The organism is Paraburkholderia tropica, assembly GCF_014171495.1.
Lineage (GTDB): Bacteria > Pseudomonadota > Gammaproteobacteria > Burkholderiales > Burkholderiaceae > Paraburkholderia > Paraburkholderia tropica.
Map to the genome: position 1 here is coordinate 1,664,831 of NZ_CP049134.1, position 57,546 is coordinate 1,722,376.

The 57,546-nt window shown below is 66.1% G+C and carries 47 protein-coding genes and 1 tRNA gene (2 of these 48 only partly in view); 19 read left to right on the forward strand and 29 right to left on the reverse strand.

Annotation, left to right across the window (positions count from 1 at the left end; genetic code table 11):
• From clpX to tig, 3 genes are all read right to left on the reverse strand, one after another.
• Positions 1–877: the 5' portion of an ATP-dependent Clp protease ATP-binding subunit ClpX gene (clpX, locus tag G5S35_RS07430; protein WP_065065551.1), read on the reverse strand. It extends 395 nt beyond the left edge of the window; 877 of the gene's 1,272 nt are visible here — the first part of the coding sequence; its start codon is at positions 875–877; its stop codon lies off the left edge, out of view.
• 252 nt (positions 878–1,129) lie between these two features.
• Positions 1,130–1,783, reverse strand: a complete 654-nt coding sequence (gene clpP / locus G5S35_RS07435) for an ATP-dependent Clp endopeptidase proteolytic subunit ClpP (RefSeq protein ID WP_065065552.1) — start codon at positions 1,781–1,783, stop codon at positions 1,130–1,132.
• Between the two features lie 154 nt (positions 1,784–1,937).
• Positions 1,938–3,284: a trigger factor gene (gene tig / locus G5S35_RS07440; protein ID WP_065065553.1), complete on the reverse strand. Its 1,347-nt coding sequence runs from the start codon at positions 3,282–3,284 to the stop codon at positions 1,938–1,940.
• A 689-nt stretch (positions 3,285–3,973) separates the two neighbouring features.
• On the opposite strand from tig, the gene G5S35_RS07445 reads away from it, so the two are divergent.
• Both G5S35_RS07445 and G5S35_RS07450 read left to right on the forward strand, forming a co-directional pair.
• Complete coding sequence (locus G5S35_RS07445) at positions 3,974–5,128, forward strand: glycerate kinase (RefSeq protein ID WP_065065554.1); 1,155 nt, start codon at positions 3,974–3,976, stop codon at positions 5,126–5,128.
• Positions 5,129–5,410: 282 nt separating this feature from the next.
• Positions 5,411–5,857: a MarR family winged helix-turn-helix transcriptional regulator gene (locus G5S35_RS07450; protein WP_065065555.1), complete on the forward strand. Its 447-nt coding sequence runs from the start codon at positions 5,411–5,413 to the stop codon at positions 5,855–5,857.
• A gap of 128 nt (positions 5,858–5,985) precedes the next feature.
• Here the strand turns inward: G5S35_RS07450 and G5S35_RS07455 are convergent.
• A tRNA-Leu gene (locus G5S35_RS07455) sits at positions 5,986–6,072 on the reverse strand.
• Positions 6,073–6,434: 362 nt separating this feature from the next.
• On the opposite strand from G5S35_RS07455, the gene G5S35_RS07460 reads away from it, so the two are divergent.
• Positions 6,435–7,277 (forward strand): squalene/phytoene synthase family protein, encoded by an 843-nt coding sequence (locus G5S35_RS07460; RefSeq protein WP_183038122.1) that lies wholly within the window; start codon positions 6,435–6,437, stop codon positions 7,275–7,277.
• A 49-nt stretch (positions 7,278–7,326) separates the two neighbouring features.
• Here G5S35_RS07460 and G5S35_RS07465 read toward each other — a convergent pair whose 3' ends face one another.
• From G5S35_RS07465 to G5S35_RS07475, 3 genes are all read right to left on the reverse strand, one after another.
• Positions 7,327–8,556 (reverse strand): DUF1501 domain-containing protein, encoded by a 1,230-nt coding sequence (locus G5S35_RS07465; RefSeq protein WP_110329021.1) that lies wholly within the window; start codon positions 8,554–8,556, stop codon positions 7,327–7,329.
• Positions 8,557–8,667: 111 nt separating this feature from the next.
• Positions 8,668–10,086, reverse strand: a complete 1,419-nt coding sequence (locus G5S35_RS07470; RefSeq protein ID WP_183038821.1) for a DUF1800 domain-containing protein — start codon at positions 10,084–10,086, stop codon at positions 8,668–8,670.
• Positions 10,087–10,729: 643 nt separating this feature from the next.
• Complete coding sequence (locus G5S35_RS07475; RefSeq protein WP_231957791.1) at positions 10,730–11,017, reverse strand: hypothetical protein; 288 nt, start codon at positions 11,015–11,017, stop codon at positions 10,730–10,732.
• Positions 11,018–11,280: 263 nt separating this feature from the next.
• Between G5S35_RS07475 and ompR the strand changes: the two genes are divergently transcribed.
• From ompR to G5S35_RS07490, 3 genes are all read left to right on the forward strand, one after another.
• A complete protein-coding gene (gene ompR / locus G5S35_RS07480) occupies positions 11,281–12,015 on the forward strand; it encodes an osmolarity response regulator transcription factor OmpR (RefSeq protein ID WP_027814652.1) in 735 nt (244 codons plus the stop codon).
• Positions 12,016–12,070: 55 nt separating this feature from the next.
• A complete protein-coding gene (locus G5S35_RS07485; RefSeq protein ID WP_065065559.1) occupies positions 12,071–13,420 on the forward strand; it encodes an ATP-binding protein in 1,350 nt (449 codons plus the stop codon).
• Positions 13,421–13,614: 194 nt separating this feature from the next.
• Positions 13,615–14,163 (forward strand): peroxiredoxin, encoded by a 549-nt coding sequence (locus G5S35_RS07490; protein WP_065065560.1) that lies wholly within the window; start codon positions 13,615–13,617, stop codon positions 14,161–14,163.
• 41 nt (positions 14,164–14,204) lie between these two features.
• Here G5S35_RS07490 and G5S35_RS07495 read toward each other — a convergent pair whose 3' ends face one another.
• The 3 genes from G5S35_RS07495 to ispD form a co-directional block, all read right to left on the reverse strand.
• On the reverse strand, positions 14,205–15,344 hold the full coding sequence (locus G5S35_RS07495; RefSeq protein WP_183038123.1) for an acyltransferase family protein: 1,140 nt from the start codon (positions 15,342–15,344) through the stop codon (positions 14,205–14,207).
• Positions 15,345–15,574: 230 nt separating this feature from the next.
• Positions 15,575–16,063, reverse strand: a complete 489-nt coding sequence (gene ispF, locus G5S35_RS07500; RefSeq protein ID WP_065065562.1) for a 2-C-methyl-D-erythritol 2,4-cyclodiphosphate synthase — start codon at positions 16,061–16,063, stop codon at positions 15,575–15,577.
• 33 nt (positions 16,064–16,096) lie between these two features.
• Positions 16,097–16,828 (reverse strand): 2-C-methyl-D-erythritol 4-phosphate cytidylyltransferase, encoded by a 732-nt coding sequence (gene ispD, locus G5S35_RS07505; protein ID WP_074984185.1) that lies wholly within the window; start codon positions 16,826–16,828, stop codon positions 16,097–16,099.
• A gap of 319 nt (positions 16,829–17,147) precedes the next feature.
• On the opposite strand from ispD, the gene mfd reads away from it, so the two are divergent.
• The 4 genes from mfd (at position 17,148) to mscL (ending at position 23,785) form a co-directional block, all read left to right on the forward strand.
• Positions 17,148–20,618, forward strand: coding sequence for a transcription-repair coupling factor (gene mfd / locus G5S35_RS07510; RefSeq protein ID WP_065065564.1), 3,471 nt, complete (start codon positions 17,148–17,150; stop codon positions 20,616–20,618).
• A 216-nt stretch (positions 20,619–20,834) separates the two neighbouring features.
• Positions 20,835–22,079 carry an acetylornithine deacetylase gene (gene argE / locus G5S35_RS07515; RefSeq protein WP_065065565.1) on the forward strand — a complete coding sequence of 415 codons (1,245 nt, stop codon included), beginning with the start codon at positions 20,835–20,837 and terminating at the stop codon, positions 22,077–22,079.
• Between the two features lie 63 nt (positions 22,080–22,142).
• Positions 22,143–23,153 carry a threonine/serine dehydratase family protein gene (locus tag G5S35_RS07520; RefSeq protein ID WP_183038124.1) on the forward strand — a complete coding sequence of 337 codons (1,011 nt, stop codon included), beginning with the start codon at positions 22,143–22,145 and terminating at the stop codon, positions 23,151–23,153.
• Positions 23,154–23,338: 185 nt separating this feature from the next.
• Positions 23,339–23,785, forward strand: coding sequence for a large conductance mechanosensitive channel protein MscL (gene mscL / locus G5S35_RS07525; RefSeq protein WP_065065567.1), 447 nt, complete (start codon positions 23,339–23,341; stop codon positions 23,783–23,785).
• A 60-nt stretch (positions 23,786–23,845) separates the two neighbouring features.
• On the opposite strand, the gene G5S35_RS07530 is transcribed toward mscL, so the two are convergent.
• The 3 genes from G5S35_RS07530 to G5S35_RS07540 all read right to left on the reverse strand — a co-directional run bounded on the left by G5S35_RS07530 (position 23,846) and on the right by G5S35_RS07540 (position 28,399).
• A complete protein-coding gene (locus G5S35_RS07530) occupies positions 23,846–25,837 on the reverse strand; it encodes a hybrid sensor histidine kinase/response regulator (RefSeq protein WP_183038125.1) in 1,992 nt (663 codons plus the stop codon).
• A gap of 51 nt (positions 25,838–25,888) precedes the next feature.
• Positions 25,889–26,359 carry a response regulator gene (locus G5S35_RS07535; protein ID WP_183038822.1) on the reverse strand — a complete coding sequence of 157 codons (471 nt, stop codon included), beginning with the start codon at positions 26,357–26,359 and terminating at the stop codon, positions 25,889–25,891.
• Between the two features lie 357 nt (positions 26,360–26,716).
• Positions 26,717–28,399 carry a sensor histidine kinase gene (locus G5S35_RS07540; protein ID WP_124261012.1) on the reverse strand — a complete coding sequence of 561 codons (1,683 nt, stop codon included), beginning with the start codon at positions 28,397–28,399 and terminating at the stop codon, positions 26,717–26,719.
• Between the two features lie 329 nt (positions 28,400–28,728).
• Between G5S35_RS07540 and G5S35_RS07545 the strand changes: the two genes are divergently transcribed.
• Positions 28,729–29,229, forward strand: coding sequence for a hypothetical protein (locus tag G5S35_RS07545; protein WP_065065570.1), 501 nt, complete (start codon positions 28,729–28,731; stop codon positions 29,227–29,229).
• A gap of 85 nt (positions 29,230–29,314) precedes the next feature.
• Here the strand turns inward: G5S35_RS07545 and G5S35_RS07550 are convergent, their stop codons facing one another.
• A complete protein-coding gene (locus G5S35_RS07550; RefSeq protein WP_183038126.1) occupies positions 29,315–31,837 on the reverse strand; it encodes an AsmA family protein in 2,523 nt (840 codons plus the stop codon).
• Between the two features lie 169 nt (positions 31,838–32,006).
• Here G5S35_RS07550 and G5S35_RS07555 point away from each other — a divergent pair, with 169 nt between their 5' ends.
• Both G5S35_RS07555 and G5S35_RS07560 read left to right on the forward strand, forming a co-directional pair.
• Positions 32,007–32,768, forward strand: coding sequence for an ABC transporter ATP-binding protein (locus G5S35_RS07555; RefSeq protein WP_231957793.1), 762 nt, complete (start codon positions 32,007–32,009; stop codon positions 32,766–32,768).
• On the forward strand, positions 32,765–33,598 hold the full coding sequence (locus tag G5S35_RS07560) for an ABC transporter permease (RefSeq protein ID WP_074984192.1): 834 nt from the start codon (positions 32,765–32,767) through the stop codon (positions 33,596–33,598). The genes G5S35_RS07555 and G5S35_RS07560 overlap by 4 nt, the downstream gene beginning before the upstream one ends.
• Positions 33,599–33,668: 70 nt before the next feature.
• Here G5S35_RS07560 and G5S35_RS07565 read toward each other — a convergent pair whose 3' ends face one another.
• Both G5S35_RS07565 and G5S35_RS07570 read right to left on the reverse strand, forming a co-directional pair.
• On the reverse strand, positions 33,669–34,223 hold the full coding sequence (locus tag G5S35_RS07565) for a DUF6013 family protein (protein ID WP_183038127.1): 555 nt from the start codon (positions 34,221–34,223) through the stop codon (positions 33,669–33,671).
• Positions 34,224–34,469: 246 nt separating this feature from the next.
• Entirely contained in the window at positions 34,470–35,486 is a 1,017-nt protein-coding gene (locus tag G5S35_RS07570) for a zinc-binding alcohol dehydrogenase family protein (protein WP_065065575.1), read from the reverse strand.
• A 161-nt stretch (positions 35,487–35,647) separates the two neighbouring features.
• On the opposite strand from G5S35_RS07570, the gene G5S35_RS07575 reads away from it, so the two are divergent.
• Positions 35,648–36,631 (forward strand): LysR family transcriptional regulator, encoded by a 984-nt coding sequence (locus G5S35_RS07575; protein WP_124261014.1) that lies wholly within the window; start codon positions 35,648–35,650, stop codon positions 36,629–36,631.
• A 65-nt stretch (positions 36,632–36,696) separates the two neighbouring features.
• On the opposite strand, the gene ligD is transcribed toward G5S35_RS07575, so the two are convergent.
• Positions 36,697–37,782 (reverse strand): non-homologous end-joining DNA ligase, encoded by a 1,086-nt coding sequence (ligD, locus tag G5S35_RS07580; protein WP_074984195.1) that lies wholly within the window; start codon positions 37,780–37,782, stop codon positions 36,697–36,699.
• Between the two features lie 365 nt (positions 37,783–38,147).
• Here ligD and serB point away from each other — a divergent pair, with 365 nt between their 5' ends.
• Positions 38,148–38,987: a phosphoserine phosphatase SerB gene (gene serB, locus G5S35_RS07585; RefSeq protein ID WP_065065593.1), complete on the forward strand. Its 840-nt coding sequence runs from the start codon at positions 38,148–38,150 to the stop codon at positions 38,985–38,987.
• 138 nt (positions 38,988–39,125) lie between these two features.
• Here the strand turns inward: serB and G5S35_RS07590 are convergent, their stop codons facing one another.
• Both G5S35_RS07590 and G5S35_RS07595 read right to left on the reverse strand, forming a co-directional pair.
• Positions 39,126–40,310 (reverse strand): cystathionine beta-lyase, encoded by a 1,185-nt coding sequence (locus G5S35_RS07590; RefSeq protein WP_065065578.1) that lies wholly within the window; start codon positions 40,308–40,310, stop codon positions 39,126–39,128.
• A 125-nt stretch (positions 40,311–40,435) separates the two neighbouring features.
• A complete protein-coding gene (locus tag G5S35_RS07595; RefSeq protein ID WP_183038128.1) occupies positions 40,436–41,620 on the reverse strand; it encodes a tyrosine-type recombinase/integrase in 1,185 nt (394 codons plus the stop codon).
• Positions 41,621–41,783: 163 nt separating this feature from the next.
• Between G5S35_RS07595 and G5S35_RS07600 the strand changes: the two genes are divergently transcribed.
• A complete protein-coding gene (locus G5S35_RS07600; protein WP_074984196.1) occupies positions 41,784–42,824 on the forward strand; it encodes a DNA-binding protein in 1,041 nt (346 codons plus the stop codon).
• Positions 42,825–42,843: 19 nt separating this feature from the next.
• Here the strand turns inward: G5S35_RS07600 and G5S35_RS07605 are convergent, their stop codons facing one another.
• The 9 genes from G5S35_RS07605 to G5S35_RS07645 all read right to left on the reverse strand — a co-directional run bounded on the left by G5S35_RS07605 (position 42,844) and on the right by G5S35_RS07645 (position 53,786).
• Positions 42,844–43,431, reverse strand: a complete 588-nt coding sequence (locus G5S35_RS07605; RefSeq protein ID WP_237181264.1) for a hypothetical protein — start codon at positions 43,429–43,431, stop codon at positions 42,844–42,846.
• Positions 43,432–43,483: 52 nt separating this feature from the next.
• Positions 43,484–44,413: a sugar kinase gene (locus G5S35_RS07610; RefSeq protein WP_183038129.1), complete on the reverse strand. Its 930-nt coding sequence runs from the start codon at positions 44,411–44,413 to the stop codon at positions 43,484–43,486.
• 5 nt (positions 44,414–44,418) lie between these two features.
• The gene (rimO, locus tag G5S35_RS07615) at positions 44,419–45,756 is read right to left on the reverse strand and encodes a 30S ribosomal protein S12 methylthiotransferase RimO (protein WP_202034996.1); all 1,338 of its coding nucleotides are present in this window, start codon (positions 45,754–45,756) and stop codon (positions 44,419–44,421) included.
• A gap of 415 nt (positions 45,757–46,171) precedes the next feature.
• Complete coding sequence (gene phaR, locus G5S35_RS07620; RefSeq protein ID WP_110329035.1) at positions 46,172–46,789, reverse strand: polyhydroxyalkanoate synthesis repressor PhaR; 618 nt, start codon at positions 46,787–46,789, stop codon at positions 46,172–46,174.
• Between the two features lie 154 nt (positions 46,790–46,943).
• Complete coding sequence (locus G5S35_RS07625) at positions 46,944–47,684, reverse strand: 3-ketoacyl-ACP reductase (protein WP_065065584.1); 741 nt, start codon at positions 47,682–47,684, stop codon at positions 46,944–46,946.
• Between the two features lie 157 nt (positions 47,685–47,841).
• On the reverse strand, positions 47,842–49,023 hold the full coding sequence (locus tag G5S35_RS07630; RefSeq protein WP_183038130.1) for an acetyl-CoA C-acetyltransferase: 1,182 nt from the start codon (positions 49,021–49,023) through the stop codon (positions 47,842–47,844).
• A gap of 91 nt (positions 49,024–49,114) precedes the next feature.
• Positions 49,115–51,004 (reverse strand): class I poly(R)-hydroxyalkanoic acid synthase, encoded by a 1,890-nt coding sequence (gene phaC / locus G5S35_RS07635; protein WP_420874510.1) that lies wholly within the window; start codon positions 51,002–51,004, stop codon positions 49,115–49,117.
• Positions 51,005–51,561: 557 nt separating this feature from the next.
• Positions 51,562–52,443 (reverse strand): peptidoglycan editing factor PgeF, encoded by an 882-nt coding sequence (gene pgeF, locus G5S35_RS07640; protein ID WP_183038131.1) that lies wholly within the window; start codon positions 52,441–52,443, stop codon positions 51,562–51,564.
• Positions 52,440–53,786 (reverse strand): RluA family pseudouridine synthase, encoded by a 1,347-nt coding sequence (locus tag G5S35_RS07645; protein WP_176079275.1) that lies wholly within the window; start codon positions 53,784–53,786, stop codon positions 52,440–52,442. The genes pgeF and G5S35_RS07645 overlap by 4 nt, the downstream gene beginning before the upstream one ends.
• A 40-nt stretch (positions 53,787–53,826) precedes the next feature.
• On the opposite strand from G5S35_RS07645, the gene G5S35_RS07650 reads away from it, so the two are divergent.
• The gene (locus G5S35_RS07650) at positions 53,827–54,717 is read left to right on the forward strand and encodes an outer membrane protein assembly factor BamD (protein WP_065060110.1); all 891 of its coding nucleotides are present in this window, start codon (positions 53,827–53,829) and stop codon (positions 54,715–54,717) included.
• A gap of 99 nt (positions 54,718–54,816) precedes the next feature.
• On the opposite strand, the gene rlmD is transcribed toward G5S35_RS07650, so the two are convergent.
• The gene (gene rlmD, locus G5S35_RS07655; protein ID WP_237181367.1) at positions 54,817–56,121 is read right to left on the reverse strand and encodes a 23S rRNA (uracil(1939)-C(5))-methyltransferase RlmD; all 1,305 of its coding nucleotides are present in this window, start codon (positions 56,119–56,121) and stop codon (positions 54,817–54,819) included.
• A gap of 625 nt (positions 56,122–56,746) precedes the next feature.
• On the opposite strand from rlmD, the gene G5S35_RS07660 reads away from it, so the two are divergent.
• Both G5S35_RS07660 and G5S35_RS07665 read left to right on the forward strand, forming a co-directional pair.
• Positions 56,747–57,094, forward strand: coding sequence for a hypothetical protein (locus tag G5S35_RS07660; RefSeq protein ID WP_080180532.1), 348 nt, complete (start codon positions 56,747–56,749; stop codon positions 57,092–57,094).
• Positions 57,095–57,179: 85 nt separating this feature from the next.
• Positions 57,180–57,546: the 5' end (the start) of an endonuclease/exonuclease/phosphatase family protein gene (locus tag G5S35_RS07665; protein WP_074984208.1), read on the forward strand. Its footprint extends 518 nt past the window's final position; 367 of the gene's 885 nt are visible here — the first part of the coding sequence; it begins with the start codon at positions 57,180–57,182; its stop codon lies beyond the right edge, outside the window.

Genomic DNA, 57,546 nt, shown 5'->3' on the forward strand with positions numbered 1-57,546 from the left:
CCGGTTCCGTCTCGCGCAGCACTTCGCCCGCGTCGCGTTCCTGCTTGCTCTTCACGCTCGCGCCGAAACCGATGCCGGTTTTCTCGGTGCGGTCCGTGATGACTTTTTCCAGACCGTCGAACGCGCCGCCGCAGATGAACAGGATGTTGGTCGTGTCGACCTGGATGAAGTCCTGATTCGGGTGCTTGCGGCCGCCCTGCGGGGGCACCGACGCCATCGTGCCTTCGATGAGCTTGAGCAGCGCCTGCTGCACCCCCTCGCCCGACACGTCGCGCGTGATCGACGGGTTGTCCGACTTGCGGCTGATCTTGTCGATTTCGTCGATGTAGACGATGCCGCGCTGGGCCTTGTCGACCTCGTAATTGCAGTTCTGCAGCAGCTTCTGGATGATGTTCTCGACGTCTTCGCCCACGTAACCGGCTTCGGTCAGCGTGGTGGCGTCGGCGATCACGAACGGCACGTTCAGAAGGCGCGCGAGCGTCTGCGCGAGCAGCGTCTTGCCCGAGCCCGTGGGGCCGATCAGCAGAATGTTGCTCTTCGAGAGTTCGACTTCGTCTTTCTTGTCGAGATGTTTGAGACGCTTGTAGTGGTTGTACACCGCCACCGCAAGGATCTTCTTCGCGCGTTCCTGCCCGATCACGTACTGGTCGAGGATGTCGCGGATTTCCTGCGGGCTCGGCAGGTCCGAGCGCGACAGCGCCGCGTCGACGCCCGCACCGGCGGCCTCGTCGCGAATGATCTCGTTGCACAGGTCGATACATTCATCGCAGATGAACACCGACGGGCCAGCGATCAGTTTCTTGACCTCGTGCTGGCTTTTGCCGCAAAACGAGCAATACAACAGCTTTTCGCTGTTAGAACCTTTTTTGTCCGCCATGGATAGATGAGCCTCCGGACACTCTGTTACATGATACGCCGTTTCCCCCGGCGCGCCGGGGGACGCGTGAACCGCTTGCTGTGACGGCGTTGGGGCCGCAGGCCGCGAAGCGCGTTTGCCGATTATTTCACAGGCTCCGGGCGGCTGTGCCTATCCCCTTTTTCACGGGGTGGCACGCCGCCCGGGCGCCCGATTTGCACCATTCAGGCGCCTGAACCGGCGCCCGCGAGGGGCGCCGAAACGCGTTCCGGATCAGGGACGCTTGTGCAGGACCTGATCGACCAGACCATAGGCTTGCGCGTCGTCGCCGGACATGAAGTTGTCGCGGTCGGTGTCGCGCGCGATGCGCTCGACCGGCTGACCCGTATGGTGCGCGAGCAACTGGTTCAGGCGCTCCTTCAGGTACAGGATTTCCCGCGCCTGGATTTCGATGTCCGATGCCTGGCCGCGCGCGCCGCCGAGCGGCTGGTGAATCATCACGCGCGAGTTCGGCAGCGCGAAGCGCTTGCCCTTCTCGCCGGCTGCCAGCAGGAACGCGCCCATGCTGGCCGCGAGGCCCATGCAAAGGGTCGAAACGTTCGGCTTGATGAACTGCATCGTGTCGTAGATCGCCATGCCGGCCGACACCGAACCGCCCGGGCTGTTGATGTACAGGCTGATGTCCTTGTCCGGATTTTCGCTTTCGAGGAACAGCAGCTGGGCGACCACGAGATTGGCCGTCTGGTCGTTCACTTCACCGACCAGGAACACCACGCGCTCCTTCAGCAGACGCGAGTAGATGTCGTACGAACGCTCGCCGCGGCCGCTCGTCTCCACGACGATCGGCACGAGCCCGAGCGCCTGCGGATCGAAATCCCGCGAAGCCTGGGAGGTCAGCGTGTCCAGCGATTGAGCGCGAAAAGTCATGCGGTGCATCCTTGTCTGGAAGAGAGTTATTCTGGTATGGCGACGGACCCCGCATAAATCAACCACACGGACAGCATGGCTAAATTCAGCGGATACAAAAACGGCGTGCTGGCCGTCGGTCGCTCCGACAGCCGGCACGCCGTGGCGGGCAGACTTAAGCCTGCGCCGTCGCGCTTGCCAGTTCTTCGAAGCTGACTTGCTTGTCCGTTACCTTGGCCTTGCCGAGCACGAAGTCCACGACGTTCGATTCAACGACGTAGGCTTCCATTTCGGCCAGACGCTGCTGGTTCGAATAATACCAGCGCACGACTTCCTTCGGGTCTTCGTAGCTTTTCGCGAATTCGTCGACTTCAGCGCGGATCTGTTCCGGCTTTGCTTCGAGACCGTTGGCCTTCACCAGCTCGGCCAGCACGAGGCCCAGCTTGACGCGACGCTCGGCTTGTTCCTTGAACATTTCGGCCGGGATCGGTGCGTCCTTGGCGTTCGGCACGCCGCGTTGCGCGAGGTCGGCACGCGCCATTTCGACGAGGCGTTCCTGGTCCTGTTCGATCAGTGCGTTCGGCACGTCGAGTTCGGCGATCTTCAGCAGCGCGTCCATCACCTGGTTCTTGACGATCGACTGCGTGCGACGCTTCGCTTCACGCTCGAGGTTGTCCTTGATTTCAGCGCGCATCTTCACGAGGTCGCCGTCGGCGATGCCGAGCGACTTGGCGAATTCGCCGTCGATTTCCGGCAGGTGCGGCCACTCGATCTGCTGCATCGTGATCGTGAACTTCGCGGTCTTGCCGGCGACTTCCTTGCCGTGATAGTCCTCGGGGAACGCGAGGTCGAATTCACGCGACTCGCCGTTCTTCAGGCCGATGGCGGCCTTTTCGAATTCCGGCAGCATGCGGCCTTCGCCGAGCACGAACGCGAAACCTTCCGCGCTGCCGCCCGGGAATGCGACGTCGTCGATCTTGCCGACGAAGTCGACCGTCACGCGATCGCCTTCCTTGGCTGCGGTGTCGGCGCCGCCGTCACCGTGCTCGCCGGCTTCGCCACGTGCGTGGAAGTGCACGCGCTGCTTGCGCAGGATGTCGAGCGTGCGGTCGATTTCCGCGTCGCTGATGGTCGTGGTCGTGCGCTCGATTTCGGCCGTGCCGACGTCGCCGAGCTTGACTTCCGGGTAGACCTCGAAGGTCGCGTCGAATGCGTAGTCGCCTTCAGCGGCGTCCGCCTTCGGGGCGAAGCTCGGCTGGCCGGCGACGCGCAGGTTTTCCGCGCGGCTGATGTCGAAGAATTCCTTGCCGACCTTGTCGCTCAGAACTTCGGCTTCCACCTGACCCGAGTACTGCTGCGTGACCATCTTCAGCGGCACCTTGCCCGGGCGGAAACCCGGCATGCGCACATTCTTTGCCAGTTGGCGGATGCGCGAATCGACTTCTTTCTGCACGGCGTCCTTCGGCAGGGAAATCGTCACGCGGCGTTCGAGCTTGCCGAGGTTTTCAACAGCGTTAGCCATGGCTTCAATCGTCCTAAAATTGTTCGAGCGTATCAGTAATCTTTGCTGCCGCAGTTCGATGGGAAAGCCCGCATCGCCTGCGTCTCGCTAGTGCCTCGTCGGCGCCGCCTGCCGGCTTCGATCGCGACCATTCGGTCGCGCCCAAGGCCGGCGGGCGCATCCCATGGCGCCTCTCGCCGCAGACCGCCGCGCTGGCCGCGCACCACGCAACGGCGTGGAACGGGCGCTTCGCGGACGCTGCCGGCTGGGCGGCGCCCTTTCCGGAAGCCGCGAGACCCGGCCCGGCCGACATCGGCCGGTGAAGGCCGAAACGGACGGCTTGCCGTGCGGTTCCGTCAAAAGAGCCAAGTATTTTAGCAAACTATTTCCCCACTCAAATGGAATTGCCGTTCGGGACGCCAAAACGGCGCCTTTCCATGTGAATTTGGTGGGTTTTCAGGCCCGAATCGCCCTTCGGCCTTCGCTCGGGTGCCGACTTCGTCGCGTCCGCATCGACTCGTTGATGCGACGCCGGAGCGCCACGCTCCGCGGCGCTTTCGTACTGTAAGCACGTTAGCGGCACGGCCTTGCGCGATGCACGCTATCGCAGCGCGCTTATCCAGCGCCCGGCCCCGCGCTGTTAAGCTAGTGCTCGCGCCGGACGCCCCGCCGGATGCAGCCGCCATCCCAACTCTTTCCGTCGAGGCACCATGTCCAACCCGTCGTTCGAGGCACCCGTCGTCGTCATTGCTCCCGATTCATTCAAAGGCTCGCTGAGCGCGGACGGGGTCGCCGCCGCCATCGCCGAAGGCATTCGCCGCGCGCGCGCCGACGCCGAAATCCGCATCTGCCCGATGGCCGACGGCGGCGAAGGCACGCTCGATGCCATGCTCAGCGTGGGCGGCGAACGCCGCATCCTCAATGTGGAAGGCGCCGCGCTCGCGCGCCGCGACGCCACGGTCGGCCTGCTGCACGACGGCAGCGCGATCGTCGAAACCGCCGAGATCGTTGGCATCACCGACCCCGTCGGCATGGGTGTGCCGGTCGCCGCGCGCAGCACGCGCGGCATGGGCGAAGCGATCCGCGCGCTACTCGACGAAGGCGTGCGGCGCTTCTACGTGGCGCTCGGCGGCAGCAGCACCAACGACGGCGGCGCGGGTCTGCTCGCGGGCCTCGGCCTGCAACTCTTCGATGCGGCGGACAATGCGCTCGCGCCCACGCCCGAAGCGCTCACGCGCGTCGCGCGCGTGGACATATCGGGGCTCGATGCGCGTCTTTCCGAGGCCAGCTTCGTGGCGATGTCCGATGTCGACAATCCGCTGACCGGCGATCACGGCGCGACGGCCGTGTTCGGTCCGCAAAAAGGTGTGACGCCCGGCGAAGTCGCGCCGATCGACGCCGCGCTCGGCCGTTTCGCCGATCTGCTCGAAGCCGCACTCGGACGCACCGCGCGTGACGAAGCGGGCGCCGGCGCGGCGGGCGGCCTCGGTTTCGCGCTGCGCATGCTGGGCGCGAGCTTCGAGCCGGGGGCGGAAGTCGTCGCGCGCACCATCGGCCTCGATCAGGCGCTCGCGGGCGCGCAATGGCTCATCACCGGCGAGGGACGCTCGGACGTGCAGACCCTGCACGGCAAGGCGCCTTTCATCGCCTGCCGCCACGCGCAGGCCGCGGGCGTGCCGGCGACGCTGCTCTCGGGCGCCGTCGACTCCGCCGCGCTGCCGCGGCTGGCCGAGCACTTCAGCGGCTGCTTCTCGCCCGCGCCCGGCCCGATCACGCTCGAAACCGCCATTCGCGACGCCGCCGCGCTGCTCGCGAACGAAGCGGAACAGCTCACGCGTCTCAAGTACGGTGCCGCGCGCCCTTGAGCGCCGCCCGGAGCACAGGACATTTCGCGCGCAACGAATCGCATTTGCTGCTGGCGCTCGTTGCGCGCGAAGCGTTAAACCGCTCCTTGAATCGTGCGAATAGTCAGACGTTTTGGTCCGCGAATGCGCTTGCGTTCGCAGTAAGCGATTAATAGATTCGTACGCTCATTGAAGATGCGCTTACGAGGGTTCATGCGCGTTGACCCCGGCGCTCGTTGAGGCAACAATCATGATCATCGCGACACGATCGCGCATACCTCACGCGACCAGACCAGGACGACCATGAAGGCAAGCAAAGCCGGACTCGAACAATTTTTGACCTATCGGCTCCATGTCCTGAACAAGCTCTCCGAACGCGGCGCAAGCGAGCGCTACCAGGCGAAGCTCGGCGTTACCCTGCCCGAAGCACGTCTCATCGCCGCGGTCGGCGCATTCGGCCCGTTTTCAGTGATGGAGCTCGCGCGCCACGCGAATCTCGACAAGAGCCAGGCCAGCCGCGCCGCGGAAGCGCTGATGCGCCGCGGCCTCATGCAACGCGACGCCAGCGAGGAAGACGGCCGGCTCGTGCTCGTCTCGCTCACGGCCGAAGGCCGCGCGCTTTATCGCAAGGTCATGCCCATCGCCCGCAAGTGGAATGTGGACCTGTTCGCCTGCCTCGAAGAGAAGGAGCGCGAACTGCTGAACCGCGCGCTGGAGAAAGTCATCGCGGCAGCCCAGGAAGATCTGTAACCGCGCCTTCGCGATAAACGAAACAGATGGTTAATACGGGCTGATCGGCGGGCCGATTCACCGCGCGCCCGGCGTAATCGGCACAAGAAAAAAGGCCACGTACCGTTGAGGTACGTGGCCTTTGTCTTTGGTGCGTGAGGCCGGACTCGAACCGGCACACCCTTGCGGGCGTCAGGACCTAAACCTGGTGCGTCTACCAATTTCGCCACTCACGCGAATGCTGCTGGCGAGACCGCTGCGAGTGGAAACGACTGAGAACCATCGCGTGCATCGAATGCAATACGGACCTGCCTGGGCGCGCTGCTCGGTCGGAATCACAGAGGGATAACCGCCGCGAACGCGCAAGCGCGAGATTCTAACTGATTGAATTGCGCTTGTCTGCAACTTGCAGCGCGGCGTGGATTGCGCCCTTTCCTCGCTCGACGGGCGGCGGACGGGCGGCGACCGGTGCGCCCGCGGCCCGAAAAACAGGCCGGTGCTAGAATCGCCGCTCCGCGGCTCTATGCCCCACCGCCGACCTCGCTGAACGATTCAGCCGGGCAGCGACAGCGCCGCGCCTCCCCACGCCCCGAACGCCGTGAATTTCGACGATTACTGCCTGCAAAAGGCGGCCCCACCCGGATCGAGCACGTACTACGCGCTGCGCCAGGCGAGCGCCGCGCGCCAGCCGCTCCTTGCCGCCCTGTTCGCCCTGCGCCGCGAACTCGAGGAAACCGCCAAGGAAACGAGCGACCCGACCGTGGGCCGCACGAAGCTCGCCTGGTGGCAGAAGGAACTCGCCGCGCTGGCCGCCGGCAATCCCTCGCATCCGGTCACGAAAGCGCTCGCCGCGCATCTCGACGATCCCGCAAATCTCTATCCCCTGTTACAGCAATTGCTCGCGGGCTTCGAGATGGATTTCGAGCAGGCCCGCTATCTCGACATGCCGAATCTGCGCCGTTATATCGACGGCGTGGGCGGCACGTTCGCCACGCTCGTCGCGCAGGCCTGCGTGCGCACGCCGCAGGAACACGAGTCGGCCGCACGCTGGGCCGCCCCGCTCGGCAATGCGCTGACGCTCGCTCAGTTCGTGCCGGAGATCGGCAACGACGCGCGTCATGGCCGCATCTACCTGCCGATCGACGAATTGCAGCGCTACAACGTCACCGCCGCCGATCTGATCAACCGCCGCTACAGCGCCGAATTCACCGAGCTGATGCAGTTCCAGACGGCGCGTGCGCGCGAAGCGCTGACTGCCGCGCTCGACGCGATTCCCGCCGCCGAGCGCAAACCGCAGCGAGCGCTGCGCGCGCTCGCCGCGCTCGAACTCGCGCTGCTGGACGAAGTGGAACGCGAAGGCTTTCAGGTGCTGCATCAGCACATCGCGCTTACGCCAATCCGCAAGCTCTGGATCGCGTGGCGCGCGGCACGACGTAACTGAGACCGGCGCAAAGCGCGCCGCTTTCAATATCGCGCGACGTCGAGCAACTTCAGGCGCGCAACAACGGCAACGGCTCGAAGCGCTGCTGCAAGACCGAGGCGGCGTCGAGTCCCCACCATCCGTTCAGCACTGTCGCGTAGATCTGCCGGAAATCGATGGCCACGGGCAGATTGCCGTTGCCATCCAGACGCGCGAGCGCCGGTGCCTCGCCATACAGACCGCCCGCCACGCGCCCGCCCGCCACGAAATGCGCCGATGCCGTGCCGTGATCGGTGCCGCGACTCTGGTTCTCGCGCACGCGCCGTCCGAACTCGGCATACGTGGCGATCAGCGTGCGATCCCAACGCCCCATTTCGATCAGCGCCGAACGCATCGCGACCATGCCTGCCGCGAACTGGCGCAACAGCTCCGCGTGACGTTCGGGCTGGTTCTCGTGCGTATCGAAGCCATTGAGCGTGAGGCGGATGACCGCGACGCCGTCGCCTTGCACCGGCGCGCCTTGTGCCGTTTCGCCGGACGCCAGCGCCTGCATCGCCGTCTTCACCGAGGCGCCGAATGCGCCCGCCGGAAACGCCGTCTTCAACGCATATTCACCGGGCCGCGGCCGCAACTGATCGGCCGCATGCACGATGTCGTTCTCCACATCGAGCAGGTGCGCGAGCGCCGGATTGCGCTCCTGAAGCGCGACCGGCGTCACGAGCCGCGAAGCGCGCGCGAACTGCGCCGGATTGACGAGCGCGATGGCGCGCGCGCCGTTCGCGAGCGGCCCCATCTCGGCGCTGCCGAGCACCAGACCATCGGCGGCAAAACCCTTCGGCACGGGCGTGGTCGCGAACGCACGCGTGAGCCAGCCTTCGCGCAGATATTGATCGGAGCGCGACGCCGTATCCCAGATCTCGATCGAGCGAAAATGCGAGAGGTTCGGCTGCGCGTAGCTCACGCCCTGCACGATCGCGAGTTCGTGCGCGCGCCACATCGGCAGCAGAGGCGCGAGCGCCGGATGCAGCGCGGTGCGTTCGTCGAGCTGGATCGCGTCGCCGCGACGCACGCCAATGGTGCTGCGATAACGCGCATAGAGCGGATCGGCGTACGGCACGACGGTGTTCAAGCCGTCATTGCCGCCCTTCAACTCGACGAGGATCAGCAGATTCTCGTAGCCGCTCGCTCGCGCTTGCGCAGTCGCGGCGAGCGTTTGCGCGTGGACGCTCTGAGGCAGCCACGACGCCGCGCCTGCCGCCGTCGCCGCGGCCGCCGCAGCCAGAAAATCGCGTCGCTTCATGCCATGCCTCGCTCGTCGATGCGCCGCTGCGCGGCGGTGTTGTTGCTGTGCGTGCTGCGGTGAATGGCTTCGTTCGTGGATATCATCGTCCGTCTTCGTTTCGAGGCGCGCTCAAGTGAGCTGATACACGGGATCCATCAGGAGTGCCTGGAGATACGCCTGCGCACTGCTGCCCGCCGCAATGGCGTCGACGGGCGCGAGCGGCAGCACGGCATGCTGCATCTGCAACTGCTGCGAGAGATCGGGCTTGTCGCTCGCGCTCAGGCCGTAACGCGCAAGCCAGCCATCGAGATCGAAACGCATGCCGCCTTGCGTGCGCGGCGGCGCTTTTGCGGTCGTCTTCGTCATCGCTGCGCCCATACGTGGACGCCCCGCCTCGGTCGCGCGAAACAGCTGCTCGACGAACTGCTTGCGCGCGAGCAGCGTCGAACTGTTGATCCACGCCACGCCGCCGGGCCAGCCTTTCACATTGGGCGGATAAAACAGATTCTCGCCGAGCGCCGCCGAGGTCCGCGCGAACGGCGCGGTGTCGCCATACGTCACGCCGAAGCGCCGAATCGTACCGACGATGAACGTCACCGGCGAACTGACCAGCACGCCGCGATTGCGCTCGTCCCAGAACGCAGGCGTAAGCAGCAAGGCGCGCAACGCAGCGGAAATATCGTAACGACTCGCGCGAAAATGCGCGGCGACGTGGTCGAGCTGCGCGGTATCGGGCGTGTCGGACACGAACTCGCGCCACATTTTCGCCGCCACGAAATGCGCCGTCTGTGGCTCGCCGAGCAGAATGTCGAGCATCGCGTCGCCATCGAACGGGCCGCTGTGGCCGAGCACGGTCTTCACGCCGTCGTCGTGCTGCGCCGGCCGCGAGACGAATTGCCCGGTATCGGGGTCGACGGCCCAGCCCGTGTAGGCGCGCGCCGCCTCGCCGACGTCCTGCTGCGTGTACTGCCCTTCGCCGAGCGTGAACAGCTCCATGACCTCGCGCGCGAAGTTCTCGTTCGGCTTGCCCTTGCGATTGCTCGCGCCGTCGAGATAGAGCAGCATCGCCGGATCTTTCGCCACCTCGTGCAGCATTGTCGCGAAATTGCCGAGCGCGTGGCGCCTCAGGAGCGAATTTTGCTGGGCCATCATCTGGGGCTCCGGCACCTTGTCCTGACCCGACGTGAAATGGTTATGCCAGAACAACGTCATGCGCTCCGTGACCGGCGACGGCGTGACCAGCATCTCGCCCATCCACCACGCGCGCAATTCGTCGTAATGCCTGCCGCGCGTACGTTGCGCGTCGCGGCGCTGATCGGGCGTCCAGGCGTTGCGCTCGGCGCGCGTCGGCAGCGGCTCGGCGCACCAGGCGGGCAGCGGCGTGACGGCCTCGGTGCGGGCGGTGGCCAGCACGCGGTCGACGGCTTCGGCGCGCGTGAGGCCGACGTAAGGCGCGAGGTCGGCGCCGGCCGGTGCGAAGCCCGTGCGGATCAGCAGATGCCTCGCGTCGTCGGCGTCGAGCAGTTCGGTTTCGACGGACGAAGGCATCGCCGCAGATGCCGCCGGCGCATGGCGATGCACGTGAGAAAGATGCGACGCGCGGCGCGGCGGTTCGGGCTTCGTCTCGCTACTCGCATCTGCGGTGGATTGCGCGCAAGCGCGTCGGGACCACGCGCCGAGCGCCGACGCTAACGGCAGCGTGGACAGCGTGAAGAACGCGGCGCGCGTGACGGCTGGCTGATCCAGTGATGCTCGCACGGATGCGCCGGCGTCGGCTGCATCGCTCGCGTCGCTCACATGGCTGGCCGCGCGGCGCGGCGGGAACACCGGCAAGAAGCTTTTCATGGCGCCTGGGTTTCAAGGAGCGCGCAACGACCGGCCAGACGACCGCTGCCGTTCACGCGCGAACCTGGTGAATGTACCGGCATAACGAGTGGAGCGGGCGCGCTGTTGACTCCGCGGGCCACTCGGGCGCAAAGGATTTTGAAACTGATTTTTTCAGCGACGGGCGCCGCGCGAAGCGGTCCGAACGGACAAGAGCAGGGACACAGCGAGAAACGCCTGGAAACAACGCGTAACAGCAGAAAGGCAGCGAATGACGAAAGATGCGATCAGCGCGACGGCGAAAGATGACCTGGCAGGCAATACAACGCAACACGCGACGCAACACACGCGACGTGGCGAGATGCGTCTAGCGCTTGTAGAGTTCGCGCACGGCGTCTTCGATGTGCTGGCGCAGCAGGCGCCGCTCGTCGGGCGTCATGTGGCCGTCGCGGCGGCGTTGGTCGAGATCGGGAGGAACGGCGTTGCGCTGATTGATGTCCGAAGCGGGACGAGGCGGCATGTCGTTGCGCACCCGACGAATGGGCGGCCTGCCGCCGTAGCGGGCCGCACCGGGCCCGTCACCGAAGGGCTGGGCGTGTGCCGGCGCCGCATCCAATGCAGCCACGACGCCGCTGGCCAACGCCAGAGCAATCATGGTGTGGCGCATTGTCGGCCTGACCCCTCCCATCGTTTTGTTCCCTTCTTGACGCGGCAAACGGCTACCTCGATTGCATTGTTCGGACCCAGTTCAACACGGGCACTGGTTCAAAATCGAATGAAGTATCTACCGAATGGCCGCTCAACGTAAAGAAGTCTATCTGTCAGTGCTTGATGCCGTAGCACAGCACGGGTAAATTTTGTAACTGACTGTAACCCGTTAATCGGTGCAATCTCGCACTGCAACCCAATCGCGCTAAGATGCCAGGCATGGAAACCAAGAACCCGTCCAAAATTCTCGTGGTCGACGACGACCCCCGACTGCGTGACCTGCTGCGCCGCTACCTCGGCGAGCAGGGTTTCAACGTATATGTTGCGGAAAACGCCCCTGCCATGAACAAGCTGTGGGTGCGTGAACGCTTCGACCTGCTCGTGCTCGATCTGATGCTGCCGGGCGAAGACGGCCTGTCGATCTGCCGCCGCCTGCGTGGCAGCAACGACCGCACGCCCATCATCATGCTCACGGCCAAGGGCGAAGACGTCGACCGTATCGTCGGTCTCGAAATGGGCGCCGACGACTATCTGCCGAAGCCCTTCAATCCGCGCGAGCTGGTCGCCCGCATTCACGCCGTGCTGCGCCGTCAAGCGCCGTCCGAACTGCCGGGCGCGCCGTCGGAAACCACTGAAGTATTCGAGTTCGGCGAATTCGCGCTGAACCTCGCCACCCGCACGCTCACCAAGGCCGGCCAGGAAATTCCGCTCACCACGGGCGAATTCTCCGTGCTCAAGGTGTTCGCGCGTCATCCGCGCCAGCCGCTCTCGCGCGAAAAGCTCATGGAGCTCGCACGCGGCCGCGAATACGAAGTGTTCGACCGCAGCCTCGACGTGCAGATCTCGCGTCTGCGCAAGCTGATCGAGCCCGATCCGGGCAGCCCGCGCTTCATCCAGACGGTCTGGGGCCTCGGCTACGTGTTCATCCCCGACGGCGCTGCCTGATACAGGATGGATGGCGTCTCATTGCCTGCACGACCTCTGTTGACGGGAAGGGTTCATGCGGATTGACCGGCGTCTGCTGACGCTTGCGTTCGGCGACCTGTTCTGGCGCACCTTCCTGCTGATCGCGCTGCTCATTGCGGTCAGTCTTGCGGCATGGTTCCAGAGCTTTCGCGTGATCGAGCGGGAGCCACGCGCCCAGCGCGTGGCGCTTCAGCTCGTCGCCGTGGTCAAGCTCACGCGCACCGCGCTCCTCTACTCCGATCCCGATCTGCGCCGCGCGCTGCTGCAGGATCTGGAGAGTAACGAGGGCGTGCGCGTGTATCCGCGCGAGACCACGGACAAATACAAGCTGCAGCCAGACGAATCGCTCAATCGCCTGATCGAGCACGACATCCGCGGCCGTCTCGGCGACGACACGGTAATTGCCCAGTCGGTCAACGACATCCCGGGCGTGTGGATCAGCTTCAAGATCGACGACGACGACTACTGGGTGGCGCTCGACCGCGATCAGCTCGACAACGTCACCGGCCTGCAGTGGGTCGGCTGGGGCATTTCCGCGCTTGCGCTGTCGCTGTTCGGCGCGGCGTTCATCACGAGTCTCGTGAACCGCCCGTTCGCGCGGCTCGCAATGTCCGCGCGCATGGTCGGCTCCGGCCAGTCGCCCTCGCCCTTGCCGGAAAGCGGCATGGGCGTGGCGGCGGAAACCAATCGCTCGTTCAACCAGATGGTGCGCGACCTCGAACAGCTCGAGGCCGATCGCGCGCTGATGCTCGCGGGCATCTCGCACGATCTGCGCACGCCGCTCGCGCGATTACGGCTGGAGACGGAGATGAGCCCGTCCGATCAGGCGACCAAGGACGCGATGATCGACGACATCGAGCAGATGGACATGATCATCGGGCGCTTCCTCGACTATGCGCGGCCGGTGCAGCGCATGACCGAGCGCGTCGATCTGTCGGTGATCGCGAGCGAGATGGCGGCGCGCCTGGCGACCGAGGACGGCGTGCGCCTGATCACGCGTCTCGCGCCCACGGCCATGGTCGAAGCCGACGACACCGATATGCGCCGCATTGTCGGCAACCTGATCGAGAATGCGCGCAAATATGGTGCAAGCGATTCCGACGGCATTCCTCACATCATGCTGGAAACGCGCGTTTCGCACTCGCGCGTGGAGCTTTCGGTGGTCGACGAAGGCCCCGGCATTCCCGAGGATCAGCTCGCGCTTGTCACGCGGCCGTTCTATCGCGTCGACAGTGCCCGCACGCAGGCCAACGGCACCGGCCTCGGCATGGCGATCGTCCAGCGCCTCGTGAGCCGTTATCGCGGCGCGCTGCGTCTGCGCAACCGCGCGCCCGGCCCGGGCCTCGAAGTCACGATCGAGTTTCCGCTCGCCAAGGGCGCCTGAGGCGCTTTCTCCACTTTTCTTCCGGTCGATTCACGCTCGTTGATTCGCGCCTGCACGGGCGCGGATCAACGCACGCGCGCGTCGAGGCGCACCGTCGCGGCACGCGCCGGCTTCCCCTGCCACAATCTGACGATGGGCCGCGCGCGTCATGCGCGCAGGCGTTCTTGCCCGTCTCGATCCAGGGGAGCAGCGACATGAAAACCATCGGCGACAAACTCGAAGCCTTCACCGTCACGGCCGCCAAACCCGGCTTTAATTTTCCGGAAGAAAACGGCGAATCGGCGTTTCAGGAAATCACCGAGCAAAGTTTTTCGGACAAGTGGAAGGTCATCTATTTCTATCCGAAGGATTTCACCGTGATCTGCCCGACCGAGATCGTCGCGTTCGCGCGGCTTCAAAAGGAATTCGAGGATCGCGAAACCGTGCTGCTCGGCGGCAGTTGCGACAACGAATACGTGAAGCTCGCGTGGCGGCGCGAGAACAAGGATCTCGACCGCCTGAACCACTACGCGTTCGGCGACGTGAAAGGCGAGCTGATCGATCAGCTCGGCATCCGCGACAAGGAAGCGGGCGTGGCGCTGCGTGCGACGTTCATCGTCGATCCGGACAACACGATCCAGTACGTGAGCGTCAACACGCTCAGCGTCGGGCGCAGCGCCGCCGAAGTGCTGCGCGTGCTCGACGCGCTGCAAACCGGCGAGCTGTGCCCGAGCGGTCGCGAGGTGGGCGGCGCGACGCTCTGAGCGGCGTCGTCGGTTAGCCCGGGGTGGTCTCCTGCACTGAATCAGGTCGGGCCGGCGGCCGCGCGCGCCGGCAGGCGTTCGCGGATCGCTCCGGCCAGCGGCTCCTTCCATTCGAGCACGCGCTTTTCCAGCAGACGCCACGACAGATGCGCGAGCAGCACGGATAGCGCGAACTGCACGCCGAGCGCCAGCGCGTCCTGCGCGAGCGGCGGCAGGCCGAGCCGCGTATAGAACACGGGCGCGTCGCCCAGACGCGAGGGCACGAGGTTGTGAAACAGGTAGAAGCCGTAGCTGATCGTGCCGAGATACGCGAGCGGCTTCGTTTCGAGCGCGGCCACCAGCACGCTGTCCTGCGCGCGCACGATCCACAGGAACACCGCGCCGAGCGACATCGCCAGCCCGATATCGAACAAGCCCGGCAGCACCGCGCGCTGCGTCGCTTCGCAGGTCTCGCAGTCGGCGCGCGCGAATGCGAACACCGCGAGGCTCGCGAACGCCAGCGCGAACCATGCCGCGCGCGGCACCGGTCCGTCGATCTGCACACGCTCGCCGCCGATCGCCAGCGCGCCGCCCAGCGCGAGCAGTGCGAAATTCCACGGCGAAAACGCGTAGACCAGCGGCTCGATCGCGCCCGTCGCGTAAAGCGCCAGATGCGCGAGCGCCGCCGCCCCGATCATGCCGATGCAGATTCCCAGATGCCGCGACGCGCGCGTGAACAGCAGCACGAACGGCGCGATCAGATAGAACTGCTGCTCGACCGCGAGACTCCAGAAATGCGACACCGTGCCAGGCCAGCCATCGCGCACCACGCCGATCCATAAATTAGACAGGAATACGAAATGCCACGCGAGGCCGAGTTCGACATCGCGCTGATAAAACCATGCGTGCGCGATCGTCAACGCGATCAGCAGCAGGTAATAAACCGGAAAAATCCGCAGCGCGCGCTTCACGAAAAAGACATACAGCACGGCGTCGCGGCGCGCGCCCTGCCCTTCGACGCGCAGCCGGTTGCGATGCAACTCACCGATGATGAGATAGCCGCTGATCAGAAAAAACAGCCACACACCGATCTTGCCCGCGTCGATCGCATCGAGATGCGCCTTGTGCGAGAGGAACACCAGCATCACGGCCAGCGCCCGGAGACCGTCGAGGCCTTTCACGCGTCTTTCGAGTACCGTCATTGCCCTTTCCGTTTCCGGTTACGCCATCAGCATAAGGCGACAAAAACGAAAAGTAATCGGCAAGAAAAGCACGGGGCGATGATTGCAGATGCAACCATCGCCCCGAATGTCGAACAGGCACGCGACCTGCTCATGCTGTTGAACGCTTTTGCGGCACGACGCTTGCGCAGCGTGACTCCAGCGTGTGCGCCGTTCAGAAAAGCCCTTGTTTCAAGGGCTCAAACAGCGACTCACCCGATTGAAGCGCGCGTGAGCAACACCGCCGCTTGCGCTTCAATGCCTTCGCTGCGACCGAGATAGCCAAGCTTCTCGTTGGTTTTCGCCTTCACGTTCACGCGATCGAGCGGCAGATTGAGATCTTCCGCGATGCACGCGCGCATGGCGTCGATATGCGGCGAAAGCTTGGGCGCCTGGGCGATCACCGTGCTGTCGACGTTCACGAGCTTGAAACCCGCTTCTTCCACGCGGCGCAGGCATTCGCGCAGCAGCACGCGGCTGTTCGCACCGTAGAACTGCTTGTCGGTGTCGGGGAAATGACGGCCGATGTCGCCGAGCGCGGCGGCGCCGAACAGCGCATCGGTGATGGCGTGCAGCAGCACGTCGGCGTCCGAGTGGCCGAGCAGGCCGCGGTCGTACGGCACGGTCACGCCGCCGATCACGAGCGGGCGTCCCGGGACCAGTGCGTGCACGTCGTAGCCTTGTCCGATTCTGATATCCATGTGTGTTTCCGTGTGGTGAGGCGCGGCGCGCGGTCAGGCGCCGGCAGGCCGGTTGCTGCTGTGACTGAGGATGGCTTCGGCAAGCGCGAAGTCTTCGGGGTACGTCACCTTGAAGTTGCGCAGGCTGCCCTGCACGAGGCGCGGTGAATGGCCGAGCCATTCGATCGCACTGGCTTCGTCGGTGAGATCGTGGCCGTCCTGCTGCGCGCGCTCGATGGCGGTACGCAGCATGCCGATGCGGAACATCTGCGGCGTTTGCGCCTGCCAGAGCCCGTCGCGCGATTCGGTGCGCTCGATGCGCGGGCCGCCCGGCACGTGATGGGGCGCGACGCGTTTGAGCGTGTCGGCGACCGGCAGCGCCATGATGCCGCCGACCGGATCGTCCTTGAGCGCCTCGACAAGCGAGCGGATCAGCGCGGGCGTGATGCCGGGGCGCGCGGCGTCGTGCACGAGCACCCAGTCGTCGTCGGTGGCGCCGAACTCTTCGAGCGCGGCGAGTCCGTTGAACACCGACGCCTGGCGCGACGCCCCGCCGTTACGGCGCACGGCGAAGCGCAGGCCGGTGAAGCGGCGAGCGTCGAAATGAGTATCGTCAGGGGAAATCACCACCAGCGTCTGGGTGAACTCGGAGCAGGCATCGAAGGCGGCCAGCGTATAGTGCAGGAGTTCGCGTCCGGCGACCATTCGATATTGTTTGGGCATGGCCGATCCCGAACGGCTGCCGGTTCCGGCGCAGGGGATCAAGGCAAAAAGGCGTGAGGTCACGGTGTCGCGAGCCGCATGAGTCAAAGTAAAGGACGGATTTTATAATAGGTCCTTTGCCCGCACGGCCATCGCCCGCAATCTGCACGCGGGCGGCGGCCTGGCGGGCACGACGGCAGCCCGTCGCAGACGACGTTCGGGCCGCGCCGGCGCCCGCTGGGAAGCCGCTCGCACGCGGCCCGCAGCGGGTTTTGGCGCGCGCGCAAACCTTACGCTAACGTTACGATTAACTGTCAACCCCGGATCGCATGCTCTCCGCCTCGCGCGCGCCCGCGACTTTTTTGGAGTCCGGCCCGCATCGCGAAGCCAACCTGTTGCCTCTATGTCCGATATCGCCGCATCCTCGCAGTCACCGTCCACGTCTTCGTCACCGGTTGCCGTCGTCAAGCCCGGGCAGCGCTTCTCGTTCGACGGCACGCACGGTTCGTCCGACGCGCTGCTGATCGCCCGCTACCGCGAAGCCTCGCGCGCCGGCGCGCCGCTCCTCGCCGTGATCTGCGCGAGCGCCGTCGACGCACAGCGCCTCGCGCAGGAAATCCCGTTCTTCGCGCCCGAGGCGCGCGTGCGCCTGCTGCCCGACTGGGAAACGCTGCCGTACGACACCTTCTCGCCGCACCAGGATCTCGTCTCCGAGCGCCTCGCGACGCTGCACGATCTCGGCGAAGGCCGTTGCGACATCCTGCTCGTGCCGGCCACGACGGCGCTCTACCGCATGCCGCCCGCCTCGTTCCTCGCGGCCTACACGTTTTCGTTCACCCAGGGCGAGCGGCTCGACGAAGCGAAGCTCAAGTCGCAACTGACGCTGGCGGGCTACGAGCACGTGAGCCAGGTCGTGCGGCCCGGCGAATACTGCGTGCGCGGCTCGCTGATCGACCTGTTCCCGATGGGCTCGCCGCTGCCCTACCGCATTGACTTGTTCGACGATCAGGTGGATTCGATCCGCGCGTTCGACCCGGACAGCCAGCGCAGCCTCTATCCGGTCAAGGACGTGCGCCTGCTGCCCGGCCGCGAGTTTCCGTTCGACGAAGCCTCGCGCACGGCGTTTCGCAGCCGCTGGCGCGAAGTGTTCGAAGGCGATCCGAGCCGCGCGACGATCTACAAGGACATCGGCAACGGCGTGCCTTCGGCGGGCATCGAATACTATCTGCCGCTCTTTTTCGAAGAGACGGCCACGCTGTTCCACTATCTGCCGTCGAACGCGCAACTGGTCTTTTCCGGCGATCTGGAAGCCTCGATCCGCCGCTTCACCGCCGACACGAAGCAGCGCCACAACTTCCTGTCGCACGATCGCGAGCGGCCGATTCTCGAACCGCAGCGCCTGTTTCTGAGCGACGAGGACTTCTTCACGCTCGCCAAGCCGTTCAGCCGCCTCGTGCTGCCCGCCGCAAGCGCGGGCGGCTGGGCCGTGCCGCTGCCGACGCTGGCGATCGACCGTCACGCCGACGACCCGCTCGCGACGCTGCGCAGCTATCTCGACACCACGAAGAACCGCGTGCTGTTCGCGGTGGAATCGGCAGGCCGCCGCGAAACCATCGCGCAACTGCTCGCCGACAACCACCTGCGCCCCACCTCGGCGGACAGCTACGCGAGCTGGCTCGAAAGCGACGAACGCTTCGTGCTCGGCGTCGCGCCGCTGTCGACCGGCTTCGCGCTGCCCGGCGAGCAACTCGCCGTCATCACCGAAACGGAGCTGTACGGCCCGCTCGCGCGCCGCGCCGGACGCCGCCGCCAGGAACAGGCGAGCAACGTCGATTCGATGGTGCGCGACCTCTCCGAGCTGAAAGTGGGCGATCCGGTCGTGCACGCGCAGCACGGCATCGGCCGCTATCACGGCCTCGTGACGATGGACCTCGGCGAAGGCGACACCGAATTCCTGCACCTTGAATACGCGAACGCGAGCAAGCTCTACGTGCCGGTGTCGCAACTGCACGTGATCTCGCGTTACAGCGGCGCCGATCCGGACAGCGCGCCGCTGCACGCGCTCGGCTCGGGTCAGTGGGAGAAGGCGCGCCGCAAGGCCGCGCAGCAGATCCGCGACACCGCCGCCGAACTGCTCAACCTCTACGCGCGCCGCGCCGCGCGCGAGGGCCACGCATTCGCGCTCGAACCGCGCGACTACGTGAAGTTCGCGGAAAGCTTCGGCTTCGAGGAAACGCCCGACCAGGCCGCCGCCATCGCCGCCGTGATCGGCGACATGACGAGCGGCAAGCCGATGGACCGCCTCGTCTGCGGCGACGTCGGTTTCGGCAAGACCGAAGTCGCACTGCGCGCCGCCTTCATCGCCGTGATGGGCGGCAAGCAGGTGGCGATCCTCTCGCCCACCACGCTGCTCGCGGAACAGCACACGCAAACCTTCACCGACCGCTTTTCCGAATGGCCCGTGCGCATCGCCGAACTCTCGCGTTTCAAGAGCGCGAAGGAAGTGTCGAGCGCGATCCAGCAGATCAACGACGGCAGCGTCGACATCGTGATCGGCACGCACAAGCTGCTCTCGTCGGACGTGCAATTCAAGCGGCTCGGGCTCGTCATCATCGACGAGGAACACCGTTTCGGCGTGCGCCAGAAGGAAGCGCTCAAGGCGCTGCGCGCCGAAGTCGACGTGCTCACGCTAACCGCCACGCCGATTCCGCGTACGCTCGGCATGGCGCTCGAAGGCCTGCGCGACTTCTCCGTGATCGCGACGGCGCCGCAAAAACGTCTGGCGATCAAGACCTTCGTGCGCCGCGAGGAAGACAGCGTGATTCGCGAGGCGATGCTGCGCGAACTCAAGCGCGGCGGCCAGGTGTACTTCCTGCACAACGAAGTCGAGACCATCGAAAACCGCCGCGCGATGCTCGAAGCGCTGGTGCCCGAAGCGCGCATCGCCGTGGCGCACGGTCAGATGCACGAGCGCGAACTCGAAACCGTGATGCGCGATTTCGTGGCGCAGCGCGCGAACGTGCTGCTTTGCACGACCATCATCGAGACCGGCATCGACGTGCCGAGCGCGAACACGATCCTGATCCACCGCTCCGACAAATTCGGCCTCGCGCAGCTTCACCAGTTGCGCGGCCGCGTCGGGCGCTCGCATCACCAGGCGTATGCGTATCTGCTCGTGCACGATCCGCAGGGCCTCACGAAGCAGGCGCAGCGCCGTCTCGAAGCGATCCAGCAGATGGAAGAACTCGGCTCGGGCTTCTATCTGGCGATGCACGATCTGGAGATTCGCGGCACCGGCGAAGTGCTCGGCGACAAGCAGTCGGGCGAGATTCAGGAGATCGGTTTCCAGCTTTACACCGACATGCTCAACGACGCCGTGAAGGCGCTCAAGGACGGCCGCGAGCCCGATCTCAACGCGCCGCTCGCGGCGACCACCGAGATCAATCTGCACGCGCCCGCGATCCTGCCCGCCGATTATTGCGGCGACGTGCAGGAGCGTCTGTCGCTCTACAAGCGCCTCGCGAACTGCGAGCACGACGATTCGATCGACGGCATTCAGGAAGAGCTGATCGACCGTTTCGGCAAGATGCCGCCGCAGGCGCACGCGCTGATCGAGACGCATCGACTGCGACTCGCTGCCAAGCCGCTCGGCATTACGAAGATCGACGCGGGCGAGGCCGTGATCGGCCTGCAATTCGTGCCGAATCCGCCGGTGGACGCGATGCGAATCATCGAGATGGTGCAGAAGCACAAGCACGTGAAGCTCGCGGGTCAGGACAAGCTGCGCATCGAAACGCGCAGCCCCGACCTCGCGGTGCGCGTGGCGACGGTGAAGGAAACACTGCGCGCGCTCGGCGCGCCGTCGCGGGCCTGAGCGGCGCGGCGCGCGCAAACGCGCCTGGACGCGTGATGTTTTTTTGGCGGCGCCCGCGCTCACGACGAGCGCGGGCGCGCCATGCTGCGCTGCGCCATCCGTTCTCTTGATCGGCCCGGCAGCGCGCTGCCCGTGCGCCGTCGGGCCTCGCCGTGCTCTTTAGCTTGCGGGATTCTTTTTGGGTAAGATGGAATCCACAGCAAGCCGGAGCCCACCATGACCATCGCCGCTGAATCAGCGCAGTCTTCCTCATCGTCTGCAACGTCCGCGGCAACGTCCGCCGATCTTCCCGCCTCGCTTCCCTGGGTCACCCGCCTCGTGTCGATGGACACGGTCAGCCGCCATCCGAATCTCGGCCTGATCGAGACCGTGCGCGACGATCTGCGCGCGCGCGGCATCGAATCGACGCTCACCTACGGCCGCGACGGCAAATGGGCGAATCTGTTCGCCACGCTGCCCGCGCACGACGGCTCGACGAACGGCGGCATCGTGCTGTCCGGCCACACCGACGTGGTGCCCGTCGACGGCCAGAAGTGGGACAGCGATCCGTTCAAGCCCGAGATTCGCGACGGCCTGCTTTACGGACGCGGCACCTGCGACATGAAAGGCTTTATCGGCGCGGCGCTCGCGCTCGTGCCCGAGATCCAGCAGACGAAGCTCGCCAAACCGCTGCACCTCGCGCTCTCGTTCGACGAGGAAGTGGGCTGCGTGGGCGCGCCGCTGATGATCGAGGAACTCGTGAAGCGCGGCGTGAAGCCCGAAGGCTGCATCGTCGGCGAACCCACCAGCATGCGGCCGATCGTGGCGCACAAGGGCATCAACGCGTATCAGTGCTGCGTGCGCGGTCACGCGGCGCATTCGTCGCTGACGCCGCGCGGTCTCAATGCGATCGAGTATGCGGCGCGCCTGATCTGCTACATCCGCGACATGGCCGACGCGTTCCGCGCCAACGGTCCGTTCGACGAGCTCTACGACGTGCCCTTCACGACCGCGCAGACCAGCACGATCGAAGGCGGCAACGCGATCAACACGGTGCCCGCCGAATGCCGCTTCGCGTTCGAGTTCCGCAATCTGCCGACGCTCGACCCCGACGCGATTTTCGCGCGCATCGAGCAATACGCGCGCGAAACCCTGGTGCCGAAGATGCAGCGCGAAAACCCGGCGGGCGCGATCGAGTTCATGAAGATCGCCGCCGCGCCCGGTCTCGACGACACCGAGCAGGCCGCCGTCACGCAACTCGTGCGCGCCCTCACCGCCGACCAGTCGCGCCGCAAGGTGGCCTACGGCACCGAGGCGGGCCTGTTCGCGCGCGCGGGCATTCCGAGCGTGGTGTGCGGTCCCGGCGACATCGAGCAGGCGCACAAGCCGAACGAGTACGTCTCGCTCGCGCAACTGGCGGCGTGCGAAGGTTTCCTGCGCAAGCTGGTGCGCGGCCTCTCCGTCGACGCGCACGTGCAATAACGGGCGCGCCCGCCGCTTACGCGAGAGAGCCGAGACGAGAGACGAGAGACGAGAAGCGCGCCCATGTCCACCGCCACGCCGCTGCCGACCGACCGCACCATCGACGGTGAAGCCATTCCCTCGCTCGACGAGATCGCCTCGCAGCACTTCGCGCTCACACCATGGGTGCTGCGCACGCCCGTGTTCGATCGCCACGATCTACCGTCGCTCGACGGCACTTTCGTCAACTTCAAGTTCGAACTACTGCAGGAAAGCGGCAGTTTCAAGGTGCGCGGCGCGTTCACGCATCTGCTCGCGCTCGACACCGCGCAACGCAGCGCGGGCGTGACCTGCGTGTCGGGCGGCAATCATGCGATCGCCGTCGCGTACGCGGCGAAGCGTCTGGGCATCAGTGCGAAGGTCGTGCTGTTTCGCACCGCGAGCGAGGCGCGCGTGGCGCAGTGCCGGGACCTCGGCGCGGAAATCGTGCGCGCGAACGACAGCAACGAGGCGTTCGACATCGTGCGCCGCGTGGAAACCGAGGAAGGCCGCTATTTCGTGCATCCGTTCAACGGCTTTCGCACGGTGCTCGGCACCGCGACGCTCGGCTACGAATGGGCGACGCAGGCGCCGGACCTCGACGCCGTGATCGTGCCGATCGGCGGCGGCGGACTCGCGGCGGGCGTGGCCACGGCGCTGCGGCTCGCGAATCCGCGCGTGCGCGTGTACGGCGTGGAGCCGGAAGGCGCCGACGTGATGAGCCGCAGCTTCGCCGCCAATCACACGGTGCGCATGAGCCAGATGCATTCGATCGCCGATTCGCTGATGTCGCCGCATACGGAGGACTACAGCTACACGCTGTGCCGGCGTCACCTCGAACGCATCGTCACGGTCTCCGACGACGCCTTGCGCGCCGCCATGCGCCGTCTCTTCGACGAATTGAAGCTCGCGGTCGAACCGGCCGGCGCGACGGCGCTCGCGGGCCTCTACGGCCCGTTGCGCGAGACGCTGCAAGGCAGGCGCGTGGGCGTTCTGCTGTGCGGCACCAACACCGATCCGCAGCGTTTTCACGAGCAGATCGCCCTCGCACGCTGAGTCCGCCGGGCGAAAACGGCCCGGGCACGCTGCGTGCATTACCGCAATCCGCGTGACACCCGCAAGCGGACGAATGTCAGGAACTGTCAAATTGCTACCGCACAGCGGGACCGTTCGCTATCATTGCGCCAATGCGTCGTTATATCGCCAGGCCTGTGCCGCCCCGTCCAGAGGAGAGCCCGCTCATGAGCATGATTAAGGAATTCAAGGAATTTGCCGTCAAAGGCAACGTGATGGATCTCGCCGTCGGCGTGATCATCGGCGGTGCGTTTTCGAGCATCGTCAATTCGGTCGTGAAAGACCTCATCATGCCGGTGATCGGCGTCGTCACCGGCGGCCTCGATTTCTCGAACATGTTCGTGCGTCTCGGGCATATTCCCGCGACCTACAAGGGCAATCCCGATTCGTACAAAGATCTGCAAACCGCGGGCGTGGCCGTGTTCGGTTACGGCTCCTTCATCACGGTGCTGATCAACTTCATCATTCTGGCTTTCATCATCTTTCTGATGGTGAAGTTCATCAACAAGCTGCGCCAGCCGGAAGCGGCCGCGCCGGCCGAACCGCCGCCCACGCCGGAAGACGTGCTGCTGCTGCGCGAGATCCGCGATTCGCTGAAGAATACGCCGCGCTGAACGCACGCCGCTCCACGCTCACACAACCCGCGTCGCCGTCATGGCACGCGGGTTGTGTCTTTATTGGCCGATATTTGTGTTGTTCGCGCCGGTCGAGCGTTGCGCGACGGCCTCCTCGATCAGCCGTTCGAGCTGTTCGAAGTTGACCGGTTTCGTGAGATGCGCGGTAAAGCCCGCGTCGAGACTGCGGCGCACGTCGTCGTCGGTGCCGAAGCCGGTCAGCGCAATCGCGGGCGCCGCCGACTCCTTGCGGAACGCGCGGATGAAGTCGATGCCCGAGCCGTCCGGCAAGCCGATATCGCTGACCACCAGATCGAAACGCCGCGTGGCCGTGAGCGCGAGCGCGCCCGCCACGCTGACCGCCACCGCTACTTCGTGACCAAGCGCACGGATCAATTGCGACATGACCTCCGCCGTGTCCTCGTGATCCTCGATCAGCAGGATGTCGAGCGCGCCCGCATGATGCGCGTCGCCGCGCTCCGCCTGACGCGCCGCGCCCTCGCCCGGCGCCGCCGTGGGCAGCACGATCGTGAAGGTCGCGCCGCAATGCGTGCCCGGACTCTTCGCGCAGACCGTGCCGCCATGCGCCTCGGTCAGCGCCTTCGTGACGGCCAGCCCGAGACCGAGGCCGCCGAACTGCCGCGTCATGTTGTGGCTGCCCTGCTCGAACGCGTGAAAGAGCTTGCCGATCTGCTCGGGCGCGATGCCGATGCCGGTGTCCTCCACCTCGATCACCACATGCATGCGCTCGTCGCGCGTGCGCACGAAAATGTGGCCGCCGTCGGGCGTGAACTTCGCCGCGTTGCGCACCAGATTCCAGAGCATCTGCTGCATGCGCGCGCGGTCGCCGCTCACGTAATGATGCTGCGCGCGCAATTCCACGTGCACGTCCTGCTGCTTGATCTGGATTTCGCTGTGGAACAGATCGAGCACGGCGTCGATCACTTCATGCACATCGACGACATCGAGCGCGAGGCTCAGCTTGCCGTTCGCCACGCGCGTGAGATCGAGCAGATCGTCGATCAGACGCGCCTCGAGTTCGATGTTGCGGCGGATCATCAGCACGCCCGTGCGCGCGGCGTCGGGCAAGCCCGGAATCTGTTCGAGCAGACGCGTGCCGGCCAGCACCGGCGTGAGCGGCGTGCGCAATTCGTGCGACAGCATCGCCAGAAAACGATCCTTCGCGCGATTGGCCTCTTCGGCCGCCTGACGCGCCGCCTGCTCCGAAGCCAGCAACTGGTCGCGCTCCTCGTTGTATTCGCGCTGCGCGTGAATGTCCGTGCAACTGCCGAACCATTTGTTGATGCCGCCGCGCGGATCGCGCATCGCGACGATGCGCACATCGAACCAGCGATACGCGCCGTCGTGGCGGCGAATGCGCAGTTCGTGCCGATATTCGCCGTTGTCGCTGCGGATCGCCTTGAGCCAGGCGTTGCCGATCGCTTCGCGGTCGTCGGGATGCACGGCGTCGAGCCAGCCGAGCGCATGCGTGGCGCTCGCGTCGAGGCCCGTGTAATCGCACCACTGCTTCGAGAGGAAGTCGCAATCGCCGTTGGCATCGCAGGTGAAAACGAGGTGCGGCAATGCTTCGGAGAGCGTACGGTAATGCGCTTCGCGGTCGCGCAGCAACAGCGCCTGATCGGAGTCGCGTTGCAGTGCGACCTGCGAAAGCACGCGTGCGACGGCTTCGGGCAGATAGTCGAGATAGTCGCCGGATTTCGGCACCACGTCGGAGACGCCCGCGCGCAAGGCGGCGATCACGCGCGATTCGTCGGTGAAACCGGTCACGAGGATGGCGGGCACGCGCACGTCGTCGGCGCGCAGACGGCGGAAGAAGTCGAGCCCGGTTTCCGCGCCGTCGAGCTGATAGTCGAGCACCAGCACATCGGGCGTGCGCGCCGCGAGCACGTCGCGCGCGTCGCCGACGCTCGTGCAGGTATCGACGCGCGCGCCGGCGCGCACCAGCGATTTGCGCGCGAGGCGCAGTATGCCTTCGTCATCGTCGACGACGAGCACGTGCGCACCCGTCAATATGGTTGCTTCGTCATTCATGCGCGTCGCGGTCCTTGGAACAGTCTCCAGCTCGTCATCTCCCAATCCCCATCAGGCGCGCGCAAACCGATGCCCCGGCGGCAGCTTCACGACCTGCAGGAAAAACCCGAGCCGGCGCACCGCCTCGATAAAGGCGTCATACTCGACCGGTTTCGTGATGTAGACGTTGCAGCCCAGCTCGTAGCAGCGCTCGATCTCGCGCGGATCGTCGGTGGTCGTGAGCACGATCACGGGCACCGACGCCGTGGACGGATCGGCCTTCAGCCGCCGCAGCACCTCGAAGCCGTCGACGCGCGGCATCCGCAGATCGAGCAGCACGACGAAATTCGCCAGCGCCTCGCGCGACGGATAGCCCGACGCTTCGCCCTCGGGCGTGCCGAAGAAATAATCGATCGCTTCCTGGCCGTCGCGAAACCGCAGAAAGTCGTTCGACACGCCCGAGCGACGCAGGTTGCGCTCGACGAGCGTGGCGTGGCCGTCGTCGTCCTCGACCAGCACGATGCTCACGCGCTCGCCCGGCAAGGTCACGCGCGGTTGCGCGCGCGACGGCCGCGGCTCGGTTTGTGCGCCCTGCGCGGCGGATGACGCGGCCGCATCCGAAGCCGGCGCGGCGGCCGGATTGTCCGCCGACGATGTTGCCGATGTTGCCGTCGATGCCGATGGTGTCGCTGCCGTCGACGATGCCGCCGACGCTCCCGCCCCCGTCTGATCCCCGCGTGCCATCCCGCTCTCCAACGTGTTCTGATGCGTTTTCGATTGAAACGTCTGTTGAAACATCGATTTTTTGCAGTTTTTTTCCTGTGCGGCGGCGGGACCTCGTATCGCCCGAGGCCTGGCGCTCAAACCTGCACAAACCTCTACATGCCCGCACCAAGCGGCTCATGCCTGCCGCATTGGCGCGTCGGGCAGCGCGATGAAGAAGGTCGAACCCGCGCCTTCTTTCGACTCGACCCACAAGCGCCCGCCATGCCGTTCGGCGATGCGGCGCGCGAGCGCGAGCCCGGTCCCCTGACCCGCCGATTCGCCACCGTGCAGACGCTGAAAGGCGCGAAAAAGCTTCGGCAGATACGCGGCCGGAATGCCGATGCCATTGTCGCGCACATAGTAGGTTCGCGTGTGCGCGCCCGGCATGCGCGACGCATCGCGCGCGCTGTCCACGCTGGCTTCGGCCCATTTTTCCACGTTATTTTCGAACATCGGCGCGAGCGCGCCGTCGCCCCCATCCACCGCGTCGACCGCGCCGATTTCCACCTGACCGGGCCGCGCCGGATCGAGATGCCGCAGCGCGTTATCGATCAGGTTGCCGAAGATTTCTTCGAGCGCCGCCGGATCGCCCCACGCAGGCGGCAGATCGAGCACGTCGATCTGCGCGCGCTGCGCGAGCCCCGCGCTCAGCCCCGCGAGCGCCCGCTCGACGATGCGCCGCACGTTCACCCGCTGCCAGCGATATTCGAGGCGCCCGGCGCGGGACATGCGCAGCAGCGCGTCGATGATCGCCGCCGCGCGCGCCACCGCCTGGCGCAGGAATTGCAGCGATTCGTCCACGTCGCCGTCGAGCACTTCGACCATGCTCGCGTGTTCGTCGGCGGGCAGCCCCGCTGCGTCGATGCGCGTGCGCAGTTCCTCGCACGACACCTGCAATTCCTTCGAAAAACCCTGCAGATTGACGAGCGGCGAGCGCAGGTCGTGCGAGACGCTGTAGATGAACATCTCGTTGTCCTGACTCTCCTGGCGCAGATTGTCGTTCGCGGTCGCGAGGTCGGCGGCGCGCGCCTGCAACTGCAGCTTGAGCGCCGCCTGCTCGCGCTCGGCGGCGCGCAAACGTCGGCTCGTCTGATTGAGCACCGTGTCGAGCGCGGCGATTTCGTCGTCGCCCGCGAGCGGCTGCGCGAGCGGCGCGCCCGCGCCGAGCCGCTCCACGTTTGCGCCGAGCGCCGCGAGCCGCTGGCCGACGTTGCGCGCGAACAGCCACGCCGTCGCGCCCCAGATCAGCATCGAGCCGACCACCGCGACGATCAGCGCATCCTGCTGGCGCTCTCGCGTCTCGCGCAGCGACGCGCTACGCGCTTCGTCGAGGCGGGTTTCGTCGGCGATAAAGGCGGCCAGTTCGTTGCGCACCGCGTCGATTTCGGGCGGCATGCCGTCGCCGGCCGCGCGCACCAACGACGTGGCGCGGCCCTCGCGCAAGGCATCGGCGACCTGGGCACACCGCGCGCGCCACGCCCGCCCGTACGCGTGGATGCGCTCGACGCGCGCGTGCTGCTCGGGGTTGTCGTTCACCATGTGCGCGAGCAGCGATACGCGATCGGAGAATTCGGTCCAGACGGCGCGGCGGTCGATGAACGAGGGATCTTCGAGCACGATTGCGGTGCGCACGCGCGCGGCTTCGCGCAGGAGCGGATCGACGAGACTGGTCGCCTGCCAGAGAATCTGCTTGCTGTTGTCGGCGCTGCGCGCGGCCTGCGCGGTCTTGCCTTGCGTGTCGAACACGACGCCGAGCAGCGCCAGTTCGATGGCGCTGGGAATCGCGATCAGCAGGAGCCCCTTCGTGAAGAGTTTCATGACGGTCTGGTCCGGTGGCGGTCTGGGCGACATGCCTTTTGACTAACCGCGGGCGCCAGAGCCAAAACATTATCTGCGCGAATTTAAGAGATGACAACGTGTGTGGCGGCTCGCACCAGGCGATGCGAAAAGCCCGATTTTTCCCGAGAAATCGCCACACCGCGCGCGCATGCAGGTCTATTATTGAGACCGGAGACGAACAAAAGTAAGCGAAGGAGCGCCGGGATACCTACATGAGCGCGACGTGCGGTCCGGCATGGCGATTGCCTGTGACAGGTCGGCATGCTACGAAGGATCGACGTGCGGCGCACCAAGCCGGGAGTGGTCGCATGGGAACGCTGCGTGTTTTGCAATCCACCTTTTTCAGGCGAATTTTTATGTCCTTCCCGAAAAAGCGGAAACGCGTCAAGTCGGATGGCGACGAGTCGTTTCTCGCCGTGCTGAATCACTTCAAACCGTTCGGTCAACTCGACACCAAGATCGCGCGTGCGCGCGCCCAGGACGAGCCGGTGCTCTACGCACACGTGCTGCCCGGGCTCGACGTGCTGCTGTGCTGCGTGCGCGGCGCGCAGCCGCCCTATCCGGCGACGAGCGAATTGCGCAGACGCTGCATCGAATCCATCGCGCATGCGCTCGAGCAGCCGATCGAAGGACTCGAAAACGGCGGCTACTGGTACGAGGCGGACGGCTTCGGCTTCCTGATTTTCGCGAGCCGCGCGCGCGCTCGCATCCTGCCCGAGTTCGGCGCGGCGAAACCCGGCGCGGCCTCGCGCAGCGTGACCCGCCGGCAGGACCCGGCCGGCGACCCGATCCCGCGTCAGTTGCGCTGAGTTTCATCAGAAAAAAACGCCCGGCTTTCTCGCCGGGCGTTTTCGCATGGGCGCTCGTCTGTGCGAGCGCCCGAGTGCTTTCCGTTCAGCTCCCCTTGTAGAGCGACTGCATGCCGGGTTGCGTGGTGGGTTGTGAAGATTCCTCGCGCTTCGACGGCGCCGCCGCACCGCCCTTCGCGCCATTCGAACCCGAACCGGAGCTGGACCCGCTCGCCCCCTTCGCTGCCGCCGGCGCGCGCATCTTCTGCCCCGGCGGCGGCGCAACCGGATGCTGGCGAATCTGCGAAAACAACTGCGCGCACGGCAAGGGCTTGTTGTTGCTCGGCGCGATCAGCGGAATCAGCGCCGCGAACGGGTTGAGCAGACCGAGGCCGACCATCGCGCCGCCGCGCAGCGCAAGCGCCGCCGCATCCACGCCCACATGCGGATTCTTGAACGTGCCCTTCACGTAAAGCGGCGAGCGCAGCGAGAAGATCCGGAAACCCTTCGTGTGCGGATGCACCTTCATATCCATCGATTCGTCGCGCAGATCGATCGGACCGTCGATGTCGATCACGGCGTCGTCGGTGTCGAGCGCGAACACGCGCGGATTCACCACGCCGTTGGTCGCCACGAAATCGGCGGCCGCGCAGTTGATGTTGACGTCGCGATTGCCGAACAGCTTTTCGTAGACCACGTTCGCCACGTTCAGCCCGGCCGCTTCCATTAGCAGACGGCTGACCGTGCCTTGCGTGACGAGCGCCTTGACCTCGCCGTTCGACGTCGCGGCGAGCGCGGCCGGCGAATTGCCGGTCGCGGACAGCGACGCGTCGCCGTTGACTTCGCCGAGCGCCTGTTGCATCGACTTCACGCCGGGGAATAGCTGCTTGAGCTTCAGATGGCGGGCTTCCACGGTGCCGCGCGCCTTGAGCGGCGCGCCGCTGCCGTCGAGCGACAGACGCGTCGCGAAGGTGCCGCCCGCGACGCCGAATTGCAGCGGCTCGAAGTCGAGCACGCCGTTGGTCATCGTGACGTGCGTGTAGAGGTCCTGAATCGGCAGACTGCCTTGCTTGATGATGCGGCGGCCCGTGAACTTCACGTCGGCGTCGATGGCTTTCCAGCGGTCGGTCTTGAAAGGCTCGACCGGAATCACGCGGTCGGCGGGCTGCTGCACCGTGTCGCCGCGCTTGGCCTTGCTCGCCTTGCTGTCGGCACCGATGATCGGCGCCAGATCGGAGAATTGCAGCAGGTTCGACACGAGTTCGCCGGAGAGTAGCGGACGCGGATCGCGCTGCGTGTAGACGAGCGTGCCGTTCAGGTCGCTGCCGCCCACGCGGCCCGTGAAATTCTCGTAGCGGAACACGCTCGCGCCTTTGCGGAACTGGCCGACGAAACGGCCTTCGGTTGCGTACGGCGGCGTTTCCGGCAGCGTCACGCCGGTCAGGTTGTAAAGATGCGCCATGCTTTGGCCCTGGAGCCACAGGCGCAGGTCGACGGCGGCCAGATGCGCCGGGTCCGTCACGGTGCCGACCAGCGCGATATGCATGTCGCCGACACGCACGTCGGCCTGTAGCGGGAACGGACGCCTGGCGTTTTGCAGCGCGAGCACGCCGCCGAGCTTGCCCTCGCCCGACAGCGCGGTCTTGTTGTAGGTGCCCTTGATGGTCCAGCCGATCGCGTAGAACGGCTCGCTGGTCTGACCGCCCGCCGCCGCGTTCGCGTTGCTCGCGGCGCTCGCGCCGACCGTGGCCAGCTTCGAGCCGATGCCTTGCGAAGCGGCCCCGCCGTCCGACGCCGCCGATGACGCCGACGCGCTCAAAGCCGCGCCCGATGCCGGTCCGGCCGCGCTCGCTGCGCTGGCCTCGCTCGCCGCCGCCGCGCTCGCGGCCGCCGCGCTCGCGGCCGCCGCTTCCGACGCCTGCTGCTTCTCGGCCTGCTGGGCGAGCCGGTTCGCGCCCGCCTTGCCGATCACCTGCGCCGAGCCCTGGCGCGAAGCCGCTTCCTGCTGCTCCATCACCTTGCCGATCGGAATGCCCTGGCCGAGCAGGCTCACGACCATCTTCACGTCGGTTTTCGTCTGCTTGTCGTCGACCGCGATGTTGCCGCTGCCGAACGTGATGTCATGCAGATTGAGTTTCCACGTCGACGGCCCGCTCGACGCGGGCAGCTTGAAGGTCCAGTTGTTGCGGCCATCGGCGAGCCGTTCGATGTCGACGGACGGATTCACGAGATTGATGGCCGGAATCACGATGTCGTGCGCGAGCAGCGGCAGCACGGCCACTTCGAAGTCGATCTCGTCGAGCGTCGCGAAATGCGGCGACTTCGCCCAGTCGGGATTGGCCACCTCGATCTGCGCCGCGGAAAAACGCGGCCAGGGCACCCAGGCGCGCCAGCCCGTTTCGCCGGGCGGACGACGCCAGCCGACCTTCAGATCGCCGACGATGGCGAACGGACGCCCGATCGCTTCCGTCACTTTCTCGTTGACGTAAGGCTTGGCGCGGTTCCAGTCGAAGGTGTAGATAAAGACGGCGAGCGCGGCGATCAGCACGACTACAATCGCGACGAGCCATGCGAAGATCCTGGCGAGTGTGCGGCCGGGGCCGCGGGGCTTGGGTTGCGGTGACGTCATGCGCACTCCGGTTTTTGCATTGTTGTTTCGCCAGCGATACGACAGCAGAAGACGTGCCTGGTTTCTTGCCCGAATGTGCGAATGTGCGAATCTGCAATCTGCGCTCGCCCGTCTTGTTTGCCATCTTTCAATGAACCATCAAAACGATTCGAAACGTCCCCCCGTTGACGTGAGCGCGCCGCTCGTCGAAGCGCTTGGCCTCGCGCGACGCGACGCACAGCGCGATCAGGTGCTGCTGCAACCCGCCGATTTCGCGCTGCACGGCGGCGAACGCGTCGTGCTCACGGGTCCGTCAGGCTCGGGCAAGAGCGTGTTTCTGCGCGCGCTCGCGCTGCTCGATCCGCTCGACGGCGGCACGGTGCGCTGGCACGGCGAAGCGGTTGCGCGCGCGCAGATCCCGTCGTATCGGCGTCATATTGCGTACCTGCGTCAGCGGCCCGCGCTGATCGACGGCAGCGTCGAAGACAACCTGCGCTATCCCTATTCGCTCGCGGTCTATCGCGACACCCGCTTCGACGCCGCGCGCGTGCACGCGCTCTTCGACGCCACCGGACGCGGCGCCGATTTCCTCACGCGCGCGGCGTCCGAACTCTCGGGCGGCGAAGCGCAGATCGTCGCGCTGGTGCGCGTGCTGCAACTCGATCCCGAGGCGCTGCTGCTCGACGAACCGACGGCCTCGCTCGATCCCGAGTCGGCGCGCGAAGTCGAAGCGCTCGTCGAGCAATGGTTCGAGCTTCGGCGCGAGACGCGCGCCACGGTGTGGATTTCGCACGATCCGGCGCAGGCCGCGCGCGTCGGCACCCGGCACATCACGATGCGCGCGGGTGTGCTCGATGCATCGCCGGCGCCATCCGCTGAAAAACCTTCCGCTGCTCAACCTTCCGTCGCGCCAGCCGCCACCCGGCAAGCGGCTTCCGGAGAGGCGCAATGAATCCTGGCGTGCTGCAAGACCTCAGTCTCGTCGATGTCGGCATCGCGGCCCTGCTCGTGTTCGTGAACGGCGCGGTCTCGGTGCTGCTCAAGCTCGATCTCGAACGCAAGCTCGCGTGGGCCGCGGTGCGAACCGTCGTGCAACTGCTCGCGATCGGCTACGTGCTCGGCTGGGTGTTCGCGTTCAATCGCTGGTACGCGGTGCTGCCGCTCATGGCGCTGATGACGCTGATCGCCGGCATTGCCGGTTCGCAGCGCGGTGCGCGCACTTACGGCGGCCAGCGTGCGGACAGCATCGTGTCGATCTGGGTCAGTGCGTGGCTCGTGGCCGCCGTGGGTCTGTTCGCGGTGATCCGCATTCGCCCGTGGTACGAGCCGCAATATGCGATTCCGATTCTCGGCATGATTCTCGGCAATACGCTGACGGGCGTGTCGCTCGGCGTCGAGCGGATGATGCAGGAACTCACGGCGCGGCGCGACCGCGTGGAAAGCGCGCTTGCGCTCGGCGCGACGCGTTGGGAAGCGGCTCAGACGAGCGCGCGCGAGGCGGTGCGCGCGGGCATGATCCCGACGCTCAACCAGATGGCGGTCGTGGGCGTGGTGAGCCTGCCCGGCATGATGACGGGCCAGGTGCTCGCGGGCCAGTCGCCGTTGCAGGCGGTGCGCTATCAGATCGTGATCATGTTCCTGATCGCGGCGTCTTCGGCGCTCGGCACCGTCGGCTCGGTGCTGCTCGCGTACCGACGGCTGTTCTCGCCCGAGCATCGTTTTCTCGCGGCGAAGCTCATTGCGCGCGATGCGCGTGCCAAAGGTGCGAAGGCACGCGTCTAGCGCCGCGCTCGCCGCGTACCGCCCGCACGCTGCACCGCTCGCTGCACGCCTTGCCGCGCGCACGCGCGATTCAGCGCTGCGCCGAAATCGCCAGTTGCGTGCCGTCGCTGAGCGTGACCGTTTTCACGGTGCCGTTGGTCAGCATCGAGAAATGCAGCACTTCGCTATGCGCCACGACTTCCGGACACGACCCGCCGCTCGCGGGCTTGCCGCGCGGCGCCTGCGCGCGGAAGCTCACCTGCACGTTCGCGGTCCCGTCGGCGGCGACGATCGGCGCGAGCCGCACCTGGGTCTGGCGCACCATCGCGCCATTCGCGTCGAGCGGCAGCGAACCGTAATCGGGACAACTCTGCGCGACCGGCACCGCGCCGCCGGGCGGCTGGGTGCGCCAGGTGAAGTCATCGGTGTCGCCGGAACGCAGCGTGCGCGTTTCCTGCGAGTTGCCGTAGAGTTTGGACGTGACCTTCACCGTGTAGCGGATCGGGCCATCGGGCGCGGCCTTCGAGGTCACCTTGATCGGCGTGGTGGCGAACGCCGGCAGCGCGATCGCGCAGGACAACACCACGGCGGCACGGACGAGCACCGCGCGAGCGCGGCGGGAGTGGCTGGAGCTGCTGCAAGACATGCGTCACCTCCTGGCTGGCGCTGCCGTCGCCGCGAAAAACGCGGGCACGGCAGCGTGTGGCGAACTTTCTTTCTTCTGTCAGTCTAGCTTGCCGCGCGTCCGCGTGCGCCCGGCAATGCCATTGCGCGGCCCAGGTTTTATCCCGCTTGCTTTCTCCCACTCGCCAGGCGCGGGATCGGTCGGCGCGCCAGGGCAACCATGCGCCGCGCATGGCTGCCCCGGCGTCGCCGCGTGCGGATCGCCCGATCAGAATCCGCTCAGCACGAGCTTGCCGATCGCACGCCCTTCTTCGAGCATCTTGTGCGCGCGCCGCACGTTCGCCGCGTTGATCGGCCCGAGCACTTCGCCGACCGTCGTGCGCAGCGTGCCCGCATCGACGAGCCGCGCCACTTCGGTCAGCAGCTTGTGCTGCTCGATCATGTCGGGCGTGCCGAACATCGAGCGCGTGAACATGAATTCCCAGTGCAGCGCGGCGCTTTTCGCCTTGAGCAGCTCGACCGGAATCGGCTTGTCGTTTTCAACGATGGTCGCGATACCACCCTGCGGCGCGACGATCTCGGCGGCGGCGGGGAAATTCGCATCGGTGTCGTTGAAGATCAGCACGTAATCGACGTTCTGGAAACCGAGCGCGCGGATCTGCGCAGGCATGTCGCCGTGATGATCGACGATGTGGTCCGCGCCGAGCGAGCGCGCCCATTCGGCCGATTCGGGCCGCGACGCCGTGGCGATCACGGTGAGTTTCGCGAGCTGTTTCGCCAGTTGAATGCCGATCGAGCCGACCCCGCCCGCGCCGCCGATGATCAGCACGCGCTTGCCCGCGTCGGCGCCTTGCGGCGAGACGCGCAGGCGCTCGAACAGCGCTTCCCAAGCGGTGATCGCGGTCAGCGGCAATGCCGCGGCGTGCGCGAAATCGAGCGATGCGGGCTTGTGCCCGACGATGCGTTCGTCGACGAGCTGGAACTCGCTGTTCGAGCCGCTGCGCGTGATGTCGCCGGCGTAGAACACCGGGTCGCCGACCTTGAACAGCGTGACCTCGGGGCCGACGGCCGCGACCGTGCCCGCGGCGTCGTAGCCGAGCACCTTCGCGTCGGTCTCGACCTTGTCCTTCGGTGCGCGCACCTTGTAGTCGACGGGATTCACGGACACCGCTTCCACCTTCACGAGCACGTCGCGGCCGCTGGGCGCGGGCGTCGGCAGATCGAGATCGAGCAAGGCTTCGGGGGCGTCGATCGGGAGATAGCGGTAGAGGCCAACAGCTTTCATTTCGGGCTCCTTGGGAGGGCGAATCATCAATTCGACGGGATGTCGCTTCGGGCGCCGCGCAATCTTGCGAGTGTCGCGCGCCGTTGACTGACATCCTAGGCGCCGCCTCGATGGCCGAAAAGCCTCATAATCACTGAAACATTCTTCGGCTATTTTTGATAATGAGCGAAAAAGCGAGCGCGATACCACCCGACCTGCCCCTCGCCGCCGACCCGCGTGAGCGCCTCGATCTGCTCGACGTCGCGCTGTTCGTGCGCGCGGCGCAACTGGCGAACGTCTCCGCCGCGGGCCGCGAATTCGGGCTTTCCGCCGCCGTGGCGAGCGCGCGGCTCGGGAATCTCGAACGCACGCTCGGCACGCGCCTGCTGCATCGCACCACGCGGCGCGTGAGCCCGACCGAGGACGGCGAGGTGTTCATGGCGCGCGCGCTCGCGCTGCTCGACGCCGCCGAGGCCGCGCGCGCCGCCGTCGGACGCGCGCACGCCGCGCCGCAAGGCCGGCTGCGCGTGTCGATGCCCTCGTCGTTCGGGCGTCAGCATGTCTCGCCCGTGATCGCCGCGTTCTTGCGCCGCTATCCGGGCGTCAGCGTCGATCTGCGTCTGACCGATCAGATCGTCGATCTCGTCGACGCGGGCATCGACGTCGCGATCCGCATCGGCGCGCTCAAGGATTCGACGCTGGTGGCCCGGCGGCTCGCGGTGAACCGGCGCGTGATCTGCGCGTCGCCCGCCTATCTCGCGGAGCGCGGCACGCCGCATCATCCGTCCGATCTGGCGCGCCACGAGTGCGTGATACTCGGCGATCAGCGCGACTGGGCGTTCGTCACGCCTGCCGGGCCGCTCACGGTGCGCGTGGACGGGCGATTCGTCACCGACAACGGCGAAACGATCCGCGACGCGCTGCTGGCGGGCTTCGGCATTGCGCTCAAATCGACGTGGGATGTCGCACCGCATTTGCGCAGCGGCGCGCTCGTGAGCGTGCTCGACAGCTACCCGCTCGCCGACACCACGGCGATCTGGGCCGTCTATCCGAGCCGCGCGTTCGTGCCGCCGAAAACCCGCGCGTTCGTGGAGTTTCTCGGCGAGCATTTCGGCGATCCGCCGTATTGGGATGCCGGCGCGGAAGTGGAAAAAAGCGTGCGGTAGCATAAGCACGTGAACAGCGCGCCCGGCCGCGTTCGACAGCACACGGCCGGGCGCGCGGGCGCACGCTACGCGCCGCCTTCTTCGAGCCGCAGCGTCAGTTCGCTCGTCACCGCCTGGCGCACGCCGGCGTAAGCGGCCCACGGGTCCGCGCGCCGGACCTGCGCCATTCGCGCACGCAGCGCGTCGAGATCGGCGAGCGACCAGTGCGCGCCGCCCGTCGTCTGCGTCAGCTCATCCCAGCCGATCGGCACCGACACGCCCATGCCGGGCCGCGCGCGCACGCCCCACGCGACCGCCGTGCTGGCGCCGCGCGCATTGCGCAGATAGTCGACATAGACTTTTTTCTTGCGATGCGCCGGGCCCATCGTCGCGGTGAACTGCGTCGGCCAGCCGGACGCAAGACGCTGGGAGACGGCGCGCGCGAACGCCTTCGACTCGTCCCAGCTCGTGCCCGGGACGACAGGCACGATCACGTGCAGCCCTTTACCGCCGCTCGTCTTGCAGAACGATTCGAGCCCGAGATCGGCCAGCACGCCGCGCGTGAGCTGCGCGGCCTCGATCACGCGGTCCCAGCCGAGCGCCGGATCGGGATCGAGATCGAACACCACGCGGTCGGGGTGCTCGACGTCGCTCGCCAGCGCGTTCCAGGTATGCAGTTCGATCGTGTCCATCTGCGCAACCTGCACGAGCGCCTCGAGCGTATCGATACTGAGAATCGCCGGCTGACCGGGATCGAGACCGTCGTGCTGGGTAACGCCGTCGATCGGCGCGCGTGCGCTGTGGCGCTGGAAAAACGTCTCGCCGGCGAGGCCTTGCGGCGCGCGCACGAGCGAAACGGGACGGTCGCGCAGATGCGGCAGCAACAAGGGCGCGACGCGCGCGTAATAGCGTACGAGGTCGAGCTTGCGGATGCCGCTTTGCACGTCGATCACGCGACGTGCGCTGGTGACGCGGATGCCGGCGACTTCGCCGGTGGTGGAAGCTCGCCCGGAGCGCGTGCGCGGCGCGGTGGCACGCGGTGCGCGGGGCGTGGACGCGGGATGCGAGGCCAGTGCACTGGCGTCCGGAGCCTGGGCCCGGACGCCGATCGGCGTTCGGGTGGGTGTCGACGATGTCGACGAAGCCGATTCGGCCTTGAGAGCGTCCTGCATACCGGGTCCCCTTGCGCGGTGGCGCATGCGACGCATCGCGCGACGCGAGTCGCGACACGTACGGTTGACGGCACGCGGCGGCCGCCCCCGTCGGACGCCGCACGTGCAGTCATTGTGCCTCGAAAGCTCGCTTTCGTCGCTGAAAGCTGTGCGCCAGGCCGCATTGCGCCGCCGCATCGGGCGTTCGGGCCTGCCGTCGCGCCTCGACGCTTACACGCGAGGCGGCCGCTCGCACGCGCCGAAACGGTACAATCCGGCTTTCATTCGCCGCGCGCGGCAGCCGCCAGGCCCGCCTTCGCGCCCTTTTTCGATTTCCGCCGTCTTCGGGCATCCGGCGCCCTTGCATGGTCCGCGCCGCTCACGTCATGAACCTTGTCATCCAGAGTCCCGCCCCGCTGCAAGCCGAACACCACAAGCCGCTCCTCGCGCTCGCGCGCGGCAGCCGCCTTACGCCGATCGACGCCTGCGCGCTGCGCATCGACAACGCCGATCCCGCGCAGCGTCCCGATCTCGACGTCTACTGCGGCACGCACCAGCTCGACTACGCGTTCGTGGAAGCGGGCCGCACGCTGGCCGATTTCGGCCTCGTCGCGATGGACATGGATTCGACGCTCATCACGATCGAATGTATCGACGAAATCGCGGACTTCTGCGGTCTGAAAGCCGAAGTCGCGGCGATCACCGAAGCGTCGATGCGCGGCGAGATCAAGGATTTCAACGAGAGCCTCACGCGCCGCGTGGCGCTGCTCAAGGGCCTCGACGCGAGCGCGCTCGAACGCGTCTACGAAGAGCGTCTGCAACTCTCGCCGGGCGCGGAAACCATGCTCGCGGGCGCGCGTGCGGCGGGCCTGAAAACGCTGCTCGTCTCGGGCGGCTTCACGTTCTTCACCGAGCGCCTCAAGGCGCGTCTGGGTCTCGATTTCACGCGCGCGAATACGCTGGAAATCGTCGATGGAAAGCTCACGGGCCGCGTGGTCGGCGAGATCGTCAATGCCGACGTGAAGGCGCGCACGCTGGTCGAAACCTGCGCGCAACTGGGTATCGAGCCGCGCCGCGCGATCGCGATGGGCGACGGGTCGAACGACCTCAAGATGATGGCCGAAGCCGGTTTGTCGGTGGCGTTCCGCGCCAAGCCGGTGGTGCGCGAAGCGGCGAGCGTCGCGTTCAACTTCGTCGGGCTCGACGGGTTGTTGAAGCTGCACTGAGTCGCACGAACGCTGCGCTGAGTTTCACCGGCACGGCTCAAACTGAAACGGCCGCTCGCGTCCCACGGGACGGCGAGCGGCCGTTTTGCTTTTGGCGCGAGTCTTGTGCCGGGCGCGTGCCCGGTACTCACGCGCCCGTCAAGCCAGCGTCGCGAGCGCGCGTTCGAGATCGGCGCGTAGATCCGCTTCGTCTTCGAGGCCGATATAGAAGCGCACCAGCGTGCCGCGATGCGGCCACTGCGCCGCGCTGCGCATCGACGCGATGTCGTATGGCATCACGAGGCTGTTCGCCCCGCCCCAGCTCCAGCCCAGTGCGAACAGGTCGAGCGCTTCGCAGAACGTGTCGATCTGCGAAGCGCTATAGCGTTCGTCAAACACCACCGAGAACAGGCCGCCCGCGCCCGTGAAATCGCGACGGAAGAACGCATGGCCGGGACAGTCCTCGAAGGCCGGATGCAGCATTGCCGCGATTTCGCCGCGCGACTTGAGCCACGTCGCGAGCGCGAACGCGCTGCGGTCATGCGCTTCGAAACGCGCCTTCATGCTCGGCAAGCCGCGCAGCACGAGCGAACAATCATCCGACGACACGCCGATGCCCAGGCGCATGCGCGCCGATTTGAGCTTCAGATACAGATCGCGGTCGCGCGTGATGGTCGCGCCCATCAGCACGTCGCTGCCGCCCGACTGGTACTTCGTGAGCGCCTGCACCGAAATGTCGATGCCGTGATCGAAGGGCTTGAAAGCGAGACCCGCCGACCACGTATTGTCGATCGCCGTGATGACGTTGCGCGCGCGCGCCGCCGCCGTAATGGCTTGCACGTCGGGCACTTCCATCGTCACCGAACCGGGCGCTTCGATCCAGATGAGCTTCGTGTTCGGCTGGATCAGGTCGGCCATGCCCGCGCCGATCATCGGGTCGTAATAACGCGCGGTGATGCCGAAGTCGCGCGCGAGCCAGTCGCCGTGATCGCGGTTCGGCGAATAGACGTTGTCGGGAATCAGCACGTCGTCGCCACTCTTCAGGAGGCCGAAATAGACGTTCGAGATCGCCGAGAGACCGGAAGGCTGCAGCAGCGTGTGCTCGCCGCCTTCGATCACGGCCAGCCGGTGCTGGAGCATCGTGGACGTGGGCGTGGCGTGCAGCCCGTAGCGCCATTGCGCGTCGTTGCGCCAGTCGAGCGCGCGCACGGACGCGAGGTCCGGAAAGACCACGGTCGAGGCGCGCGTGACGGGCGCCGCGAACGATTCGAAGCCGGGAGTGAGATCGTCTTGCGGATGCAGGATCTGCGTCTGCACCGTGCGGCTGGAGTCGGATTTCGTCATATCGGGAGCAATGCGTTGGTGCGTCGTTGGTGCGTCGTTGTTGCGTCAAAAAGCGAGACGCGCGGCCGGACCTGCTGGCGGCGCGCGCGACGTATCCCGAAGATTAACACCGGCGTGCGGCGGTCTCATCGGGCGATGTCGCCTGGCGGCGTAGTCGGGGCGGCGGTGGTGCGCTCGTGGCGCGCGTCGTCGTCGGCGTGCAGATAGAGGCCGGTGGTTTCGATCGACGCGTGACGCAGGTTCTTCTGGATGTAGCGCAGATCGGTGCCGGCGTCGGCCTGATGGGTCGCCGCGGTGTGGCGCAGCCAGTGCGTGGAGGCGCGGCGCAGCGTGTCGGCGCCGGCCGGATCGTCGGCTTCGAGGCGGTCCGCGACGCGGCGGAACACCGTCTTCACGATCAGATAGACCGCCGTGGACGTCAACGGCCGCTCGTCCTTGCCCGCGACGCCCAGCACCACGGGACGCGTTTCGCCCGGCGCGGGCGTGCCCGGCAAACCGTGAAAGGCGCGGTAGCGCGCGAAATCGGCCATCAGTTCGTCGCTCGCGGGCACGTCGCCCTCGACGCCGCCCTTGCCCACCACGCGCAGCCACCAGCGTCCGCGCCGACGCTCGAAGTCGCCCGCGCGCGCCTGCGCCGCTTCGCTCGCGCGCAGCGCCGTGCGGTAGAGGAAGCGGATCAGCCAGCGGCAGCGCTCGTAATGCTGGCGCTCGCGCGGCGTGTCTTGCGGGAAGGCGTCGATGCCGTCGAGCACCTGCTGCCAGAGCGCCTGATCGAGATAGCGCTCGACGCGGCGGCTGCGCGCGGCCTGCGGCATGCGCGAGCGCCGCAGCGCGAGCGGATTACCCGCGAGATAGCTTGCCGCGACGAGGTAATTGAACAGGCCGCCGAGGATGCCGAGCGCCTGACGGCGGCTACGCGGCGAGAGCGGTCCGTCGAACAGGCGGCGCTCGCGCCCTCTTCGCGGCCGCTCGGGATCGGCCCAGTCGGCGCTGGGCGCGGCGAGGAATTGCTCGTAGAGCACGAAATCCTCGCGCGTGAGGCTCGACAGCGGCTTGCTCAGCGTATTGGTGCTCCAGAGCATCAGGCGCACCGCTTCCTTGCGATAGCTGCGCAGCGTGTGCGGCGAAGCGACGTATTCCGCGAGCCAAAGGCGCACGGCTTCGATGTCGTTACGCGCGGACGTCTGCGCGATGCCGCCGCGCGCCCGGTTCGCGCCGTCGCGGCCATCGAGCGCGGGCGGCAAGGCGGGCAAAGGGAGAAAAGCGGCGGCAGTGGCGTGATCTGCGGGTTCTACGAGTTCTTCCTGCATCGACGGCGCAAGCGGATTCGGGTGATGTCGTCAGCGTACAGCATCGATACTTTCGATTATAGGAGTTATCATAAATTTCGATACTTAATCGTTATGACTATAACGTTATACGTGGATATACATTAAGATTCAGACCTGTTCCCCCTCTCCTGCCGAAAACACCATGTCCCGTATCAGCGATACCCGTTTGCGCACGCGTGAAACCGCGTCTCGCCTCGTCGCCGCCGGAAAACGGCCGCATGAGCTGACCGTCGACCTGATTTACGCGGAAATCCGTCAAGGCAGCCGCACGACGATCAACGACGAACTCAAACAATGGAAAGACGAGAAAACGCGCGGCGACGCCCTCGCCTCGCAGTTGCCGCCCGCCGTCGCGGACGCGATGCTGGCCGCGTGGGCCGTCGCCGTGGAGCATGGGGAAAAGGTGTACGACGCGCGCGTCGGGGAACTGGAGCAAGCTGGCGTGCAAGCCGAAGCGCGTGCTGCGCAGGCCGAGGAAGCGCGCGATGAAGCGCTGGAGCAACTGCGTCTGCGCGACGTGGAATTCGCCGCAAGCAACGAACAGATCGCGGCGCTCAAGGCGCAACTCGACGCCGCCAATGCGCGTGCGAACGAAGCGAGCACGCGCGCGGCAACGCTCGAAACCCTGCGCGACGCCGAGCGCATGTTGGCAGAAACGCGTGCGCAAGAACAACGGACCGCGCACGAACACGCCATTGCGGCCATGCGTGCGGGACAGGAAGCGCGCGACGCCGCCTTTCAGTCCGAGCTCGACAAGGCGACACAGCGCATGGAAGGCGTGCAGAAGCACATGATGCAGCAGATCAGCGAGGCGCGCGAAGAGCGCAGGCGTGCGGATGCGCTGGCCGCGAGCGCGCAGCAACGCAACGAACAACTGGTGAGTGAATTGGGCGCGGCGCGCGCGCAGGAAGCACAGCAGACGAATGCGCTGCGCGACGCACAGCGCCGTCTTGACGCGCTGCTCGCGCAGGAAGCGCAATGGCAACGCGAACGCGCAGCGCTGGAAAGCGAACTGACGCGGCTGGCCACCTTGCGCGGACAGCCTGTTGCTTCATCGAAACGAACGGGCGCGCGCAAGAAGCCGCGCACGGCGCTCGACGCGCCTCGTGTCACGCGCATCACGCGCGTGGCGCGCACACGTTCCGTTCAGGCCGAGACGAACGATCGCGCAAAAGGCGATTGAATCCGCCCGCTAACGCGGCTTATTCGCCCGTCACCACATTGCCGACGCCATTGACCGCCTGAGCGCCCTTCGCCGCCGGGCTCGCCGCCAACGGCGCCGCCGTACCAGCCGCCACGGGCTTCAGCTCGAACGGCTGCGGATTCGAATCGTCGACTTCCATGCGATCGCCGGAAATCGAGCCGTCGGCGGCAAACGTGCCGACCCAGTTGCCGACGATGCGCGTGCCGTCGTCCGACTCTTCCGCTTCGAGCGTCTGGCCGGTGCGGTCGCCCGCGATCAGGATCACTTCGCCCGTGTCGGTGAACTGATACTCGCCGTGAATGCCGCCGGGATCGTCGGGATCGGTCTTCTTGCCCAACCGCATCACGATCGCGCGCTTGCCGAGCGTGCCGGTGTACTGCGGATAGTGCGCGAATTCGGGATTCGGCTTGAGCGTCGAATGCACCTTGATGACCGCCGCACCCGATGCACCTTTCGCGCCGCCATCGCCCACGGCGCACGCCGCGAGCGGCAAGGCGATCACGCAGGCCGCGACCAGGCGCCACGCGCGCGGCGCATTCGACGAGCGGCGCGCGCCGCTCGGGTCTTTCGAAATCGATACTTCCATCACACTCCCTGATTCGTGTGCCGCCTGCCTGACAAGCGCGCGAAGAACGCGCTCAGGCGTCGGCCAGCGTGCGCTCGACGTCTTCGCGGCGCGGAATCGGCGCGACGGCGCCATAGCCGAGCGTCGACAGCGCGGCCGCCGCGTTGGCGTAACGCGCGGCCGCGAACGGATCGTCGCCGGCCACGATGCGCGCGATGAAGGCGCCGCCGAAGCAATCGCCCGCGCCGGTTGCATCGACGGCGGCGACCACGCAGCCCGGCACCAGGCGGCGCTCGTCGGGCGTCGCCACATACGCGCCCGCCTTGCCGAGCTTGAGCGCGACGACACGCGAACCCAGTGACAGCAGCCGGTCCACGATAGCGTCGCGGTCGTCCAGTCCGGTCAGCACGGCGACGTCGTCCCAACTCGGCAGGCAGATGTCGGTCGCGCGCAGCACTTCGGTCATCACCGCGCGGGCGCGCGCGAGCGGCCACAGCTTGAGCCGCAGATTGGTGTCGAAGCTCACCTGCACGCCGCTTGCGCGCGCGTGCTCGATGGCCGCGAACGCCGCGTCGCAAGCCGCATCGCCGATCGCGACGCTGATACCCGACAGATGCAGCACGCGCGCGGCGGCCAGCGCCTCGCGCGGCAGATCGCCGGGCGCGTAGCGGCTCGCCGCCGAGCCCTTGCGCAGATAGTCGAACGCGTGGCCGCTCGGGCCGTGCGAGACAAAGTAGACGCCGGTGGGCGCGTCGGCGTTCACGCGCACGTTCGCCGTATCGACGCCCTCGCGCGTCCACAGATCGAGCAGCAGACGCCCGAACTGATCGTCGCCGACCGCCGAAACGAAACCGGTGTGCGCGCCTTGCCGCGCCGCCGCGATCGCGAAATTCGAGGTGTCGCCGCCGAAGCCTTGCAGATACTGCGGCTGGCCCGGCGTCGCCTGATTGAACTCGACCATCGCCTCGCCGTACGCGAGGATCTGCGGCGCGGTTTGCGTCATGCCGCTCAGACCTCGCCCCAGAGGTCGTGGCCGTCGGCGCCCGTGATCTTCACCGAGACGAAATCGCCAACCTTGTAACGCTTCGACGCCTTGGTCGCCGGCGCAACGTAGACCACGCCGTCGATCTCGGGCGCGTCCGCCGCCGTGCGGCCGATGCCGCCGTCGGCGTTCACTTCGTCGATCAGCACCTTGAGCGTCTTGCCAACCTTGCGCTGGATGCGCTTCGCCGACACTTCCTCGGCGACTTCCATGAAGCGCGCGCGGCGTGCCTCGCGCACTTCGTCGGGCAGCGCGCCTTCGAGTTCGTTGGCCGTCGCGCCTTCGACCGGCGAGTAGGCGAAACAGCCCACGCGGTCGAGTTCGGCTTCGCGGATGAAGTCGAGCAGCGTTTCGAACTGCTCTTCCGTCTCACCGGGGAAACCGGCGATGAACGTGCTGCGGATCGTGAGATCCGGGCACATTTCACGCCACGCCTTCACGCGCTCCATGACCTTTTCGGCGTTCGCGGGACGCTTCATGCGCTTGAGCACCTCGGGGTGCGCGTGCTGGAACGGCACGTCGAGATACGGCAGCACGTGGCCCTTGAACGGACCTTCGGCCATCAGCGGAATGACTTCGTCCACGCTCGGATACGGATACACGTAATGCAGGCGGACCCACGCGTTGTACTGCGCGGCGAGTTCGCCGAGCGCCGTGACCAGATCGGTCATGCGCGTCTTGATCGGCTTGCCGTTCCAGAAACCCGTGCGGTACTTGACGTCGACACCGTACGCGCTCGTGTCCTGCGAGATCACGAGCAGTTCCTTCACGCCCGACTTGAAGAGGTTTTCCGCTTCGAGCATCACTTCCGCAACCGGACGCGAGACCAGATCGCCGCGCATCGACGGGATGATGCAGAACGTGCAGCGGTGATTGCAGCCTTCCGAAATCTTCAGATAGGCGTAATGACGCGGCGTGAGCTTGATGCCCGCGGCCGGCACGAGGTCGACGAACGGATCGTGCGGCTTCGGCAGATGGCTGTGGACCGCCTGCATCACTTCGCCGACGGCGTGCGGGCCGGTCACGGCCAGCACCTTCGGATGCACTTCTTCGATCAGGTTCGAACCGCTCGCGCTGGCCTTCTTGCCCAGACACCCCGTGACGATGACCTTGCCGTTCTCGCTCAGCGCTTCGCCGATGGCGTCGAGGCTTTCCTGCACGGCTTCGTCGATGAAGCCGCAGGTATTGACCACGACGAGGTCGGCGCCGTCGTATGAACCCGAGATCTCGTAACCTTCGGCGCGCAGCTGGGTAATGATCTGCTCGGAGTCGACAAGCGCTTTTGGACAGCCGAGGGACACCATCCCTACGCGCGGCGCGGGATTGCGGGAGGTCGTTGATTCAACAGGGTTTTTCACGTGTACGTCCGGAGGTGGGGCGCAGGGCGTTCGTTGCGCCGCGCGATGTTCAGGCCAATCCACCATTTTACCTGTTTGGCACAGGCAGCGGCGGGCCAGGGAAGGCGGCGGACACGGCTAGCGGGGTCAGATGAGACACGGGGCGTCAAGCCGCGCGAACACGCAACGCGGATGAGCAAAGAAAAATGACAAGCGGAACGCGCGCCGCGCGCGTCGAGTGCGCCTCGACCGCGCGCGCCGGATCCGGAGCGCCGGACGCACTTGCGGCGCCCGCTGCGCGAGCCGAACGCTGCGTGACGCCGGGCGGCGCGTCGTCACGCGCGAGCCGGGTCAATCACGCTCACTGCCACACTCGATACGTTTACTTCTTCTCGTCGTCGCTGCCGCCTTCGGTCGCGCCTTGCGCGGGCGCAGCCGGGGATGGCGCACCCGTGGGCGCCGCGGGCTTGAACGGGAAGCTGCTGAACATGTTCTTCGCCTGGTTCTGCATCTGCTCCTGCATCTGCACGAACATGTTCTTCGACTGCTCGATGTAGCTGGTCATCATGCCCTGCATCATCGGCGCCTGCATGTTCATGAACTGCGACCAGACCTCGGGATTCATCGCGTTGCCTTCGTAAAGGTTCTTCGACTGATCGGCGAGCTTGTTCTGGATGTCGATGAACGCCTGGATGTTCTTTTCCAGGTAAGTGCCCATCATGCCCTGCATCGCATGCCCGTAGAAACGGATGATCTGCGACAGCATCGACGACGAGAACATCGGCAGGCCGCCGCTTTCCTCTTCGAGAATGATCTGCAGCAAAATGCTGCGCGTCAGATCCTCGTTGGTCTTCGCGTCGATGACCTTGAACTCCTCCTGCTCGAGCACGAGTTGCTTCACGTCCGTCAACGTGATGTAGGTGCTCGTCTCCGTGTCGTACAGCCGACGGTTCGGATATTTTTTGATCAGTCGTTCGGCGGTTTTCTTTGTAGTCGTCATGTGTCGCCCTTGTATGCGCCAACGCGCGACGGCCGATGCCATCGCGCGTCGTCTAGCCCGGCGGCGAGCCTGCCCCGGCGTGCAAACAGGCGCGCCGCCGCCATCGATCCCCTGTGCCGCCGCGCGTCCCCTGCCAGGCGCGCGGCGCGCGGGATCAGCCCATGTGCAACCCGCCGTTCAGCGAGAAGTCAGCACCGGTTGCGAAGCCCGACTCTTCCGAGGCGAGCCACGCGACGATCGAGGCGATTTCCTCCGGCGCGCCGAGGCGGCGCACCGGAATGGTCGCGACGATCTTTTCCAGCACGTCGGGACGGATCGACTTCACCATGTCCGTGCCGATGTAGCCCGGCGAAACGGTGTTGACCGTCACGCCCTTGGTGGCCACTTCCTGCGCGAGCGCCATCGTGAAACCGTGAATCCCGGCCTTGGCCGTCGAGTAGTTGGTCTGCCCGAACTGGCCCTTCTGGCCATTCACCGACGAAATATTGATGATGCGCCCGAAGCCGCGTTCAACCATGCCGTCGATCACCTGCTTCGTGACGTTGAAGAGGCTCGTCAGGTTCGTGTCGATAACCGCGGTCCAGTCTTCGCGCGTCATCTTGCGGAACACGACGTCGCGCGTGATGCCCGCGTTATTGACGAGCACGTCGACCTCGCCCACCTCGGCCTTGACCTTGTCGAAGGCCTGCGCCGTCGAATCCCAGTCGCCCACGTTGCCTTCCGAGGCGATGAAGTTGAAGCCGAGCGCCTTCTGGTCCTCGAGCCACTTCACGCGACGCGGCGAGTTCGGGCCGCAACCGGCAACCACCTTGAAGCCCTGCTTTTCGAGGCGCTGGCAGATGCCCGTTCCGATGCCGCCCATACCGCCCGTTACATACGCAATACGCTGTGACATAAACCACACTCCATTATCGTTATCCGGAGCGCCGATCGACGGCCCCGGCCTCGCCTCTGTCTGCTGTTGCTGGTCCTGCTGCTAATCGTTGCCTGCTTACCGCATTCGAGCGCGAAAGCGTACCGCGAAGCGGCCGCCTTCGCAGCGTATTGCGTGCTTACGGACGTTCGAGCGCGAGCGCCACGCCCATGCCGCCGCCAATGCACAGCGATGCCAGACCGCGCTTGGCGTCGCGGCGCTGCATTTCGTGCAGCAGCGTCACCAGAATCCGGCAACCCGACGCGCCGATCGGATGGCCGATCGCAATCGCGCCACCGTTCACGTTGATCTTCGACGTGTCCCAGCCCATCTGCTTGTTCACCGCGAGCGCCTGCGCCGCGAACGCCTCGTTGATCTCCATGAGATCGAGGTCGCTCGCCGACCAGCCCGCACGTTCCAGGCAGCGCTTCGACGCCGGTACCGGACCGATGCCCATCACCTTCGGATCGACGCCCGCGTTCGCGTACGCCTTGATGCGCGCGAGCGGCTTCAAACCGAGTTCTTCGGCCTTCTTCGCCGACATCACGACCACCGCCGCCGCGCCGTCGTTGATGCCCGACGCATTCGCCGCCGTCACCGTGCCTTCTTTCGCGAATGCGGGCTTCAGGCTCGCGAGCGATTCCGCCGTCACGCCATGGCGCACGAATTCATCGGTCTTGAACACGAGCGGATCACCCTTGCGCTGCGGAATTTCGACCGGCACGATTTCGTCGTCGAACCGACCGGCCTTCTGCGCGGCTTCCGCCTTGTTCTGCGAGGCTGCGGCGAACGCGTCCTGTTCCTCGCGCGTGATGCCGTATTCCTTCGCGACGTTCTCGGCCGTGACGCCCATGTGGTACTGGTTGTACACGTCCCACAGGCCGTCGACGATCATGCTGTCGATCAGCTTCGCATCGCCCATGCGGAAGCCGTCGCGCGAGCCCGGCAGCACATGCGGTGCCGCGCTCATGTTTTCCTGACCGCCCGCCACGACGATCTCGGCGTCGCCCGCGATGATCGCGTTCGCAGCCAGCATCACCGCTTTCAGGCCCGAACCGCAGACCTTGTTGATCGTCATCGCCGGCACGGCCGCCGGCAGACCCGCCTTGATCGAAGCCTGACGCGCCACGTTCTGGCCCGAACCGGCCGTCAGCACCTGCCCCAGAATCACGTCGCTGACCTGCTCGGGCTTGAGTCCCGCGCGCTCCAGCGCCGCCTTGATGACGATGGCGCCCAGATCCGGCGCCGCCACCTTCGCGAGCGAGCCACCGAACTTGCCTACCGCGGTGCGGGCGGCCGAAACGATCACAATCTCAGTCATTTTCAGTTCCTCCGGGCGGCGCGATTCTGCGAGAGACGCACACCCAGTCAAGTTAAAAATCCGTCAATTTCCTTGCGTGCCCGCGCGCGTATTACTCGCGCTGCTGCACATAGCGGCCCGGCGCGGGCTCGATTTCCGGAAACTCCGCGGAGCCCGCCTGCGCGCGCGGCTTGACCTTCTTGCCGCCGAACTGGTCGAGCCATTCGGCCCACGTGGGCCACCAACTGCCCGGCTGCTCCGTCGCCTCGCCGAACCAGTCGTCCGCCTCCTCGGGCAGATGTTTGGCGTCGGTTTCGAAGCTCCAGAAACTACGCTTGTTCTTCGAGGGCGGATTGATCACGCCCGCGATGTGCCCCGACGCGCCCAGCACGAACTTGAGCGGCCCCGAGAGCAGCGGCACCGAGGCATACGCCGTGCGCCACGGCACGATGTGATCCTCGCGCGAGCCGTAGATGAACGTGGGCACGTCGATGCGCGAAAGGTCCACTTCCTCGCCGCACACCGTCAGCGCGCCCGGCTCGCGGAGTTTGTTTTCCAGATACGTATTGCGCAGATACCACGCATACATCGGACCGGGCAAGCTCGTCGAGTCGCTGTTCCAGTAGAGCAGATCGAACGCAGCGGGCGTGCGGCCCTTGAGATAATTGTCGACGACGTAATTCCAGACGAGATCGTTCGGACGCAGGAACGAGAACGTGTTGGCGAACTCCATGCCGCGCATGAGGCCCGGCGTGCCGCCGTTCTTGCCGCCGATGGTCTGCTCGCGCATCTGCACGTGCGCCTCGTCGACGAACACGTCGAGCACGCCGGTGTCGGTGAAATCGAGCATGGCCGTGAGCAGCGTCATCGACGCTGCCGGATGTTCGCCGCGCGCCGCCGCGACGGCCAGCGCCGTGGCGAGCAGCGTGCCGCCCACGCAGAAGCCGAGCGTGTTGATCTGCTCGCGGCCGCTGATGCTGCGCACCGTGTCGATGGCGCGCAGCACGCCGTCTTCGATGTAGTCGTCCCAGTCCTTGTCGGCAATGGACGCGTCGCCGTTGTGCCAGGACACGAGGAACACCTGCTGCCCCTGCTCGAGCGCGTATGCGACGAGCGAGTTCTCGGGCTGCAGGTCAAGGATGTAAAACTTGTTGATGCACGGCGGCACGATCAGCAGCGGCCGTTCGCGCACGGTCGGCGTGCGCGGCTTGTATTGAATCAGCTGGAACAGCGCGTTCTCGTAGACGACCGAGCCTTCGGTATTCGCGAGATTACGGCCGACCACGAAGCGCGATTCGTCGGTTTGCGAGATCTTGCCGCGCGTCATGTCGCCGAGCATATTCATCACGCCCTGACGCAGGCTTTCGCCGTGACTTTCGAGCAGCGCGTTCTGCGCTTCGGGATTCAGTGCGAGAAAGTTGCTGGGCGACGCCGCAGCAGTCCATTGCTGCACGACGAAGCGGATGCGCTCGCGCGTTTTCGCGTCGGTGTCGAGCGCGTCGACGAGTTCATGCAGATAGCGCGCGTTCAGCAGATACCACGCAGCCGTGAAGGCATACGCGGGCGTGGCCTTCCAGGCCTCGGCGCTGAAGCGGCGGTCCTTGAGTTCGGGTGCCTTGGGCGTGGCCGCCGACGCTTCGCGCAGCAGTTCCATCGCGTCGCGCGAATACTCGGACTGGAGATGCTGCAGCCGCGTGGGTTCGATCGACGCCGTGGGCATCTTGAACGCCTCGAGCGCGCCGAACGGCGAAGCCATGCCCCGGTTCATCGCAGCCGGATTGAACGCCGCGGGATTGAATGCCGAAGCATTAAAGGCAGAAGGATTAAAGGCCGTGGGATTGAACGCCGCGCCGAAGGCCGCATGCAGCGGATTCGCAGCCGCACCGTTGCCCCCGTTCGCGCCCGGCTGAGCCGCCTGGCCCCACTGCTGCTCGCCCGTTTGTTGCGCAGCATTCATGGCGTTGCGCCAGGCCTGCGTCCACGCTTCGAGCATGTGCTGCATACCGGCCGCGTCCGGCGTGAAATTCGGAAAGAAAGACTGTGCACCGTCTGAAGCACCCGCACCCGGGGCCGTCGTGGAACGTTGAGATGCCGTCATGCCTGCTTTTGACCGATGTGTCCCGAAGGACTGGTTGAGAGGCAGGTGGGCCGCGAACGCTGCGCTGCTGCCGTGCGCCTCGTCGCGTCCTGTCCCGTAGGTGAGGGACATTTTTGCTCCCCACTGCAAAGCGTGTCAATGCTTGTTCCCGATTTTGCCGCACTGCGATATTTTTTTTATTATCGTTTTCCCGATGTAATCCTTCGCTTAAATAGCCAACGTAAAGGCGCAATGCGGTGGCGCACAAAAAATCGCCGTGCGCGCAAGTGCTTGCAACGCGCAAGTCGCATCGTCAATTCGATTCGCGACGCATGCTGCGCCGTATGCCGCCAGTTACGGTGCAGCGCAACAAAATACACGGCCAATCGCACATGAAAGCGATAAAGAAAAACGCGCTTCCACCGCGATAAGACTGCGAGGGAGCGCGTATTCTGTTGACGACGCGGCGTGCCGGATGCCGTTCAGGGCGTGATCCAGATCAGGGCGGCCATGCGGCCCGTAACGGGCTCGCGGCGATACGAGTAGAAGCGCTCGCGATCTGTGAATGTGCACATGTCGCCGCCGCTCGCGTGCGCGATGCCCAGTCCGGCCAGTCGCAGGCGCGCGAGCGCCGGGAGATCGGCGAAGAATTTGCCCGGCGCTGCGGCGCGCGGCGCGAATGCGGCGGCGGTTGCAGCGAGCGTCGCGGCGCGTTGTGCGGCGTCGACAGCGTCGGCGTGATTCATGAACGCGTCACGCACGTCTGCCCCCACCTCGAAGGCTTGCGGGCCGATCGACGGACCGAGATACGCATGCAACGCACGCGTCTCGCAACCGGCGAGCGCGGCGACGCGGCGCGCCGTCGCTTCGATCACGCCGGCCGCGAGTCCGCGCCAGCCCGCGTGCGCAGCGCCCACCGCGCGCCCGTCGGGATCGCACAGCAGCACCGGCATGCAGTCGGCGACCATCACCGTACAGGCGATGCCGGGCTGATCCGTCACGCTCGCGTCCGCTTCGAGCGGCGTGTCTGCGCGCGCCGCCGCGAGCGCGTCGGCCGCATCCACCACGCGCGGACCGTGAATCTGCTTGAGCCACGCCGCCGGCACGCCCGCATGCGCGAGCAGACGCGCGCGATTGGCTTCGACCTGATCGAGATCGTCGCCCGAACCGCGTCCGAGATTCATGCCGCCGGGCAGATCGACGCCCTCGCCGTTCGCGTCGCCGTGCTCCGACTTCCAGCGCCCGAACGGCGGCTCGCTGACACCGCCGTTACGCGTGGTGACGAAGGCGCGCACGCGCGGCGACGCACGCCAATCCGGATGCAGCAGATCGGCGGCAATCAGTTCCGGGCAGGTCGTCGTCATGCGGGCTTGTCTCCCTTCGTGTGATCGTCGTGATCGTCGTGATCGCTTTCGTCGTCGCTTTCGCCTTCGTCGTGCCCGTCATCCTCGTCGTCGTGGTCATCTGCGTAATCCTCTTCGTTACTGCCGATTACGTAGCCCTCGTCGGTGTAGGCGCTGTCGAACATGTCGTCGAAGCCGTCTTCGTCCTCTTCCGCGCCGAAGCCGAGCGCTTCGATCAGCTCGTCCATGTCGTCCGGCACTTCGGCTCGCCACTGCATCGCGCGGCCCGTGACCGGATGGATGAGCCCGAGGCGCCAGGCGTGCAGCGCCTGACGCGCAAAGCCGTTGGGCAGCGCCGCGACCGAGCGCTTGCCGCGCGCGTGGCCGTAGACCGGATCGCCGAGCAGCGGATGGCCGACAGCCGCGCAATGCACGCGAATCTGGTGCGTGCGGCCGGTCTCCAGATCGCAATGGATCGCGCTGACCGGCTGGTTGTGCCAGAGCGTCTTGTCGATGCGGCGGAAATGCGTGCGCGCGGGCTTGCCCGACGCGCCCTTCACCACCGCCATGCGCGTGCGTTCGCGCGAATCGCGGCCGATCGGCGCGTCGATCGTGCCGGATTCGGCGATATTGCCCCAGACGAGCGCCAGATAGCGGCGCTTGACCGTGCGCGCCTGCAACTGGCGCACGAGGTCGGTCTGCGCCTCGAGCGTGCGCGCGACGACCATCAGCCCGGAAGTTTCCTTGTCGAGCCGATGCACGATGCCCGCGCGCGGCAGCCCCGCCGCCGCTTCGCCGTAGCGATGCAGCAGGCCGTTGAGAATCGTGCCGCTCCAGTTGCCCGCCGCCGGATGGACGACGAGGCCCGCGGGCTTGTTGATGACGACGATCGCGTCATCTTCGTAAATAATTTCGAGCGGCACCGGCTCGGGCGTGAACGCGAGCTGCTCGGGCAGCAGGTCCGGCACGAGCTCGATCGTCGCGCCAAGCGGCACCGGCTGGCGCACCTTGGCCGGTTTGCCGTCGACCAGCACGCGCTGCGCCTCGATCCAGCTTTGCAGCCGGTTACGCGAAAATTCGGGGAAAACCTTGGCGAGCACCTTGTCGAGACGCTCGCCCGCAAGCTCGTCGGGCACGTCGGCGCGACGCGCTTCCTGCTCCTGCTGAGCCTGACGCGTACGGGGCTTTCCCGCCGGAATACCGCCAGAAATAGCGCCTGAAGCCTCTTCGGAGACGTCTCCGATCAGGTCGTCGTCAAGCGCCTCATTGGCTGCTGCGGCATTGGGGTCATCGCCCAGGCTATAATCGCTGATGCTGTTTTGGGCGCCGGGAGCGCCGGCACCCGGAGTAACTGAACGGGTCATTGAGTCTGGGTCACCTGTGGACCTGAAGCTGGACTGGAAAATGCGAGCCTTGAACACGATTACGAAACTGGCCCAATATGCGGTGGCCCGGAACGCGGCACGAGCACAAACGCTCGGCAAGATTGGCAACATCATTCGCATTGCCGCCTGCGGCGCTGCGATTGCCGCTGTCGCGGCCTGCCACGGCCTGCCGGAAAAGACCGACGAAACGGCAATGTGGAACAACAACAAATTATATACGGAGGCCCAGGACGCGCTGTCCGGCGGCGACTGGGGCAAGTGCGCGAAATATTTCGAGCAGCTCGAAGGTCGCGATCCGTTCGGCCACTTCGCCCAGCAGGCGCAGATCAACGTTGCCTACTGTAACTGGAAGGACAACGAGAACGACGCGGCCGACCAGGCGATCAACCGCTTTATCCAGCTGCACCCGGATCACCCGGACATCGCCTACGCGTACTACCTGAAGGGCATGATCCACTTCAACGACGACCTCGGTCTGTTCGGCCGCTTCTCCGGCCAGGACATGAGCGAGCGCGATCCGAAGTCGCTGCGCGAGTCGTATGACGCGTTCAAGGTGGTCGTCGACAAGTACCCGCAGAGCAAGTACGCCCCCGACGCGGCGCAGCGCATGCGCTACATCGTGAACGCGCTGGCTTCGCACGAAGTGCACGCGGCCGACTACTACTATCGTCGCGGCGCCTACGTGGCGGCCATCAACCGCGCGCAGCTCGCGATCACCGAGTACAAGAGCGCCCCGGCGATCGAAGACGCGCTGCACATCATGATGCTGTCGTACCAGAAGCTCGAGCAGCCGCAACTGGCCGACGACACGCGCCGCGTGCTCGCCGCCACGTTCCCGGACAGCCCGTACATCACGGGTCACGCGCGTCCGACCAAGGGCGACAACAAGTCCTGGTGGCAAGTCTGGTAAGCGCTGTTCAGTCACCGCGCCGGCCGTTATGCGGTCGCCGCGGGCTGAAACAAAAAACGCCACGGTTTTCCGTGGCGTTTTTTTATGCGCTCGCGCGGATCAATCGCGCTCGAACAGGGCGATCGATTCGACGTGCGAGGTGTGCGGGAACATGTTCACCACGCCCGCGCCCTTGAGGCGATAACCGGCTTCGTTGACCAGCACGCCCGCGTCGCGCGCCAGCGTCGCCGGACTGCACGACACGTAGACGATGCGCTTGGGCAGCGGACCGTTGCCGCTCTGCGCGATCTCGGCGAGCGCCTGCGACACCGCGAATGCGCCTTCGCGCGGCGGATCGACCAGAAACTTGTCGAAGTGGCCGAGCGCGCGGATATCGTCGGCGGTGACTTCGAACAGGTTGCGGCAGGCGAACGACGTATGACCGTCCACGCCGTTGGCGCGCGCGTTTTCGAGCGCGCGCGTCGTCAACTGCTCGCTGCCTTCGATGCCGACCACCTCGCGCGACAGACGCGCCAGCGGCAGCGTGAAGTTGCCGATCCCGCAGAACAGATCGAGCACGCGGTCGCCCGGCTCGGGCGCGAGCAGACGCAGCGCGCGGCCCACGAGCACGCGGTTGATCTGATGATTGACCTGCGTGAAGTCGGTCGGCTTGAACGGCATGCGGATGTCGAATTCCGGCAGCGTGTAGTCGAGCGGCGTGTCGAGCGGATAGAACGGGAACACCGTCTCCGGGCCCTTCGGCTGCAGCCAGAACTGCACGTTGTGCTCGTCGGCGAATGCGCGCAGCAGATCTTCGTCGGCGGCCGTAATCGGCTCCAGGATGCGCAGCACGAGCGCCGTGACGCTCGAACCGACAGCCAGCTCGATCTGCGGCATGCGATCGCGAATCGACAGCCCTTCCACCAGCTTGCGCAGCGGCACCAGCATCGCCGAAACGTGCTGCGGCAGCACTTCACAACTCGTCATGTCGGCCACGTAGCTGCTCTTGCGCTCGTGGAAACCGACCAGCACGCCGCCCTTCTTCGGCACGTTGCGCACGGTCAGGCGCGCGCGATAGCGATAACCCCACGACGGCCCGTGAATCGGGCGGAACATCGTTTCTGAACGCACCTTCGAGAGATGCTGAAGATTGTCTTCGAGCACGCCTTGCTTGACGGCGATCTGGGCGCGCACGTCCAGATGCTGCATCGAACAGCCGCCGCATTTGCCGAAGTACGGACATTGCGGCTTGGTGCGGATCGCGCTTTCGCGCAGCACGCTCACGACTTCCGCCTGTTCGAACGTCGGTTTCTTGCGATAGCTCAGATACGTGACGCGTTCGCCCGGCAGTGCGCCCTCGACGAAGATCACCTTGCCCGGCTCGCCCGTTTCGGTGACGGTGCGGCCCACGCCGCGCGCCTCCATATCGAGCGATTCAATTTCGAGAATCGGGGCCTGAGCGACCGAGGCTTCCACGGCGGCGCGCTTGTCGGCGCGGCGTTCGCGTTTGCTGCGCTTCTTCGAGGGCGCGACGGGGAGCGCACCGGCCTGAAGGGGCGCGGCGTGGAGAGTTTCGGCTTGAGGGTCGGGGGCAGCTTGGGACACCAGCGGATTCCTGACAGACAGTGGGGGTGGATTTTTTGGGCGAAGGCGAGATTGTAGTCGATTCGGCGGCCGCGACCTCATGCGCGCCGCGTCGCGCTGCACGGAAATCACGCTAAACGACGCGATCTGCGCCTGCGCCGAGTCTGAAAATCGGACCGCTGCGCTTTCAGATTAGTCTGATGCCCGTGACTGACGCCCGTCAGTACGATGGTTCTTGCGACGTGCCTGCGACGCGCACCGATCTCCAGCGGCTTCCATCGATACCACCCGCAGACTCCGCTTTCTTTCCGTTTGATCTCCGCCCGACGCCATTTTCGCTCGGCGTCTTCGCGCGGCATTTCGGATTCCCGAATAGATCGCCCATCCGGTTTCGGACTCATCTGATGGAAACGGCACGGCGTTCAGCGTACTCGTTGCAGACCCCATCACTATTTTCGACATCGCCATGAAAACCCTGCTTTGCTGCACACTCGGCGCCGCGGCGCTGGCACTCGCCGCCTGCTCCGCGCCCACGGCCAAACCGGAAACCGTCATGTCCACGGTCGCGCCCGGCATGACGCAAAACGACGTCATCAAGCGCGTCGGCCCGCCCGACCGGTTCTACGGCGAAAGCGGCAACGAATGCTTCCAGTATGCGCTCGGCAAATACGGCAATGTGCCGTTCGCCATCTATTTCAAACGCCAGGCGGTCATTGCGACCGCGCGCGCGACCTGCGATCCCGCACAGGTCCGCGCGGCTGCCGGGCCGGCCGTCGCCTGGCATTCGACCGACTACAGCGTCACGCGCCGCTGATCCGCGCAACGCAAGCATCGTTTCTGCACGGCTTCCTGCACGATACTGTCCAGATCTTCTCGTCTCGCAATCGCGGGAGTTCGCCATGAAACTCGTGAGCTGGAACGTGCAGTGGGGCCGCAACGCATCGGGCATCGTCGATCTCGCGCGCACCGTGCGCGAAGCCCGGCGGCTCGCCGACTTCGACGTGCTCTGTCTACAGGAAATCACGCGCGGTTTTCACGCGCTGCCGGGCGGTCCCGGCGACGATCAATTCGCGGAACTCGCGGCACTGCTGCCGGGCTTCACCGTGATCGAGGCGATTGGTGCCGATCTGCCCCCGGTGTCCGCGCACGCGGGTCGATCCGTCGGAAAACGGCGGCAGTTCGGCAATGCGCTCGCGACGCGGCTGCCTGTCGCGCAGGTGTTCCGCCATCTGCTGCCCTGGCCCGCCGACGAGGCTGCGCCCTCGA

Excerpts from the sequence above, each read along its gene's own strand:
- clpP (WP_065065552.1), bottom strand. The coding sequence starts at position 1,783 with ATGACTTTTCGCGCTCAATCGCTGGACACGCTGACCTCCCAGGCTTCG.
- tig (WP_065065553.1), bottom strand. The coding sequence starts at position 3,284 with ATGGCTAACGCTGTTGAAAACCTCGGCAAGCTCGAACGCCGCGTGACG.
- G5S35_RS07445 (WP_065065554.1), top strand. The coding sequence starts at position 3,974 with ATGTCCAACCCGTCGTTCGAGGCACCCGTCGTCGTCATTGCTCCCGAT.
- G5S35_RS07450 (WP_065065555.1), top strand. The coding sequence starts at position 5,411 with ATGAAGGCAAGCAAAGCCGGACTCGAACAATTTTTGACCTATCGGCTC.
- G5S35_RS07465 (WP_110329021.1), bottom strand. The coding sequence starts at position 8,556 with ATGAAGCGACGCGATTTTCTGGCTGCGGCGGCCGCGGCGACGGCGGCA.
- G5S35_RS07470 (WP_183038821.1), bottom strand. The coding sequence starts at position 10,086 with ATGCCTTCGTCCGTCGAAACCGAACTGCTCGACGCCGACGACGCGAGG.
- G5S35_RS07475 (WP_231957791.1), bottom strand. The coding sequence starts at position 11,017 with ATGATTGCTCTGGCGTTGGCCAGCGGCGTCGTGGCTGCATTGGATGCG.
- ompR (WP_027814652.1), top strand. The coding sequence starts at position 11,281 with ATGCCAGGCATGGAAACCAAGAACCCGTCCAAAATTCTCGTGGTCGAC.
- G5S35_RS07485 (WP_065065559.1), top strand. The coding sequence starts at position 12,071 with ATGCGGATTGACCGGCGTCTGCTGACGCTTGCGTTCGGCGACCTGTTC.
- G5S35_RS07490 (WP_065065560.1), top strand. The coding sequence starts at position 13,615 with ATGAAAACCATCGGCGACAAACTCGAAGCCTTCACCGTCACGGCCGCC.
- G5S35_RS07495 (WP_183038123.1), bottom strand. The coding sequence starts at position 15,344 with ATGACGGTACTCGAAAGACGCGTGAAAGGCCTCGACGGTCTCCGGGCG.
- ispF (WP_065065562.1), bottom strand. The coding sequence starts at position 16,063 with ATGGATATCAGAATCGGACAAGGCTACGACGTGCACGCACTGGTCCCG.
- mfd (WP_065065564.1), top strand. The coding sequence starts at position 17,148 with ATGTCCGATATCGCCGCATCCTCGCAGTCACCGTCCACGTCTTCGTCA.
- argE (WP_065065565.1), top strand. The coding sequence starts at position 20,835 with ATGACCATCGCCGCTGAATCAGCGCAGTCTTCCTCATCGTCTGCAACG.
- G5S35_RS07520 (WP_183038124.1), top strand. The coding sequence starts at position 22,143 with ATGTCCACCGCCACGCCGCTGCCGACCGACCGCACCATCGACGGTGAA.
- mscL (WP_065065567.1), top strand. The coding sequence starts at position 23,339 with ATGAGCATGATTAAGGAATTCAAGGAATTTGCCGTCAAAGGCAACGTG.
- G5S35_RS07530 (WP_183038125.1), bottom strand. The coding sequence starts at position 25,837 with ATGAATGACGAAGCAACCATATTGACGGGTGCGCACGTGCTCGTCGTC.
- G5S35_RS07540 (WP_124261012.1), bottom strand. The coding sequence starts at position 28,399 with ATGAAACTCTTCACGAAGGGGCTCCTGCTGATCGCGATTCCCAGCGCC.
- G5S35_RS07545 (WP_065065570.1), top strand. The coding sequence starts at position 28,729 with ATGGGAACGCTGCGTGTTTTGCAATCCACCTTTTTCAGGCGAATTTTT.
- G5S35_RS07550 (WP_183038126.1), bottom strand. The coding sequence starts at position 31,837 with ATGACGTCACCGCAACCCAAGCCCCGCGGCCCCGGCCGCACACTCGCC.
- G5S35_RS07560 (WP_074984192.1), top strand. The coding sequence starts at position 32,765 with ATGAATCCTGGCGTGCTGCAAGACCTCAGTCTCGTCGATGTCGGCATC.
- G5S35_RS07565 (WP_183038127.1), bottom strand. The coding sequence starts at position 34,223 with ATGTCTTGCAGCAGCTCCAGCCACTCCCGCCGCGCTCGCGCGGTGCTC.
- G5S35_RS07570 (WP_065065575.1), bottom strand. The coding sequence starts at position 35,486 with ATGAAAGCTGTTGGCCTCTACCGCTATCTCCCGATCGACGCCCCCGAA.
- G5S35_RS07575 (WP_124261014.1), top strand. The coding sequence starts at position 35,648 with ATGAGCGAAAAAGCGAGCGCGATACCACCCGACCTGCCCCTCGCCGCC.
- ligD (WP_074984195.1), bottom strand. The coding sequence starts at position 37,782 with ATGCAGGACGCTCTCAAGGCCGAATCGGCTTCGTCGACATCGTCGACA.
- serB (WP_065065593.1), top strand. The coding sequence starts at position 38,148 with ATGAACCTTGTCATCCAGAGTCCCGCCCCGCTGCAAGCCGAACACCAC.
- G5S35_RS07590 (WP_065065578.1), bottom strand. The coding sequence starts at position 40,310 with ATGACGAAATCCGACTCCAGCCGCACGGTGCAGACGCAGATCCTGCAT.
- G5S35_RS07595 (WP_183038128.1), bottom strand. The coding sequence starts at position 41,620 with ATGCAGGAAGAACTCGTAGAACCCGCAGATCACGCCACTGCCGCCGCT.
- G5S35_RS07600 (WP_074984196.1), top strand. The coding sequence starts at position 41,784 with ATGTCCCGTATCAGCGATACCCGTTTGCGCACGCGTGAAACCGCGTCT.
- G5S35_RS07605 (WP_237181264.1), bottom strand. The coding sequence starts at position 43,431 with ATGGAAGTATCGATTTCGAAAGACCCGAGCGGCGCGCGCCGCTCGTCG.
- G5S35_RS07610 (WP_183038129.1), bottom strand. The coding sequence starts at position 44,413 with ATGACGCAAACCGCGCCGCAGATCCTCGCGTACGGCGAGGCGATGGTC.
- rimO (WP_202034996.1), bottom strand. The coding sequence starts at position 45,756 with ATGGTGTCCCTCGGCTGTCCAAAAGCGCTTGTCGACTCCGAGCAGATC.
- phaR (WP_110329035.1), bottom strand. The coding sequence starts at position 46,789 with ATGACGACTACAAAGAAAACCGCCGAACGACTGATCAAAAAATATCCG.
- G5S35_RS07625 (WP_065065584.1), bottom strand. The coding sequence starts at position 47,684 with ATGTCACAGCGTATTGCGTATGTAACGGGCGGTATGGGCGGCATCGGA.
- G5S35_RS07630 (WP_183038130.1), bottom strand. The coding sequence starts at position 49,023 with ATGACTGAGATTGTGATCGTTTCGGCCGCCCGCACCGCGGTAGGCAAG.
- phaC (WP_420874510.1), bottom strand. The coding sequence starts at position 51,004 with ATGCAGCACATGCTCGAAGCGTGGACGCAGGCCTGGCGCAACGCCATG.
- pgeF (WP_183038131.1), bottom strand. The coding sequence starts at position 52,443 with ATGACGACGACCTGCCCGGAACTGATTGCCGCCGATCTGCTGCATCCG.
- G5S35_RS07645 (WP_176079275.1), bottom strand. The coding sequence starts at position 53,786 with ATGACCCGTTCAGTTACTCCGGGTGCCGGCGCTCCCGGCGCCCAAAAC.
- G5S35_RS07650 (WP_065060110.1), top strand. The coding sequence starts at position 53,827 with ATGCGAGCCTTGAACACGATTACGAAACTGGCCCAATATGCGGTGGCC.
- rlmD (WP_237181367.1), bottom strand. The coding sequence starts at position 56,121 with ATGGAGGCGCGCGGCGTGGGCCGCACCGTCACCGAAACGGGCGAGCCG.
- G5S35_RS07660 (WP_080180532.1), top strand. The coding sequence starts at position 56,747 with ATGAAAACCCTGCTTTGCTGCACACTCGGCGCCGCGGCGCTGGCACTC.